37 protein-coding genes and 1 pseudogene (1 of these 38 cut by a window edge) are annotated in these 57201 nt (G+C 70.9%); 14 read left to right on the top strand and 24 right to left on the bottom strand.

The window, feature by feature from the left end:
- Positions 1-70 precede the first annotated feature (70 nt).
- Positions 71-1243 carry a sensor histidine kinase gene (locus tag ACFHWY_RS11510; protein WP_416580134.1) on the top strand — a complete coding sequence of 391 codons (1173 nt, stop codon included), beginning with the start codon at positions 71-73 and terminating at the stop codon, positions 1241-1243.
- Positions 1240-1866 carry a response regulator transcription factor gene (locus ACFHWY_RS11505; protein ID WP_416580133.1) on the top strand — a complete coding sequence of 209 codons (627 nt, stop codon included), beginning with the start codon at positions 1240-1242 and terminating at the stop codon, positions 1864-1866. Before ACFHWY_RS11510 ends, ACFHWY_RS11505 begins: the two co-directional genes overlap by 4 nt.
- Before the next feature lie 16 nt (positions 1867-1882).
- Here the strand turns inward: ACFHWY_RS11505 and ACFHWY_RS11500 are convergent, their stop codons facing one another.
- The 3 genes from ACFHWY_RS11500 to ACFHWY_RS11490 are packed head-to-tail and all read right to left on the bottom strand — an operon-like array spanning position 1883 to position 4390.
- The gene (locus ACFHWY_RS11500; protein WP_416580132.1) at positions 1883-2062 is read right to left on the bottom strand and encodes a hypothetical protein; all 180 of its coding nucleotides are present in this window, start codon (positions 2060-2062) and stop codon (positions 1883-1885) included.
- 29 nt (positions 2063-2091) lie between these two features.
- Positions 2092-2601, bottom strand: a complete 510-nt coding sequence (locus tag ACFHWY_RS11495) for a hypothetical protein (protein WP_416580131.1) — start codon at positions 2599-2601, stop codon at positions 2092-2094.
- Positions 2591-4390 (bottom strand): RyR domain-containing protein, encoded by a 1800-nt coding sequence (locus tag ACFHWY_RS11490; protein WP_416580130.1) that lies wholly within the window; start codon positions 4388-4390, stop codon positions 2591-2593. Before ACFHWY_RS11490 ends, ACFHWY_RS11495 begins: the two co-directional genes overlap by 11 nt.
- Before the next feature lie 313 nt (positions 4391-4703).
- On the opposite strand from ACFHWY_RS11490, the gene ACFHWY_RS11485 reads away from it, so the two are divergent.
- On the top strand, positions 4704-6881 hold the full coding sequence (locus tag ACFHWY_RS11485) for an AAA family ATPase (protein ID WP_416580129.1): 2178 nt from the start codon (positions 4704-4706) through the stop codon (positions 6879-6881).
- A 15-nt stretch (positions 6882-6896) separates the two neighbouring features.
- On the opposite strand, the gene ACFHWY_RS11480 is transcribed toward ACFHWY_RS11485, so the two are convergent.
- The 3 genes from ACFHWY_RS11480 to fxsA are packed head-to-tail and all read right to left on the bottom strand — an operon-like array spanning position 6897 to position 12017.
- The gene (locus ACFHWY_RS11480) at positions 6897-7910 is read right to left on the bottom strand and encodes a hypothetical protein (RefSeq protein WP_416580128.1); all 1014 of its coding nucleotides are present in this window, start codon (positions 7908-7910) and stop codon (positions 6897-6899) included.
- Between the two features lie 11 nt (positions 7911-7921).
- Positions 7922-11824, bottom strand: coding sequence for an FxSxx-COOH system tetratricopeptide repeat protein (gene fxsT, locus ACFHWY_RS11475; RefSeq protein WP_416580127.1), 3903 nt, complete (start codon positions 11822-11824; stop codon positions 7922-7924).
- The gene (gene fxsA, locus ACFHWY_RS11470) at positions 11811-12017 is read right to left on the bottom strand and encodes an FxSxx-COOH cyclophane-containing RiPP peptide (RefSeq protein ID WP_416580126.1); all 207 of its coding nucleotides are present in this window, start codon (positions 12015-12017) and stop codon (positions 11811-11813) included. Before fxsA ends, fxsT begins: the two co-directional genes overlap by 14 nt.
- Before the next feature lie 276 nt (positions 12018-12293).
- Here fxsA and ACFHWY_RS11465 point away from each other — a divergent pair, with 276 nt between their 5' ends.
- The 4 genes from ACFHWY_RS11465 (at position 12294) to ACFHWY_RS11450 (ending at position 18014) form a co-directional block, all read left to right on the top strand.
- The gene (locus ACFHWY_RS11465; protein WP_416580125.1) at positions 12294-13493 is read left to right on the top strand and encodes an FxsB family cyclophane-forming radical SAM/SPASM peptide maturase; all 1200 of its coding nucleotides are present in this window, start codon (positions 12294-12296) and stop codon (positions 13491-13493) included.
- Positions 13494-13510: 17 nt separating this feature from the next.
- A complete protein-coding gene (locus tag ACFHWY_RS11460) occupies positions 13511-14806 on the top strand; it encodes an HEXXH motif domain-containing protein (protein WP_416580124.1) in 1296 nt (431 codons plus the stop codon).
- Between the two features lie 35 nt (positions 14807-14841).
- On the top strand, positions 14842-15630 hold the full coding sequence (locus ACFHWY_RS11455; RefSeq protein WP_416580123.1) for a hypothetical protein: 789 nt from the start codon (positions 14842-14844) through the stop codon (positions 15628-15630).
- 248 nt (positions 15631-15878) lie between these two features.
- Positions 15879-18014, top strand: coding sequence for a HelD family protein (locus tag ACFHWY_RS11450; protein ID WP_416580122.1), 2136 nt, complete (start codon positions 15879-15881; stop codon positions 18012-18014).
- A 7-nt stretch (positions 18015-18021) separates the two neighbouring features.
- Here the strand turns inward: ACFHWY_RS11450 and ACFHWY_RS11445 are convergent, their stop codons facing one another.
- The 3 genes from ACFHWY_RS11445 to ACFHWY_RS11435 form a co-directional block, all read right to left on the bottom strand.
- On the bottom strand, positions 18022-18489 hold the full coding sequence (locus ACFHWY_RS11445) for a hypothetical protein (protein ID WP_416580121.1): 468 nt from the start codon (positions 18487-18489) through the stop codon (positions 18022-18024).
- An 8-nt stretch (positions 18490-18497) separates the two neighbouring features.
- Positions 18498-19421: a ParA family protein gene (locus ACFHWY_RS11440; RefSeq protein WP_416580120.1), complete on the bottom strand. Its 924-nt coding sequence runs from the start codon at positions 19419-19421 to the stop codon at positions 18498-18500.
- 74 nt (positions 19422-19495) lie between these two features.
- The gene (locus tag ACFHWY_RS11435) at positions 19496-20077 is read right to left on the bottom strand and encodes a TetR/AcrR family transcriptional regulator (RefSeq protein WP_416580119.1); all 582 of its coding nucleotides are present in this window, start codon (positions 20075-20077) and stop codon (positions 19496-19498) included.
- Positions 20078-20111: 34 nt separating this feature from the next.
- Between ACFHWY_RS11435 and ACFHWY_RS11430 the strand changes: the two genes are divergently transcribed.
- Positions 20112-20975, top strand: coding sequence for an ABC transporter ATP-binding protein (locus tag ACFHWY_RS11430; protein WP_416580118.1), 864 nt, complete (start codon positions 20112-20114; stop codon positions 20973-20975).
- Positions 20972-22393 carry a hypothetical protein gene (locus ACFHWY_RS11425; RefSeq protein ID WP_416580117.1) on the top strand — a complete coding sequence of 474 codons (1422 nt, stop codon included), beginning with the start codon at positions 20972-20974 and terminating at the stop codon, positions 22391-22393. The genes ACFHWY_RS11430 and ACFHWY_RS11425 overlap by 4 nt, the downstream gene beginning before the upstream one ends.
- Positions 22394-22430: 37 nt before the next feature.
- Here the strand turns inward: ACFHWY_RS11425 and ACFHWY_RS11420 are convergent, their stop codons facing one another.
- The 7 genes from ACFHWY_RS11420 to ACFHWY_RS11390 all read right to left on the bottom strand — a co-directional run bounded on the left by ACFHWY_RS11420 (position 22431) and on the right by ACFHWY_RS11390 (position 39711).
- The gene (locus ACFHWY_RS11420; RefSeq protein ID WP_416580116.1) at positions 22431-23693 is read right to left on the bottom strand and encodes a TIGR02679 family protein; all 1263 of its coding nucleotides are present in this window, start codon (positions 23691-23693) and stop codon (positions 22431-22433) included.
- On the bottom strand, positions 23690-27850 hold the full coding sequence (locus tag ACFHWY_RS11415) for a TIGR02680 family protein (protein ID WP_416580115.1): 4161 nt from the start codon (positions 27848-27850) through the stop codon (positions 23690-23692). Before ACFHWY_RS11415 ends, ACFHWY_RS11420 begins: the two co-directional genes overlap by 4 nt.
- Before the next feature lie 16 nt (positions 27851-27866).
- Complete coding sequence (locus tag ACFHWY_RS11410; RefSeq protein ID WP_416580114.1) at positions 27867-29240, bottom strand: TIGR02678 family protein; 1374 nt, start codon at positions 29238-29240, stop codon at positions 27867-27869.
- 76 nt (positions 29241-29316) lie between these two features.
- Complete coding sequence (locus tag ACFHWY_RS11405) at positions 29317-30882, bottom strand: TIGR02677 family protein (RefSeq protein WP_416580113.1); 1566 nt, start codon at positions 30880-30882, stop codon at positions 29317-29319.
- Positions 30879-31109, bottom strand: a complete 231-nt coding sequence (locus ACFHWY_RS11400) for a hypothetical protein (RefSeq protein WP_416580112.1) — start codon at positions 31107-31109, stop codon at positions 30879-30881. Before ACFHWY_RS11400 ends, ACFHWY_RS11405 begins: the two co-directional genes overlap by 4 nt.
- Positions 31106-33286 carry a UvrD-helicase domain-containing protein gene (locus ACFHWY_RS11395; RefSeq protein WP_416580111.1) on the bottom strand — a complete coding sequence of 727 codons (2181 nt, stop codon included), beginning with the start codon at positions 33284-33286 and terminating at the stop codon, positions 31106-31108. The genes ACFHWY_RS11400 and ACFHWY_RS11395 overlap by 4 nt, the downstream gene beginning before the upstream one ends.
- Entirely contained in the window at positions 33283-39711 is a 6429-nt protein-coding gene (locus ACFHWY_RS11390; RefSeq protein WP_416580110.1) for a DEAD/DEAH box helicase, read from the bottom strand. Before ACFHWY_RS11390 ends, ACFHWY_RS11395 begins: the two co-directional genes overlap by 4 nt.
- A 167-nt stretch (positions 39712-39878) precedes the next feature.
- Between ACFHWY_RS11390 and ACFHWY_RS11385 the strand changes: the two genes are divergently transcribed.
- Both ACFHWY_RS11385 and ACFHWY_RS11380 read left to right on the top strand, forming a co-directional pair.
- Positions 39879-40433, top strand: a complete 555-nt coding sequence (locus ACFHWY_RS11385; RefSeq protein WP_416580109.1) for a Uma2 family endonuclease — start codon at positions 39879-39881, stop codon at positions 40431-40433.
- A gap of 203 nt (positions 40434-40636) precedes the next feature.
- Complete coding sequence (locus ACFHWY_RS11380) at positions 40637-43162, top strand: GmrSD restriction endonuclease domain-containing protein (protein WP_416580108.1); 2526 nt, start codon at positions 40637-40639, stop codon at positions 43160-43162.
- Positions 43163-43208: 46 nt separating this feature from the next.
- Here ACFHWY_RS11380 and ACFHWY_RS11375 read toward each other — a convergent pair whose 3' ends face one another.
- The 3 genes from ACFHWY_RS11375 to ACFHWY_RS11365 form a co-directional block, all read right to left on the bottom strand.
- Positions 43209-43715 (bottom strand): hypothetical protein, encoded by a 507-nt coding sequence (locus ACFHWY_RS11375; protein ID WP_416580107.1) that lies wholly within the window; start codon positions 43713-43715, stop codon positions 43209-43211.
- 434 nt (positions 43716-44149) lie between these two features.
- Positions 44150-44356, bottom strand: coding sequence for a hypothetical protein (locus tag ACFHWY_RS11370; protein ID WP_416580106.1), 207 nt, complete (start codon positions 44354-44356; stop codon positions 44150-44152).
- Positions 44357-44546: 190 nt separating this feature from the next.
- The gene (locus ACFHWY_RS11365) at positions 44547-45191 is read right to left on the bottom strand and encodes an alpha/beta fold hydrolase (protein WP_416580105.1); all 645 of its coding nucleotides are present in this window, start codon (positions 45189-45191) and stop codon (positions 44547-44549) included.
- A 175-nt stretch (positions 45192-45366) separates the two neighbouring features.
- Between ACFHWY_RS11365 and ACFHWY_RS11360 the strand changes: the two genes are divergently transcribed.
- Positions 45367-46320 carry an NAD(P)-dependent alcohol dehydrogenase gene (locus ACFHWY_RS11360; protein WP_416580104.1) on the top strand — a complete coding sequence of 318 codons (954 nt, stop codon included), beginning with the start codon at positions 45367-45369 and terminating at the stop codon, positions 46318-46320.
- Between the two features lie 154 nt (positions 46321-46474).
- Here ACFHWY_RS11360 and ACFHWY_RS11355 read toward each other — a convergent pair whose 3' ends face one another.
- Both ACFHWY_RS11355 and ACFHWY_RS11350 read right to left on the bottom strand, forming a co-directional pair.
- A complete protein-coding gene (locus ACFHWY_RS11355) occupies positions 46475-47038 on the bottom strand; it encodes a M20/M25/M40 family metallo-hydrolase (protein WP_416580103.1) in 564 nt (187 codons plus the stop codon).
- Between the two features lie 37 nt (positions 47039-47075).
- A pseudogene (locus tag ACFHWY_RS11350) lies at positions 47076-47444 on the bottom strand (M20/M25/M40 family metallo-hydrolase); the annotation flags it as partial.
- Positions 47445-47826: 382 nt separating this feature from the next.
- Here ACFHWY_RS11350 and ACFHWY_RS11345 point away from each other — a divergent pair.
- Positions 47827-48708 carry a helix-turn-helix domain-containing protein gene (locus ACFHWY_RS11345; protein WP_416580102.1) on the top strand — a complete coding sequence of 294 codons (882 nt, stop codon included), beginning with the start codon at positions 47827-47829 and terminating at the stop codon, positions 48706-48708.
- On the top strand, positions 48701-48895 hold the full coding sequence (locus ACFHWY_RS11340; RefSeq protein WP_416580101.1) for a DUF397 domain-containing protein: 195 nt from the start codon (positions 48701-48703) through the stop codon (positions 48893-48895). The genes ACFHWY_RS11345 and ACFHWY_RS11340 overlap by 8 nt, the downstream gene beginning before the upstream one ends.
- Positions 48896-49083: 188 nt before the next feature.
- On the opposite strand, the gene ACFHWY_RS11335 is transcribed toward ACFHWY_RS11340, so the two are convergent.
- From ACFHWY_RS11335 to ACFHWY_RS11325, 3 genes are all read right to left on the bottom strand, one after another.
- Positions 49084-49485 carry a hypothetical protein gene (locus ACFHWY_RS11335; protein ID WP_416580100.1) on the bottom strand — a complete coding sequence of 134 codons (402 nt, stop codon included), beginning with the start codon at positions 49483-49485 and terminating at the stop codon, positions 49084-49086.
- Between the two features lie 190 nt (positions 49486-49675).
- Positions 49676-54592, bottom strand: a complete 4917-nt coding sequence (locus ACFHWY_RS11330; RefSeq protein ID WP_416580099.1) for a class I SAM-dependent DNA methyltransferase — start codon at positions 54590-54592, stop codon at positions 49676-49678.
- Positions 54589-57201: the 3' portion of an SNF2-related protein gene (locus ACFHWY_RS11325; protein ID WP_416580098.1), read on the bottom strand. Its footprint extends 195 nt past the window's final position; the window shows 2613 of its 2808 coding nt (coding positions 196-2808); its start codon lies off the right edge, out of view; the stop codon is at positions 54589-54591. The genes ACFHWY_RS11330 and ACFHWY_RS11325 overlap by 4 nt, the downstream gene beginning before the upstream one ends.

Genomic DNA, 57201 nt, shown 5'->3' with positions numbered 1-57201 from the left:
TACGCCCGCCGCCTCAACCTCGAATGCCAACCATGATCACGAATGGCGGCTGCCGTACTAGGCTGAACCCGTGAGCTGGCTGGGACGGCTGTTCGACGCGCGCGACGCCCCCGTGCGAATGGGGCTGGTCGTCCTCGCCGGCATCGGGTATCTGATCTTCGGTGCTCCGGTCGCGCCGACAACCACACAGTGGTTCCTCGCGGTACCCGCCTTCGTCGTCGGGCTGTCGTTCCACCACCGGCCGCTGGTCAACCTGGTGACGCAGACCGCGCTACTGGCGGCCGCGATATACCTGGTCGACGACATCATGATCAATCAGGTCGGCGCCAGTTGGGCGTTGCTCGAGTTGACCATGGCTGCGCGCGGCACCCGGATCATCTGGCTGGCCGCCGGGCTGCTGACCACGGTCGATCTGACCGATTCGATCGGCGACCCGCTACCGCACGTGCTCTCCGGTGGGTTCGGGCTGTTGATCGAGGTCGGCATCCCGCTGCTGCTGGGACTGGTCATCCGGACCACCCGCGAACTCGGCCAGCAGGCGCACCAGCGGGAGGCGGAGGCGCAGCGTCGACGCGAGTCGGAGAGCCGTGCCGCTCGGGCCGACGAACGCAGCGCCATCGCGCGGGAGTTACACGACGTGGTCGCGCACCACGTGGCGTCGATGGTGCTGCGGGTCGGTGTGGCCCGGCACGTGCTGACCGAACTGGATCCCCGGGTCGGCGCGGTCTTCGACGACGTGCACGCCACCGGCAGCGCGGCACTGGCCGACCTGCGCCGGCTGGTCGCGGTGCTGCGCGACCCCGACGGCGTAAGCGGAGACGCGGCACTGACCGCGATCGAACCGTCGGCGCTACCGACCGCCCTCGGCGCGGCGATCGACCGGGCCCGCCAGGCCGGCGTCACCGTGGAGGCCGACATCGATCCGGCGGTCGGTGCGCTCGACGCGGTGCGGGGGCTGGCGGTGTTGCGCCTCACCCAGGAGTCGCTGACCAACGTGGCCAAGCACGCCGGGACGTCCAGCGTTGCGCGGCTGTCAGTCGGCGTCGTCGACGGGGCCGTGCACTGGGAGGTCGTCGATGACGGACGCGGCCGGGTGCCGGCGGCGGTTCCGGCCGGCGGCGGTCACGGCATCCCCGGAATGCGCGAGCGGGTCGAGGTGCTCGGCGGCCGGCTGGCCGCCGGCCCCGACGGCAGAGGTTGGCGGGTGCGTACCGTCCTGCCGGCACCGGCGGAGCCGACATGATCCGCGTCCTGCTCGTCGACGACCAACACCTCATCCGCACGGGACTACGCATGCTCTGCGAGGCCCAGCCGGACATCGAGGTCGTCGGCGAGGCCAACAACGGCCGGGACGCGATCTCCCTCGCCGCTCGGCTGGTGCCCGACGTGGTGGTGATGGACCTACGCATGCCGGGCGTCGACGGGATCTCCGCGACCAGCCGCATCCTCGCCGACCGTCCCGGCACCCGCGTGCTGGTGCTGACCACCTTCGGCGACGACGACCACCTCTATCCCGCACTGACCGCCGGCGCCTGTGGCTTCCTGCTCAAGGACGCGCCCCCCGCCGAGCTGCTGGACGGCGTACGCCGGGCCGCCGCCGGCGACAGCCCGTTCAGCCAGGAGGTGCTGAGCCGCCTGGTCCACCGTGCGACACACGCCCGCACCGGGGCGCCCCCGCCGGTCGACGGACTGACCGCCCGGGAGCGGCAGGTGCTGGAACTGGTCGCCGAGGGTCTGTCCAACGCCGAGATCGCCGAGCGGCTGCATATCGGCGTGACCACGGTGAAGACCCACATCACCAGCCTGATGACCAAGACGGGCAGCCCGAACCGGGTACGCCTGGCCCTGTTCGCCCACGGCGTCTGAGCGGGTCGCTGCCGCACTATCCGGCGGCCATCGCGCCGAGGATGATGAAGGGCTCCTTCCCGGCGACAACCCGCTCGGGCAGAGGCGCGTCGGGCGCGGCGTTAGAGGTCCTCCTCTCGTCGCTGGCCGGCGGGCGCTCGGTGACGGCGCCGCCACGCCGCTCCGCCCTGCGCGGACCCTGTCGGATGTACGCCAATCAGGCCCCTCGCACACATCCACCGCCGCTCAGGGCTCGCCGGCGGCCCGGCGAGAGTTGGCGGGCCAGACGATCGTGGTTGGTATGCCCCGCGCCCGCGCCAGGGCCACGGTCCGGTCGGTCGACGCCGAGTGGCAGCCCGGCTCGCCGTCCCAGACCGCCAACAGCCGCTGTACGCGCCGCAGCAGCTCCCGGTTGGCGGCCACGTACGCGGCGGTGCCGGAGCTCCGGTAACCGGTGTGGATGACCCGGGTCGCCCGGTCCAGCAGTTCGTCGAAGTCGGCCCGGCTCGCCGGCCTGATCGTGTCCCGGTAGTCCGGGGCCGGCAGGACCACCTCGAACGTGCCGCCGCTGTCCAGGACCACACGGGCGAAAACCTGGTCGGTGCCGGCCGCCAGGCAGGTCACGCCGTGCACCGGCCGGTCGCTGCTGCGGCACAACTCGACGCGCAGCGCGTCGGCGACCAGCCGCTCGGTGGCCGGAGTCAGGTTGATGTGCCCGGTGACCCCGACGCGCACCGGCACGCGGTCAGGCACCATCGGCCGCTCCTTCCCGCTGGACGGGTACGGCCCCGAGCCGGATCAGCTCGAACCCGCTGTCGGACAGTACGTCTGGCAGCGCCCGGATCTCCTCACGGTTCTGCTCCTGCACGGCAGGGGTCAGCTCGTCCCACGGCCGCAGCTCGGGGTGCCGTCGCCGCACCTCGTCGCGCGGCCTGCCGTACGTCCAGCCCTCACCCCGCCGTTCCCGGCACCACCGTTCGTGTTCGAGTCGGGCGAGCACCTCGATCCGGTCGTCGATGGCCCGCCCGGCGGCCGAGGCGTCACCGGCGCCGCCGTGCCGGGGCGCCACCACGCAGCCCAGGTTCAGCAGCTTGGCGGCGATGTCCTGGACGTGGCTGCGGTTGGCCCGGCGCAGCGACTCAGGCAGCCGGGACCAGGGCACCATCGCGGGCGCGTCGCCGAAGCCCACTCCGGCCCGCTGCTGGGCGTGCAGGTATCGGTCGTGGATCTGCTGGGCCAGCCGCTCGGTGAGATCCTCGGCGATCAGCCGGGCCTCGCAGGCGTGGGTGAGCACCGGATAGAGGCGCAACTTCCCGTGCACCTCGTCGAGCAGGTCGTGGCGGGAGTCGCCGTGAAAGGCGGCGGCCAGCGCGGCCTGTCGGTAGACCGGCACGAATATGGAACTCTGCGGGCCCCGCCAGAGCGCCGGCGTGTCCAGCGCGAACCGGAGCCCGCCGATCTCGTCCGAGGCGCAGATGTAGGTCCGGTCGTAGCCACCGGCGCCGAACTGGTCCAGCCCGATCAGCTCACCGATCTCCCGATCGTACGCGGACAGCCGGCAGACCCTGCCCAGGAACGGGTAGCGGGAGGCGGCGAGGGCGAGTTCGGTACTGGCGTCCGGCCCCACGAGGTCCACCTGCAACGGTCGGCCCGACCGGCCGCCGTCGGTCCGGCCGGCGCGCCAGTGCCGGGCGGTCTCCACCAGCAGCGCTCGCCGGAAGCTGCCCTCGCCAGCGATGAGGACCTTCGTCCGCCGGCCGGGAACCGACGGCAACGGGTGGTGCCGGTGCAGCGCGCGGGCGGCGATGTCGTCGACGTGGAAGTAGTCCAGCCGCAGCCGGCTGGATCCGGCGGCGCCGAGCCGCCGGGCCTGCAGTGACAGGCACATCTCGGGGTCGTGGACCTGGACGTAGACGCGGGCCGGGTGCCGCCGGTCGAGGATCAGCCGGTTGGCGGTGTTGGCGATCGCGTGGTTCCGGTCATCGTCGTCGGTGCACGCGTATATGGTGTGCGCGCGGGGCAGGCCGGCGCCGCGCAGCACCTCGGCGCTGGTGGAATCCCCGACGACACCGAGGTACCGACGCCGCCGGTACTCCAGCGGGCCGAACGGCTCGGAACGCACCACGACCACCCGTTCACCGTCGGCGTGGAGCCGATCGGCGAGCATGTGTGCGTACTGGGTGTCCCCACAGACCACCACGTGGCCGCTGGCCCGCCGGGCGCGTCGCCGCCGGATTTCGGTGGCCAGCAGCAGCCGGCCGGCTTCGGCCACGGCGGCCAGGGTGAAGAGCGGGGCGACGAACCGCGCGACCTGCAGCTGCCACGGATAGGGGCCCGGGTTCTCGAAGAGTTCGGCGCCGAGCAGGAAGAGCTGGAGGTCGTAGTAGAGGATGTCGTACCTGTCCCCGATGGCGTCCGGCCGCACCTGCGACAGGCGGCTCAGACCGATGTAGCCGAGGATCAGGGCGAACAGGCCAATCGCCGCGAACACCAGCCGCAGCCACCATGCGGCGGGGCGGGCCGCGCCGGGGGCCGGGTACGTCATCAAAAAGCTGCCAGGGCCGACGGACCGAGGGGCCGGGCGCCCAGCGGGTCGGGCCGCTCTGGCCGGCGCCGCGGCCACCGGATTGCGACCATGGGCCATATGCTATGGGACGCGGTCTATCCCACCGGTGCCCGGCGTGCCCACCGATCGTTCCTTATTCGCAGGTGAAACCGATCTGTGGCCTGGTGAGGTCAGCTGCGATGGCTACTGACGGCTACGATTTGAAGACGGCCCGAAGGTGCGGCGGAGCAGAGCCGGCCCGTGCCGTGGGAGTTCCTGGTGCCCAGACCAGAGCTACCGGAGGATCATAAAGATGGATGCAACCGAAGATCCACCGGCAGTCGGTCCGGTCAACCCGTTCTCCCCGACGGCTGTTGCCAGGGTGCCCGGAGGCGGGGGGCAGGCGACCACGGTCACCACCACCGCCATCCGTGACGTGCTCGCCCACCTGGACCACTACCTGCGCAGCGGCGACGGTGGCACGGTCGCGGTGGTGGGTGACTACGGCACCGGCAAGACACACCTGGCCGCCGAATTGCTGGCCCACACCCACAGGGCCACCGGTGAGACGGTCAGCGCGATCTACCTCGACGCACCCGCCGACACGTTCCTGTCACTGAGTCGCCAGTTCCTCGGTCGGTTGTCCCGCGACGCGGTGCGGGCCCTGGTCGCCGAATACCGGGCGGAGTCACCTGCCGTGACCGCGCCGGGTAGCAAACTGGACGGGCCGGCGGGAGCCGCGCGACTCGCTGAACGGCTACGGGCGGAGCTGGCCCCGGTCACCACCGACCCGTCCGTCGGCACGGTGCTGGCCATGCTGCTCGACCCCACCACCGAAGCTACGGCGTGGGACTGGCTGATGGGGTACCCGCCCGGGCCGGCCCTGCAGGCGGCCGGCGTCCCCGCCCGGGCCGACGTGGAGTCCGACGCGGTGGCGACGATGGGGGTGCTCGCCCTGCTGTGCGGGCGCCGCCGCGAACGCTTCGTGCTGGTGCTCGACGAGATCGACAAAGTCCTTTCGGCGGCGGGCCGTCCGGGTGACGACACGATGGCCCGGTTCTCCCGGCTGATCGAGATCCTCGCGTCGGCCGGCGCCTTCCTGGCGATTGCCGGGCTGCCCGACATGTTGCACCTGCTGAGCCCGGACGTGCGGCAGCGGATCGGGCCCATCGTGCGGATGTCCGCGCTGAACGCTCAGGACGTGCGGGACTTCATCCGGCGCAGCCAGTTGCGCACGTCCGGCCAGGCACGGTTGGCACCGTTCACGGTGGAGACCACCGAGTACCTCACCAACCTGACCGATGGGGTGCCCCGCCGGCTGATCCGGCTGTGCTACCACCTGTTCCAGCGGGCGGCGCAGGCCGAGACGCCGGTAGACCATCTCATGGTCCGTGAGGCGGTGCGGGTCCAGTTCGACCTGGCCAGCAGGCTGGACGTCGCCGCCGACGTGCGGCGGGTACTCACCCAGGACGGCTGGTCGTACCAGCGGGACCACCTGATCGGTTCGCTTCGGGACCTACCGGTCGACTTCTGGGTGCCGCTGGAGGAACAGGGCGCCGGCTGCTGCGTGCTCCTGTCCGAATCGGTGCTCAAGTCCGAGGAGGTCGACGCGCTGAACCGCCGGGTGGTGGCGATCCGGGCGGCGGCGCCCGACAGCGAGGTGATCCTGGTCGTCGTCGGGCACCTGCCGGCGGATCTCGCCGCCGACCTCACCGAGACGTTCAGTGTGGAGCCGATCGTCTACGACCCGCAGTCCTTCCCCGAAGACCTGTCCGGCAGCATCAAGGCCTCCCTGCGCCGGCTCGAGCAGGCGCTCGGCGCGGACGCGCTGACGTCGGTACGGACGCGGGTCGAGCGCATCCAGCGGCAGCAGACCAACGCCCAGCGCTCCATCGAACGGCTGTCGTACCAGCTGGACGAGATCCGGGGCGACCTGCGCCACGATCGGCGGGGCCCAGGGCGGCGGGACCACCATCCTCCGGACCGCCCCACGGCCGGTGCCGCGGTGCTGCCCGGCCCGGTCGCCCGGCTCTTCGCCGAGGCCATCCAGGCCCTCGACCAGCTCACCGGCTTCGACCGTCACCTGCGCGACGCCTTCGCACCGCCCGGCACCGAGATTCGACGGGCGGTCGAGGACGCCGCCCCGCTGCGCTCGGGGTTGCGATCACGGGACGTGCAGCGGGCATTGGGCACCTCGATGGTGCTGCGGCGGCTGATTGAGGCGTTCCGCGACGGCGTCGAGAGCTGGTGCGAGGGCCACCGCCGCGCACCCCGCCCGGGAGATCTGGACAGGTTGGACCGGCTCTGTGAAACCTATGACGGTATCGCCGAGTACCTGCCGCTGTTCCAGCTGGACGTGCTGGGCGACCTGGCCGTCCCGGGCGGTGGCGGCCAGATCGAGCCGCCGGACCGCTCCCGCAGCTGGTCGGAGGCACGGTCGATGTTCGACGGGCTGAGCGGGCGGGTGCGGCTGCTGATGGTGAACGCCTGACCGGCCTGCCCCACCTCACGTGCTGGTTTGGGTGTCCGTTCCGGTCAGCCGCCGTCCCACCGCTGACATGTCGAGATCCGCCTGGGTGACCCAGTCCTGGTCGAGCGCGACCCCGAACAGGTATTCCTCCGGGCCGAGCAGATAGTAGAAGACCGCGCCGATCTCAAGGTCGAGCACCAGGCGGTCAACCTCACCGGACACGGTTCGGCGCAGATCCCGGCTGACCTGCAGCGACAGCAGGGACAGGTCTCCGGCCAGGCGTTCGTAACGGGCCCGCCGGCCAGCCACGGTGACGCCGCGACTGAAGAAGGGCTCCAGGTCCGGATGACGCAGGATGTCGGCCGCTGCCGTCTGCTCCCCCGCCCGGTGGTGGCTGAGGTAGTGCAGTCCGGCGGGCCGCAGCGCCGTGGTGAGCAGGCCGCTGGACTCCGGTAAACCGGCCGTGTACGCCTCGAAGTCGACGGTCGACGACGACACCGGCACCTGTGCGTCACCGGCGGTTTGCCAGCCGCCCGGATTCTGCGAGGGTAGCCGCACCAGCTGGCGCAGCGCGGTAGCGAGTTGGGCGGCCGCCCGGTCGATCTCGCTCGCCTGGGTCGGGTCGGCCACCGCGCCGGTGGTGGGGGACGGAAGCGCCCCGAAGCCCACCACATGTTCGCCGCCGATCACCCGGTAGCAGAACACGAGGTCCGTTCGGGTCTGTACGGCCAGCCGGACCAGACCCCCACATTGCAGCTCCCACACCCGTTGGCTGAGGTCGGCCGCCCGGTAGACGAGCTGGGCACCCGCCCGGCGGTGCGCCTCGCGGCGCTGCCCGGGCTCCGCCTCGTCGATGGCGGCCGGCGCCGACGGGTGACCCAGGAGGTCCAGGGAGAAGTCGAGGACGCCGCCGGTGTAGAACGCGATGTGGTAGATGCCGGTGCCGCCGAGCAGCAACTCCCGGCACAGCTTGCGCTTCTTGCGGAATGCGGGCACATCCTGCTCGGCCGACTCCTCCTCCAGCGCCTCGGTCAGCTGCGGATCCGTCACCTGGCCACTCCTCAGCTTCTCGGCACGTCGATGTCGGTGTCGGTCAACGCGATGACACCCGGGCCACTGGCGCCCTCGTGCATCGCGCGGATCGCGGCGAGGTTGGCGGCGGCGTCAATGGTGCAAGGATGGCGCCGGCCGAGGTAGCGCAGGCAGGTGTGATGCGTGTCCTCCTGGACCCGGAGGGCATCGGTGAGGTCACCCCGGGCGGCGAGGTGGCCGGCCTGGGCCGTGGTGGCGGTCAGCGTCCACGGATGGGTGTCGCCGAGCCGGGCCCGCAGCGTACGCAGGCCCCGTTCGCCGTCCCCGACGGCCTGGTCGTACTCGCCGGCGCCGCGCTGGAAGAGCCCCAGATTGACCGAGCAGACCGCGGTGAACGGATGCCCGGTCTCCAGTTGCCGCTTGTAGCCACGCAGGCAGCGGTTGGCGTGTTCGACGGCGATCCCGGCGTCCCCTGCCCGGTAGTAGTCCACGGCCATGCTGAGCAGGCTGGCGCGGGTGATCGGGTGGTCCTCGCCGAATCGGTCCCGGTAGCCACGGAACGTCTCGATGCTGCGCTTCTTCGCGGCTATGCCCAGCCCGAGCCGGCGTTCCGTCACCGCGAGGCTCCGGTTGACGCGCAGCTCGTCGAGGTGTTTGGCGGACTGCAACTCGTGCACCCGCTCCAGTGTCTCGCGCAGGGTGGCCAGCGACAGACCGTATTCGCCGGCCTCCCGCTCAAGGGTCCCGACCAGGCACGACGCCTGCCAGGTCTCGGGTTTCTCCGGCCCGAACAGCGACATCCACCGGCCGAGCAGCTGATTTGCCAGCCGCAGTGCCTCGCGTGCGTCGCCCATCAGCTGGAAGGCGATGGCGAGATTGTTGATCGCCATCAGGGTGTTCGGGTGGTCGTCGCCGAGCACTTCCTGGTAACCGACGAGGGTCGCCTGGTCCTCCACCAGCGCCTCCTCGAAACGACCGAGACCACGCAGGTCACCGCCCCGGCCCCGGCCGACGATGAGGGTCCGGAAGTGCCGCAGTCCGTGGCGGCGGCGCTGCTCGCTGAGCACCCGCTCGTCGAGGCGGAGAGCCTCCTGGTGTCTACCCAGCATCCGGTGCAGGTTGGCGGTCTGCACGAACAGCCGCATCGTCAGCTGATCGAAGTCGCCGGTGGCCGTCCACCGGTCGCAGACCTGCTGCGCCACCCGCACCGCCGAATGCCAGGCGTCGCTGTCGCCGAAGAAGAACAAATAGCGGAGCTGTTTCACCACCCAGTGCCGCACGGGCGGCTCGTCGGCCGTCAACGCGCCAGAGGGCACGAGGTGCCGCTGCAACTCCTCGAAGACCGGTAGGTAGTGGCGGTCGTCGGCCTCCGGGTCCGTCGGCGCGTAGCCGGCCAGTCCGCGCAGCACCTGGCGATGGCGCTCGCGTCGCTGCGGCTCGGGTATCGCCTCGCGCAGCAGGACCTGGATGGCCCGGTGCATCCGCAGCGCGGCACCGCGACCCCAGTCGATGTCGAAGAGGGCGAACCGTGTGCCGACGGTCAGCACCAGGTCGACCTCACCGGCGTCGAGCAGCAACTCCTCCGCGTCGACGCCCGCGGCGGCGGCGAGTTGGGTCAGCATCGGCACCGACCGCAGCAGGGGGAACCCGATGCCCTCCGGCGAGAGGAACGCAGCGATCTCGGCTACCCGGATCGCCAGCGGCCCGAACTCGGTGTCCCGCAGGGTGTCCAGGGTGATGTCCAGCACCCGGGCCACGGTCGAGGTGCGGGAGCCGGGAATCCGCTCGGTCGGCTCCTCCTCACCCGAGGATCGCAGCCAGTCCAGCAGCTCGGCGACGCACAGGCCGACCGCCTCCAGGTTGGGTACGCCCTCGCCCTCCAGGGTTCGGGTTCGCTCGCGAATCCACGCGGTGGCCAGCCGCAGCGCCAGCGGCAGGTGCTCCACCGCCGCCGCGATGGCCCGCGCGTCCTCGGCGCTGATGCCGAGCGTCCGCCGTAGCATCGCGGTGCTCTCGTCGCCGGTGAACGCCGCCACCTCCAGCGGTGCCGGAAGGTTGGAGGAGCCGTCGTCCCGCGAGGTGAACAGCACGTGCCCGGCGCCGAGGCGGGGCAGCAGTCCGGCCAGCACATCCGCGTCGTCGGCGTTGTCGTAGATCAACAGCCAGCGGGCGATGGCTCCGCGTGGCGCCGACAGGGCGGCCACGGCCGCCTCCGCCGCGCCGACACTGTCGGCCACGTTGATCTCCTGGGCCAACTCACCGAGAGCCGCCTGGACCGTCTCCCGGTCCTGCGCCGGGATCCACCAGACCACGTCGTAGTCGTAGGCGAAGCGGTGCGCGAACTCGCGGGCGATCTCGCTCTTGCCGACACCGGCGCCGCCGGAGAGAGTCACCGGACCACCGGCGTCGGCGAGCTGGTCACGCAGCCGTTCGAGGTATTCGCCGCGACCGACGAAGAACTCGTTCCTGGTGGGCAGGTTGGACCGCAGCCGACGCTCCGCCTCGGCCGGATATCGCGGCGCGGTTCGCAGGTCGCCGGTGGGCTGCGCGGGTGCGATGAGACCCAGCCGGCTCAGCAGCAGCGGCTGTGCCCGCGCCGCGTCGACCGCCCGCAGATCGATGACCCGGCCCGGATCCAGCTGTTCGGGGGCATGCCCGCTGGTCAGCACGCCGAACACCTCGACGCCGGTGTCGGGCGGCGCCGTCAAACCGGCACCGAGGGCCTTCACCACCCTCGGCGACAAGATGGCAATCACCGTGGCGTCCGGGCCGTACGCCGGCACCACTCCCGATCGCACGGCGTGCGGATGGACCTGGGCGTTCGCCCGACGGAGCTGCCCGCCGATCCAGTCGGCGAACGGCCGGTCGACAGGCTCGTACAGCACATGGATCTCGTCGGCGCTCTCGGCCCGGTCCAGCAGCACACCTCGGCGGTACCGGCGACGGATCCGCTCGGGAACCTCGGCCGCCCGGGCCACCGCGCCCCCGCTGATCCAGGACGCCATCTGCTCGTAGGCAGCGAGGAGACTGTTCTCGCCGCCGGGCGAATCGGCCAGCACGGCCAGCACGTCGTCGTAGGTGTCGTACGCCTGCTCCGGCACCTCCACGATCTCCATGGTGGAGCTATCGGACAGCCCTGCGGTCGACTCGTCGAGCAGGTTCGCGAACGCCTTGCGGGCCGAGTCGCGGACCGCTCCGTACCACGGTTGGCTCATATCGCGCAGCGTCGGTGCCGCGAGCACCCGGATGCCGCCGGTGGCCTCCCGCTGCAGCTGGCCAGCCAGCTCCGCCGCCTGTTGCATCGCCTGCCGGCGGGGCGGTATCGAGACCACCGTGACGTCGCTGAGCATCGCGGTGTAGCTGATGCCCGGCAGGGTGAGGTCGATCGGGGTGTCGATCAGGACGTAGTCGTAGCCGCCGTGCTGCAGCAGTTGCCGGGCCCGGACCGGGTCGACCTCCGGCAGGGCGTTGACGTCGCTGCTGATGCCGATCATCGCGAACCCGAAACTCGACCCGGATATCGCGTACCGGTAGAGGACGCCCTGTTCCGGCGCGGTCGGCGCGGTCAACGCCGCCGCCCGGTGGGTGGGATGGTCGGGGTGCGGGCTGATCAGGGCGGCGAGTTCCGCGCCGAGGACCCCGGCGGCCGGGACGGCGTCCACCCGGAACGAACGCAGGTAGTCGTAGACCCTGGGCGTCCTGGTGCACCAGTCCACGGCGAGCACCCGCTTGCCGTTGGAGGCGAGGATCCAGGCGATGTTGGCCACCGCGCTGCTGCGTCCCGTGCCGCTGGTGGGCGAGACGAACGAGACGATGGTGCAGCTGCCGACCGTCTTCTCCGGTCCCGGCGTGCCGGCCTGGCCGCTGGCGGGGCGCTGCTGCGGGACGTCACCCGGCACGGCCGGGGCGTCCTCACGGTCAGTCGTCGCCATCGATGGCGCTCTGCCAGCCCGCGTACTGGTCGCCGGCCGCGCCGCTGCGGCGCTGCAACCGGTGCAGCGCGGCCAGGAGTACCTCGTTCGGCACGGCGTCCAACGCGACCAGGTCCACGTCGGTCAGATCGATCAGATCGGAGCGCAACGCGTCCTCCCCGGTGTCCATCCCCCGATCACCGCCTGTCTGCATCTCGCACAATGATCGCGATCTCGCACCGTGATCGCGTGCCCTCGGAGCCGGACATCGACGGTCGGCCAGATCCGCTGCGTACGCCCATGATAACGGTATGACGTTGCCGTCAGACGGCCGCCTACGGCCGGGCGCGGGCCAGCGCATTGGCGGTCCGGACGCGGACCGGCGCGCCCAGTCGGGCCGAAAGCAGGAATTACAGCGCCGTACGTCGATGTATGCTGTGGGCCCGGCGACCACGGCCAGCCGGCCGCAGCCAGGACGGTGGAGTTCCTGATGCCCGGATCCGACGACGGCCACCGGCCGCCCGACGGCAACGCCACCCGGCGCGCTCCGGCCGTCGCCTTCCGCCAGTTCGTCCTCAAGCTGCACAGTCGCTGCGACCTGGCGTGCGACCACTGTTACGTCTACACCATGGCCGACCAGCGGTGGCGGGACCTGCCCCGGATCATGCCGCAACGGGTGCTCGACGCGACCGCTGACCGGATCGGTGAACACGTCCGGACGCACCGGCTCGACCGGGTCTCGGTGATCCTGCACGGCGGCGAACCGTTGCTGGCCGGGCCAGCCCGAATCGAGGCAGCCGTGTCGGCCATCCGACACGGCGTGGCACCGGTGCCGGTACGACTGACCGTGCAGACCAACGCCATCCGGCTGGACGAGACGTACCTCAGTCTGTTCGACCGGCTCGACGTGCGGCTCAGCATCAGCCTCGACGGCGACCGTGCCGCGCACGACCGGCACCGACGCGGACCCGACGGACAGGGCAGCCACGCCCGCGTCGAGACCGCTCTACGTCGCCTGACCGCAGGCTACCCGCACCTGTTCAACGGGCTGCTGTGCACCGTCGGCCTCCGCAACGACCCGGTCGCCACGTATCTCAGCCTGCTCGCGCACCGGCCGCCGGCAATCGACTTCCTGCTCCCGCACGGCACCTGGAGCACTCCCCCACCGGAGCGCCCGGTCGACCCTGGCCGGACCCCCTACGCGCGGTGGCTGATCCAGGTCTTCGACCGGTGGTACCACGCGCCGGGCCCGCCGGTTCGGATCCGGCTCTTCGACGAGATCATCCAACTGCTGCTCGGCGGCGCCTCCCGGCTGGCCGGGGTCGGTCTCAGTCCGGTGGCGGTGGCGGTGGTGCAGACCGACGGCGAGATCGAATTGGACGACACGCTCGCCGCCGCCTACTCCGGCGCGGCGCGCACCGGGCTGCACGTGGCGCGGGATCCGTTCGACGCCGCCCTCGACCTGCCCGCGGTGCGGTCCCAGCAGGACGGGACGGCGGCGCTCTGCGCGACCTGCGGCGCCTGCGACCTGCGCCGGGTGTGCGGCGGAGGTCTGCGAACGCACCGCTACCGCGCCGGCAACGGCTTCGACAACCCCTCCGTCTACTGTCCCGACCTGTACGCCCTCATCGGTCACATCCGCCGCACGGTACGCCGGGACCTGACGACGACGTCCGGGTCGTCGCGTTGATCCCGTCGGTGCACCGGGTGCCGAGAGCGGTCCTCGACGAGCTCGCCGCCGGTCGCGGCGGAGCGGCGGCGGTGGCGCTGCTACGGTCCGCCCAACGCAGCAAGACCCTGCTGCTGGTACGCGCGCTGCTGTTGCTGCTGCGCGATACGGCGCACCCCGACCGGTCGGTGGTCGAGGCGGCCTACCGCGTGCTGGCCGAGGTACCCCCGCACGATCGGCTGGCCGCGCTCGCCCACCCGCCCGTCGCCGCCTGGGCGTTCGGCACCGTGTCACTGCTGGACGCGGGGAACGCGCCGGCGGCGTACCCGGGGCTGCTGGCCGCCGTGGCGGTGACCGCGGCCGTCCGCGGCGGCACCGACGCGGAGCTCGACGTCCCGCTCGCCCCCGGCGCGGCCGGCCTGCTGGACCTGCCCGGCCTCGGCACGGTGACCCTTCCGGTCACCGCCACGCGGGCCCGGATCCGGATAGCCGGCGGGCATGCGCGGGCCTTCGCCGCCGGTGAGCAGGTCGACATCGGCGACGGCCGGTCGACGGACCGGCGCTGGCAGCCGTTGTCCCGGCTGGACGTCGCACACGGCGGGCTACCGTTGTCGCTGCTGCTGGACACCCGAACCTGGCGCCACGTGCCCGGGTTGGGCGCAGACCACCGGTTCGGCGACGTGCCGATCGACGCCTGGAGGTCCCGCGTCGACGGCGCGTGGCGGATCCTGGTGGACCACCACCGGCCGGTCGCCGAGGAGCTTTCCGCCGTGCTCCGCGCGCTGGTGCCGATCCCCGCGCCCCGCAGCAGCACCCGCAGCGGCACCTTCCACCACGCCTTCGGTTCGGTGGTGATGTCGCTGCCACCGGATGCCCGGTCCACGGCCGCGGTGCTGGCCCACGAGATCCAGCACGCCAAACTTGCCGCGCTGACCGATCTGTTCGCGGTGCTGGAGCCGGGATCGACAGGGCTGTTCTACGCGCCGTGGCGGACCGACCGGCGGCCACTGGACGGTCTGTTGCACGGGGCGTACGCCCATCTGGGGGTGGCGGGCTTCTGGCGCCGGCAGGCGCGGGTGACCGGCCCGGACGCGGCCCGGCACCACGCGGAGGTCCAGTTCGCCCGGTGGAGCAGGGCCACCGCCGACACCGTTCGGGTGCTGGCCGAGCAGCGACGGCTGACCCCGGTGGGTCGGCGCCTGGTGGACGGCATGTCGGGTGTGCTCGCCCGATGGCTGGCGGAGCCGGTCACCGAGCGGGCGAGCGTCGAGGCCCTCCGGCTGCTGGCCGCCCACCGGGCCCGGTGGGACCGGGATCGGGCACCGACCGGCTGACCACCCGCCTGGCCGTGCTCCACTACGCTGGGTCCATGGGGGAGGACAGCGAGCAGCCTGCGCGTCGTGAGTGTTTCGTGATCGCCCCTATCGGCCCCGAAGGCTCGGAGATCCGCAAACGCAGCGACCAGATCCTCAAGCACGTGATCCGCCCGGTGGTGGAGGAGCGGGGTTTCGTCGCGGTGCGCGGCGACGAGATCGAACGCGCCGGTCTGATCACCTCCCAGGTGTTGGACCGCATCATCCGCAACGACCTGGTCATCGCCGACCTGACCGACCAGAACGCCAACGTCTTCTACGAACTGGCGGTCCGGCACGCGCTGCGCAAGCCGTTCGTGCAGTTGATGGCGAAGGATCAGCAGCTGCCCTTCGACGTGCAGGGTATGCGGACGATCCTGGTCGACCACACCGACCTGGACAGCGTGCACACCGCCAAGGAGCAGCTCGGCCGGGCCATCGACACCATCGGCCGGGAGGCGGACATCGTCACACCGATGTCGGTCGCCCTCACCCTGCAGGAGCTTCGCGGGTCGTCAAGCCCGCACGAGGCCGGCCTGTCGCAGGTCATCGAGACCCTGCCGCAGATGATGGACATCCTCCAGGATCTGCAACGTCACCTCGGCACCGGCGTGGTCGGCGTGGCGTCGAGCGAGGACGACGACCATCGGCGGCTGAGGACGATGGTCGAGTCGCTGGCCGCGCGGGGCGGGGTGACCGAGGACGAACTCGCCGGCCTGCTCGGTGGCGGCAGCAGCAAGTTCGAACGGTGGGTCGAGAACGTCATCCAGCGGGTGCGCGGCTCCAACAACCATCGGCCCGCCTGAGCGCGGTCGCGTCCGGTGCTCGGCCGGAGCGCCGCAGGGCGCGCCCGCCGCTCAGCTGGACATGACGCGGGCGTGCAGGTCGGTCACCACCTTGCGGGCCGACTCGAACGCCCCGGCCTGCGAGGCGATGTAGTGGCTGAGGTGGTCACCGGCGAAGTAACCCGGCCGTCAGCGATGCGATCGACGGGCGCGGGCGCCGCCGCTCGTAGGGATAGGGTGTGGCGGTTCCGCCGGAGTCAGGAGCTTGTGTGGGCAGCAGATCATCGGAAATCGCCAACGAGCAGACCTTCTTCGACACGGCGGCCCGGCATCGGGCTCAGCGGCGGGACTCGTTGACCGAGCTGGCCGCCGCGGCGGCGCATCCCGGTGCCGCCGCCCACCTGAAGCGGTACGCGGAGGCGGCGGCCGAGGCCATCGGTGACAACGACGAGGCGGTGGCGTTCGGCCGGATCGAGTACGGGTCGGGCAGCACGCTCTACGTCGGCCGACACGTCGTGACCGACGAGCGCAGCGAGGTGCTGGTCGTGAACTGGCAGGCCCCGGCCGCCGCGCCCTACTTCGAGGCGAGTCATGCCGACCCTCGCGGCCTGGTGGGCAAGCGCAGTTACCAGTGCGCGGGCAACACGATCCAGGACTTCGCCGACCTGATCTTCGCCCAGCTCGCGGACGCGATGGACCGGCCCGACCAGCGTCTGCTCGACGATCTGGCCCGAGCCCGCACCGGCGAGATGCGCGACATCGTGGCAACGATCCAGGCAGCCCAGTTCGAGCTGATCCGGGCGCCGCGGGAGCAGGTGCTGGTGATCGAGGGCGGCCCGGGCACCGGCAAGACAGCGGTCGCCCTGCACCGCGTCTCCTGGCTGCTGTTCAACCACGACGACCTCGCACCACAGGACGTGCTGGTGGTCGGACCGAACCCGACCTTCATGCGCTACATCGGGCGGGTGTTGCCCGACCTCGGCGACGCCGAGGTGTCGATGCGTGACGTCGCCCGGCTGGCGCCCGACGTACGCCGCGGCCGGACGGAGCCGGCCGAGGTGACCCGACTCAAGGGCGAGGCACGGATGGCCGGCCTGCTCTCCCGCGCACTGGGCAACCGGTTGGGCCGGCCCGAGCCGGCCGAACGGCTCCTGCTGGGCGGGCGGTTCGTCACCGTGCCTGGGACGGAGCTGGCCGAGGCGATGGCGGTGGCGAACACGACCGAACTGCCGTACTCCCCACGACGTCGCCTGTTCTGGGACCGGGTGGTCCACCTGGTCGGCCAGCGCGCCGGCATCGACGCGGCCGGGGCACCCGCGGTGGCGAATCTCGTCGAGCGGCTGTGGCCGCAGCAGTCGGCGGCGGCGTTCCTGCGCGATCTGTTCGGTTCGCGGGCACGGTTGGGCGCCGCGGCCGGCTCGGAGTTCACCGCGGAGGAGGTGACCCAGTTACACCGCCAGGGCGCGGACCGGCTCTCCGAGGAGGTCTGGTCCGGGGCGGACCTGCCGCTGCTGGACGATGTGGCGCAGCTCGTCGACGGTCCGGGACGCCGGTACGCGCACGTGGTGATCGACGAGGCGCAGGACCTGTCGCCGATGCAGCTGCGGGCCGTCGGCCGCCGCTGCGCGAGCGGCTCGTTCACCCTGATCGGGGATCTCGCCCAGTCGACCGGCCCGTGGGCCCGTGACGACTGGGCCGAGGTGACCGATCACCTGCCCGCGGTGCGTCCCGTGGCGATCACGCCGCTGCGGTACGGCTACCGGGTGCCCGCGCAGGCGTACCGGCTGGCCGCCCGGGTGCTGCCGGTGGCCGCTGCCGGTGTGACACCGCCGGAGGTGGTGCGTACGGGTCCGGCCGAGCCCGGGATCCATCGGGTCCCGCTGACCGAGCGGGCCGGGCGGGTGGTCGCCCTGGCCGCAGCGCACGCCGAGCAGGGCGCCTTCGTCGGGATCGTCTGTCCGGCACGCTGTCGCCGCGAGGTGGAGGCGGCGCTGGCCGACAATGGTGTCGGCTGGAGCAGCGCGCAGCGCGGCGAACTTGGCGGCGCGGTCAACCTGGTGAGCCCGCAGGAGGCGAAGGGACTGGAGTTCGACGCGGTGGTGGTGGTCGAGCCGGAACAGATCGTGGCCGAGGACGAGCGTGGGCACCGGCTGCTCTACGTGGCGCTGACCCGTACCACGGCCTATCTGGACATCGTCTGTGTCGCGGATCCGCTGCCGATGACCGTGCCACCTCGGCCGGAACCGGCGGCGGCGGAGCCCGGCGGGCTGTTCTCCGATCGGACGCTACGCCGGTTCGCCGAGCACCTCGCCGGCCAGGTGCGCGGCGCGGCGCCGCCCGCGTCGTGGGACGCGGTGCTCGACGAGGTGCGCCGCGCCCTGGCTGAGGCGGAGCGGCCCGGCTGATCGCGGGTCAGCTGGTCGGTGCGGGCCGGCTGATCGCCGAGGAGTCGAGTCGCCGCCCGACCGTCCACTGTACGATGTCACGCCGCACGTCGGCCTTGGTCGCCCTGCTGGGCACCGCGATTCCGAGTTGCTTGGCGAGCGCCTTCAGCTGCGGCACGGTCAGCCGCAGGTCGTCGAGGTAGCGGCCGGCAGCCGTCCGGTCGTCGATCGCGGCCAGGTCGGTGCGGACCTGCTCCGCCTCGACCGCCAGCGGCGGCGCGGCCTTCGCCGCCCGGCCGGTGGCTCCGGTCCCGGATGTCGTCGACTCGCCCACCGCCCGGTCGCGAATCGCTCCGGTCGCGCCCGTCGCCGCGAGCTGCAACTGCAACCGAGCGGACCCGTCGGCCAGTGCGGCCAGCTGGTCCGCTGGGAGCGTACGCAGGAAGTCCGCCACCCGCAGCAGTACGGCGTGGCTCAGGTCGGCTGGGCTGGTCACGGATGCTCCTAGTTTCGGATCCGGGCGAGGAACTCGCTGGCGAGCTGCTGTAGCTCGTACTGGACGGTGGGGTTCGCGTGGGGCAGTAGGACGGCCGGAATCCCGTGCTCGCCGGCGGGGGCGAAGAGGGTCTTGTTGTCCCGGATCATCTGCCGGAACACCGGCAGTTCGACGCTGCTGGGCTGTTCGATGAAGTTGCGCTGGGCGAGGATCGGCCCGGAACCGGCGTACTGGATCATGGTGAGCACGACACCGAGAATCATGGGGTTGATCTTCACGCCGGTGCCGCCCGCGACCCGGTTGTAATCGCGTACCAGTTCGGAGAGTTTCTTGCGGAGATAGTCGATGCCGAGCGTGGAGAGGTAGTCCGCCTTGGCCGGAATCAGGATGTGATCGCTGGCGACGATGCCGGTGCGGGTGACCATGGTGAAGTTGGGCGCGCAGTCGATCAGCACGGCGTCGTACCCGGGAAAGGTCGCGTCGTCGAGCGCGTCGGCCAGCGCCCGGTGCAGCGGCAGGTAGCGCGGGCTTCCGTGCTGGAACCGGGAGCCGCCCAGGTCGGCGGCGAAGTCGAGGTCGGCGTCGATCAGCATGAGGTGGGACGGGACCAGGTCCAGCCGACCCGGGCCGGCTCGGGCGATCATCTCGTTGACCACCGGCGGGGTCACCACGTACGGATCGAGGGGGCGGGAGCCGCCGGATTGCAGCACCGCGCCGAACCACTGGAGGACGGTGCGCTCGTCGGCGAGGTCCTGCTCCCACTGGTGCGGCTGGTAGAAGGAGAACGTCAGGCTCGCCTGCGGGTCCAGGTCGATCAGGAGCACGGTGAGGCCACGCGTCGCCAGCTCGGCCCCGATGTTCGCCGTCAACGTCGTCTTGCCCACGCCGCCCTTGTAGTTGATGACAGAGACGACGCTCCCGGGCTGACGCATGGCCAGCAGCATGCCACGTGCGTCAGCGAGATTCACCGGGGGTGCGCGCGCCGCTGACCCGACGGTCGCGGTGCTCAGTCGAGGACGCGCAGCCCGTCCTCCAGCAGCGCGAGGGCACGGCCGATCTGCTCGCGCAGCCCCGCTGGTGCGTCACCTCGCTCGATGGCACCCAGGACCGTACCGACCAACGCGCCGACCACGGCACCGGCCACCGCGCGGGACTGCGCGTCGTCCAACCGGTCGGGGTAGGCCCGGCGCAGCCATTCGCCGATCAGCCGCTGCGCGGCGATCAGCCGTCGCAGCGCCTGCGCCTGCAGCTCGGGTCTGGCGAACATGATGCCGAGCCGACCCGGGTCGGACAGGTCGTCTGAGGTCGCCAGCACGTGCTCGACGAGGCGGTGCAGCGCCTCCCGCGGGGTGTCGGCCCGCACCGTGTCGAACGCCTCCGCGATGACCGCCAGTCGTTGGTCGGTGCCGGCGAAGAGCACGTCCTCCTTGGCCCGGAAGTAGGAGAAGAAGGTGCGGGTCGAGACGCCCGCCGCGGCGGCGATGTCCGCGACCGTGGTCCGGTCGTACCCCGTCGCCGCGAAGAGCCGGGCCGCCGCGTCGACCAGTGCCGCCCGGGTCTGCTGCTTCTTCTGCTCCCGCAACCCCATGGCGTTACTTTACACGGTGATGTAATTTTGCATCATGATGCAAGATGAGGTTGTCCGAGTCGAAGGGCTCCGGGTCCGCTACCCCACCGCCGCGCGTGACGCGGTGACCGGCATCGACTTCGCGGTGACTACCGGCGAAGTGTTCGGCCTGCTCGGACCCAACGGCGCCGGCAAGTCCACCACCCAGCGCGTGCTCACCGGCCAACACCACCGGTACTCCGGCGACGTCGAGGTGCTCGGCCAACCCGTCGCCGGTCGCGGACGGGCGCTGTACGAAAACATCGGCGTGGGGTTCGAGCTGCCGGCGTACTTCCCCAAGCTCACCGCCCGGGAAAACCTGGCCGCCTTCACCGCGCTCTACCGCCGGCCCGCCGACCGGCCGGAGCAGGCGCTGGCCACCGTCGGCCTCGCCCACGCCGCCGACCAGCGGGTCGCGACCTTCTCCAAGGGCATGAAGATGCGGCTGAACCTGGCCCGCGCGATCCTGCACCGACCGGACGTGCTGTTCCTCGACGAACCCACCTCCGGGCTGGACCCGGCCAACGCCGCCGACGTCCGGGCGGTGATCCGCGCGCAGGCGGACGCAGGCCGGACGGTCCTGCTCACCACCCACGACATGCCGGCCGTCGAGGAATTGTGCAGCCGGGTCGCGTTCATGCGCGACGGCGCCATCGTGGCCACCGACACCCCCCGCAACCTCCGGCTCGCCCACGGCCACCGCTCGGTCGCAGTCGAGTTCGCAGAGGCCGGACAGCTGCGGCAGGCCGAGTTCCCGGCCACCGACGACCCTGCCCTGCTGGCCCTGCTCGCCACCGGCCGGGTGCGGACCGTACACACCCGCGAGGCCGCGCTCGCCGACGTTTTCATCGCCGTCACCGGCCACCGGCCCGCACCGTGACCCGGAGACTGAACGCCCTGCTCGCCCTCGAACTGCGCACCCAGACGCGGCAGCTCGTCCCGGCGGCGCTACTCGGGCTCGCCGCCTGCTGGTCCGTGCTGCTCGCGCTGCTGCCGACGCCGGCCGCCCAGGTCGCCACGCCATACCTGATCTTCCTGGAGATCACCACGGTCGGCACCCTGTTCGCCGGCGCGCTGACCGTCACCGATCGGTCCACCGGCGTCGCCGACGCGCTCGGCGTCAGCCCCGCACGCCCGTGGGAACGGGTCACGGCGCGGCTGGCACCGCTGGCCGTGCTCACCACGCTCAGCGCGGCACCGGTGCTGCTCGCCGGGCGGCGTACCGGCCAACTCGGCACGACCCTTCCCGTGATCGCGCTGTCCGGCCTGCTCCTGCTCGCCGTCGCCGCCGGCCTCGCCGCCCGCCGGGACGAGTTCGTCGCCTTCATGGTGGCGCTGCCCGGACCGATGGCGCTGCTGCTCGCAGTGCCGCTCGCGGTCTCCGTCGGGCTGCTGACCGGACCGCTGTGGTACGCCACGCCCACCACCGGCGCCCTCATGCTGCTGCGCGGCGACTCCCCCTACCCGACCGGCCTGCTGCTCGGACATCTGGCGCTGTGCACGGCGGGCGCCGTCGGCTACGCCACCTGGCGCCAACGCGCCAGCCAGAAGGTGCCGCCCCACCGGGCCGTGCTGCACGCCCGGGCGCTGCCCAGCCGACCGCGCTGGCTGGTGTTCCCCAGCGCGGACCTGCGCAACCTCACCCGCGACTCGATGCTGGCCATGGTGACGCTGAGCCCGCTGCTGCTCGCGCTCGCACTGCGCCTGGGCTACCCGCCGCTGGCCGGATGGCTTCGGCACACCCACGGCGTGGACCCGGCGCCTTACGAAGCGGTCCTGGCGATACTCATCGTCGCGGTGCACGTACCGGTCGCATTCGGCATGACCGGCGCGCTGATCGTGCTGGACGATCTCGAAGCGGGCACGCTCGCCGTCGTACGGACCTCACCGCTCGGCGTCGCCCGCTACCTCGCGTACCGGCTGGTGGCTGTCACGCTGCTCAGCGCCGCCGGCCTCGCCGTCGCCGCGCCACTGTCCGGTCTGGTCCCCGCAGCCGCGACCGGTGCGCTCCTGCTCGCCGTACCGCTCGGGCCGCTGGTCACCCTCGCGACCCTCGCGGTCGCCCGCAGCCGGGTTCAGGGGGTCACCGCCGACAAACTCCTGGCGCTGCCCGCGTACCTGCCGGTCGCGGCCTGGTGGCTCACCGGACCGGGCGGCTGGCTACTCGCGCCCCTGCCGACATACTGGATCGTGCGATCCTGGCCCGCCACCGACGCGGCCCACCTGCTCGCCGGCCTGGCCTGCGTCACCGCCTGGCTGATCCCGCTCAGCCGCCGGGTGATCCGCAGACTCGGGTAGCCCCCCATCCTGGACGTCATGCCGGGCCGACGACCCGTCACGTCGGTGCTCCCGCGTGGCGCAGGTCGTCGAGCAGGAGACCGATCAGGCGTTCCTCCATGACGGCCCGGCCGGCCCGACGCATGGCCTCCGCGAGGGCAGGGTCCCAGGCGGTGGCGGTGGGGACACCGACCAGCGCCGGACCGGAACCGGCCGCCGGGGTGTACTCGGCGGCGCTCATCCGCCACGGTACCGCGCTCGGGTAGCGGTCGAGGGCGGCGGCGGTCAGCCGGACGCCCGTCCAGTCCAGGTCGTTGCGCCACCTGATCACGGTGCCGCCGGCCGCGCGCAGCAGGGTGTGCACCGCCGCCGAGGGCACCCCCTCGGTGCAGACCAACGGTGGCGACTGCACACCGAGCGCGGCGGTGGCGGCCCGGAGCACGGCCGGATTCTCGCAGACGAAAAGCTCGCCGGCGGTCACCGTCAGCGGGAAGCGGCGCAGCTGGTGCAGGGTGATCCGGATCGGCTCGCCGACGGCGGCGGCCTCGGTCAGCCACCGGCCGAGCAGGCCACCGTCGGCCGCGACGTTGAGGACCAGCACCTGGCTGGCGAAGTCGTCGGGGACAAGTCCGACGGATTCCCACAGCGCACGCTCGGGCTCGCCGCCGGCCGGCACCGGCACCAGCTGCCAGGCGGCCAGGGCGCGGAGCACCAGGCCGCGCACGGGCCCTTCGCTGAGCGCCTTGGTGTCGTCGAGCACCCGGTCGGCGAAGACCGGGATCGGTTCGTCCGGCGCCGGCAGGGCGTCCAGCACCCGCAGCACGTCCGCGAACGGCAGCCCGGCCCGGACGACCCGGGTGAGGGTGCCGTCGCGGCGCATCCCGTCGAGCCATTCGGCGTACCAGCCGGCGGCGGCGTGCCGGCCCTCGCCGGCCAGGTCGAGCAGCGCGTCCCGGGCCGCCGCGTCCCGCTTCGCCTCGGCGGCACGGTTACGCAGCGGTGCCGCCGAGGTCAGCAGCTCCCGCAGACCCACCCCGTGGACCGCCCGGAGTTGGTCGTCCACATCGGTCAGCCGCACCGTGAGCCGGGCCGTGCCGGCCGACCGGTGGGCACCGGTTATCCCGATGACGACGACCCGCTCGTCGTCGGTGGGTGACTGGAGCGTGACGGCGCCGTCCAGCTGTCCCCCGCTGCGTTCGAGGCTGCGCCGCGCCGCCGCCAACAGCCGCCGCCAGCCCGGATGCTCCGACAGCCGCCGCGGGTCCGGCGGCGCAGGCTGCGTCGAGGGCGCGGGAAGAGGCTGGGACGGCTCGCTGGTCACTGGTCGGCGACGTCGAGGAGAAGAGGGGCGGGGACATCGGTACGGGCGGCGGCCGGTACGCGGCGGGTCTCCGGTGACCCCAGCGCGCGGGCCAGCGTCCCGTCGAAGTCGGCGATGTTCACCGACCCGTCCCAGACCAGCAGCAGACTGGACACGGTGTGCTCGGTCGCCGAGTGGGACAGGTCGTAGTGGGCCGCCCCGCTGACAGCCGGGTGGGTGGCCCACAGGTCGTAGCCGGTCATGAACAGGTCCAGCTCGAACTGTTTGGCCAGTGCCATCAGCTCACCCCGGCCGGTGTCGTCGACTCCGGCGAACGCCTCGTCCAGGCCCAACAGCCGAGGCGCGTCCGGGCGGGCCGAGCCGAACAGCGCGTTGGCGGCGGCGAAGAGCGGCAGGTGCAGCGACACGGACTGTTCGCCGCCGGAGAGCTGGCTGTGCCGGGACCGGGTCAGCGCCTCGGTGCCGCCGCCCGCCCGGTGCAGGGTGAACGCGAAGGTCCGCCACTGCCGGTAGTCGAGCACCTCGGCGAGCAGATCCCGGTACGGCCGCTCGGGGTGCAGCGCCCGGGCCGCCTTGATCCGGGCGGCGAAGTGCCGACGCATGGTGGTCAGCGGCGCCGGACCCAGCCGGGCCGGGTCCTTCTCCAGCAGTCTGCACACCTCCCGCTGCTCGTCGTCGAGGTCGTCGGCGAGCCGCCAGCCGACGCCGACGGTGAGTCCGCTGGACATCCGTCGGGCCCGCATCTGGGTGTCCATCGCGGCCACCAGGTCACGGGCCTCGATGGTGCGGTGGTGGATCTGCCGGGCCAGCTGGCCGAGCAGCGCGTCCTCCAGGACACGTTGCTCGGCGTCGGTGAGCAGCTGCTCCTGGTCCCGCCGCTCGGCGGCGATCCGGTCGGCGAAGTGCGCGACCGGCGTGAGTCCCTGTTCGTCGGCGACCCGGACAAGGATCACCCCGTCGTCGGTGTCCCACTCCGGACGCTGGTCGAGCCCGGCCGCCGGCAGCTGCGCCTGCAACTCGGTCAGGGCGGTGGTGAGCCGGGTGGCGCTCTGCTTGAGTGACGTCTCGGTGGGACTCAACTCCCGGGTCGCCGCGAGGATCGCCTCGTGCAGGCCGACCACCTCCGGGGCCAGTTCGGCGCCGGGCGCGTCGTCGGTCACCCGGGTCGGCCAGCGCAGCTCCGTCGGGCAGCGCAGCAACCCCAGCAGGTCCGGTCGGGCGTACGGCCGCAGCCGCAGCGCGTCCTGGTGCGCCTCGGTGACCGCCGCGGCGACCGCCTGCTCACTCAGCTCGACCCGGGTCACCGCGGCGGCCCGGCGCTGCTGGGCGGCGCTCAGCTCGGCCCGGACGCGGTCCACGGCGGCTTCGGCGCGTTCGATCTCGTCGGCGGTCCGGGCCACGTCGGCCAGCACCCGCTCCGCCTCGGCACCGATGCTGGCCCGCAGGGTCTGGTACGCCTCGGCCTTCTCCCGGTGCCGGTCGACGGCGACGCGGGCCGCCTGCTCGGCGGCCAGCAGCCGGTCGACGGCCTCGTCGTGGCGTTGCTGCGCCTGCTCCTCCTGCTCGTCGGCGCGGGCCACGGCCGGGTACGCGCCGTCGAGGCGCAGCCCGCGTCGTTCGAACCGGTCCACCGCGTCGGCGGTGGCTTCCAGGCGGCCCAGGGGAAGGGACCGCTCCGCCGTTGCCCGGCGCAGCGCGGCCTCCGCGGTGGCCCGTTCGGCCAGCGCCTGGTCCAGTCGCGCGTTGGCCGCCGCCGCCGCCTCCTGCCGGGCGCGCAGCGTGGTGGCCGCCCGTTCCAGGTCCCGCAGTGCGGTGTGGATCCCGACGGGGGACGGCAGCTGCCCGGCGGCGGAGGCCACGGCGGTCAGCAGGCGGTCGATCGTCGCCCGCTCACCGTCGAGCGTCCACAGTTCGGCGTCGAGCGCGGCGAGCTGCCGGTCGCATTCGGCCACCCGGGCGGCGCGACGGGCCGCGCGGGCGGTGGCGCCGATGAACTCGCACCGGTCCTTGGCGAACCGTCCGGCGGTGACACCCTGGGCGTACCGTCCGTCGGCGCCGATCGTCACGGCGGCGGTGCTCTCCGGGCCCACCACGCTCTCCGGGCCCACCACGTCGGCCAACGCCACCGAGGCGAGCACGGCGTCGATCCGTTCGGTGGGCACCGCGTCCTGGGCCTCGCCGACCAGCACGTCGGCGAGGGTGGCGCCGGTCGGACGGCGCCGCGCGGGCAGGGGCAGCAGGTAGCCGTCCGAGTCGTCGCCGGCCACCGCGTCGGCGGCGGCGTCCGCGTCCGGGTGCACCCACGCGTCCAACAGTCCGGCGGCGTGCAGGGCCGCCTCGGTGGCGGCGGCGGCGTCGGCGGGCACCGACGCGCGGTACCGGACCAACCGCCACAGGGGCGCACCCGCCCGGCCGGCACGCGGCGCGGCCCGGGTCACCGGGGCCGGCGGGGCGTCATCCTGCTCGGCGCCGATCCGGTCCCGTTCGGCAGCCAGTTCGGCCCGGCGACCGGTCAACACGGTCCGCTGGGCGCCCAGCCCGGCCAGCCGGTCCCGGTGCCGGTCGACCGCCGGGGCGGTCGTGTCCGCGTACAGCTCCCGCAGGGTCGCCGCGCCGGGCTCGCCGACGGCGTCGACGGCACCGGCGAGCACGGCCGGAAGGTCCGGCCGGTCGAGGTCGGGCAGCAGGTCGCGGTGCTGCCGCGCCCACCGGTCGAGGTCGGCGCGCATGTGCGCCCGGGCGTCGGCGACCGCCTGCTCCGAGTGCTGCTCGGCCTGCTCGGCGGCGACCACCGCGTCCGCTGCGGCGGCGGCCTCGGCGGCCGAGCGGATCTGGTCGCGCTCGGCCTGGGCATGCCGGGCCGCCTGCTCCCGCACGGCGCGCACGTCGTCGCGCCGGGCCCCGACGTGGGCGGTGAGCCGGCTGGCCAACCCCTCGGCCGTGTTCTCCCCGGCGGACCACGGGATGCCGGCCGCCTCGGCGTCGAGCAGCAGCTCGGCGGCGAGCCGGTCCGCCGCCGACCGGGTGTCCCGGGTCGTCGTCACCGCCCGCTCCCACTCGCCGCGCCGCCGGGCGGTGGCCGCCTGCTCGTCGGCGACCGAACGGCTCGCCCGCTCGGCCGCCTCCACCAGGTCGTGCACGTGCCGTTCCAGGTCGGCGAGCTGCTCGTGGGACTGGTACGCCGCCGAGCTCTTCAGCCGGTCCAGGTGTGACCGCAGCCGGCCCGGCTCCCCCTCGACGGCCCGCAGGGCGGTACCGGCCGTCGCCTCCGCCTCGCCGGCCGTCGCGGCCTCCGCACGCCCCTCGGCCAGCGCCCGGGACCGGCCGGCGATCGCGTCGCGACGGGCGGTCAGCTGGTCGGCCGCGGCCCGCGCGTGGGTCCGCAGGTAGGTGGAGTAGACGGTGAGGAAGGCGGCGGTGGCCCCGTCCGCCGCGGCCAACCCTTCGAGGGTACGGGCGACCGCCTCCATGTCGTCGAACGAGCGGGCGGCCTCGACGAGCAGGTGGTCCTCGATGGGGCGCAGCCCGCGTTGCAGGGTGCGGGACAGCTCGACCGGGTTGAGATCCTTGGCCAGTTGCGGCTTACGCAGCGTCAGCACCAGGTCGAGCAGCTGCTCGTAGCGCGCCGGGCCGAGACCGAACAGCCGGGTGTCGACGAGGTGACGGTACTCCTCCGGCGAGTCCCGCACCGCGTCCGCGCCGAGCAGGTTGATCAGATCCCGCCGGGTCAACGGCCGGTCGTCGGCGTCGAGCAACGCGAAGTCGGCTCCGACCCGACCGTCGGTGACGAAGTGCCAGCGGGTCACCCGGTCGACGTGCCGGTGGGCCCGCAGCCCGATCCCTACCGTCACGTACGTCTCGCCGTTGCCGAACTCCATCCACACGTACGAGTGGGCCACCTCCTGCCCCCGGTAGAGCAGGTTCGACTTCATCGTCCGGTCCTCGCTGGCGAACGGGTTGAGCCGACGGGGCTCGATCCGCCCGTCCAGCACGTACGGGAAGAGCACCTCCAGGGCCTTCGTCTTGCCGGAACCGTTCGGCCCGCGCAGCACCAGCCACCCGTCGACGAAGAGGAACTCCTCGTCGCGGTAGTCCCACAGGTTGACGATTCCCGCCCGGGTGGGCGTGAAGCGACGGACGGCGCGTTGTTCGATCACAGCGTTTTCCCGGGGTTCAGAAGAGGGGCTCGGGCTTGGCGGCGGCTCGTTGCCTGACCGCCGCGATGGTGTTGCGGTAGCGACCGGCCAGCGGCCGGACCAGCACGCCGCCCGGTACCCGGACGACCGCGCCGAACCGTTCCAGCAGCGCGATCGCCTCACCGCCCAGCCGTTGCGGGTCGGCGTGCCACTGGGCACCGAACGCCGACCCGTAGCGTCGCAGGATCTCCGCCACCGCGTCGCGCAGGAAGCTGTCGGTCACCAGCGGCAGCCGACTCTCGTCGGGCACCCCCGGCGTCCCCTCCGGCTCGACGGGAGCGTGCGGCCCGACCTCGTCTTCGAGCTGGACGAACGTGTCGGTGGGCAGGCCGGCGTCGACCTGCCCGACGAGCACCCGCTGCCGGGCGGCCTCGTCGGGTGCGGCCAGCCGCCGGACCCGGCGACCGTCCGGGTCGAGGGCCCGGTCGGCCAGCTCGACGGCGAGCAGCACGGCCGCCTGCGCCACCGACCCGGTGCCGGGGAACCGCTCCACGGTGAAGCCGGCGGTGTCCACCAGCAGCACGCCCTCGGCCCGCCGTTCCAACCGCAGCCCGGTCAGCCGGGCCAGGTCGGCGGCGAGGGCGGTGCCCCGCAGATGGTTGGCGACCGTGGAGTCGACGTCGCTGAGGTAGACCACCGGGGACTCCACCACCGTCCGGCGGGCCACCTGCGCGGTCCGCCGGCGCTCGGCGTTGCCGCTGCTGGCCAACGACCGATCCAGCAGCCCTTCCACCGAGCCGACGTGTTGCAGCACCCGGGCCGGGCGGAACAACGCGACGATCACGTCGCGTGCCACGTCGTACAGCGCCTCGCCTGCTCCCGGGTCGGTGGCCCAGGCCGAACTGGAACCGTCGGCCAGCCGCAGCGCACCCCGCTCCTCGAGCCATCCGACCGCGTCGACGAACGCCCGCCGGTCGGTACCGTGGTCCGGATCGAGGCCGAGGCCGCCGATCCGGGTCGCGTCGGCGGCCACCGAGTCCGCCAGCTCGCTGAGGGTGATCTGGACACCGGCCCGACCCAGCACCGCGAGACAGAGCGCGAGGTACGCGTACCGCCGGCGGTCGAACTGCCGGCCGGTACGCGACCGGGCCGGTTGGGTGGGGTCCAGGCGATCCTTCGCCCGGACCAGCCGAGCCGTGCCGCCGTGCAGCTCCAGCCGGTATCCGAACGCCTCGGAGAGGTCCCGGCGCAGCGTCGACGCGAACCGCCGCACCCGGGGCAGCGCCCGCTCGTCCGGCCAGGTCGAGGTGATCAGCGGATGCCGCAGCACCAGGCGGACGGCCCGCTGGTAGTCGGCGAGTTCCAGCTCGGTGAGGTCAGCGGCGAAACGGTGCCGAACAGGATCACTCATGCCGGCACTCCGCTGCGCTCCGTGCCAGCATGAGGCACCACCGCACTGAGCTGACGATTCACTCGCTGACGCTCGCTCATGCCGGCACCAGTTGGCGGTGCACGGCGGTGTGGCCGGCAGCGGCCACGCTCAGCGCGTACCCGTCGAGGAGGAGCCGGCCGGCGGCGGTGCGCACGGTGGTGAAACGGCCCGGAGTCGGGGTGAGGGTGAGCCGGACGCCGTGCCCGGCGGCGGCGAGCGGCACCGCCCGGGCCGCGCCGACCCGCGCGGCGAGGGCGATGTCGAGCAACCGCAGCAACACGGTCGTCTGCTCCGCGTCCAGCCGGTGCCCGTCGAGGTCCTCCGCCGCCAGGACGGCGGCGGCGTCGGCGAGCCGGCGCTCGCGGGCCAGCTGGTCGGCGCGCAGCCGGTGCCGGCGGTCGTCGCTACGGTCGATCCGGGCCGGCCGGCCCCGTCCCTGCCCGGGTTCCCGGCCGGTCGCGACCAGGGTGCGTGACAGCTCCACCGCCGGCGACTCCCACCACGACAGCCGGGTCGGGATCGCCTCCGGATCGGCGTGGGTCACCGCGACGTGCCGGGGAGCGCCCAGGCCGAACACGGCGTCGAAGAGCGCGTCGGCGGCGTCCTGCGACGGGACGCGGGTGAACCAGGCGGCGAGATGGCGCAGTTGCGACTCGCGGCTCACCCCGCCACGGCGGGCTTCGGTGACCCGTCGGAGCAACGCCAACACGTCCCCGATGGCGGCGATGGTGGCGTCGGCGAGCCGGTCGGCCTCACTGGTCTCCTCGGCACCCGGTGGCGCCAGCCACGACCGCAGCCCACGCCACCGGCGCCGCCAGTCCTCCAGACGCTGCGTCGGGGTGTGGAAGAGCCGCTCGTCCGCCTCGGCCGCCGCCTCGACCAGGCGCTCCAGGCCGGTCGCCTCCACCTCGTGCACCGCCGCCCGCAGCCGTGGCGTGTAGCGCTGCAACTCGTCGTGGAAGTCCCGCAGGTGGGCCAGCAGGGCATCCTTGTGAGCGAGGAACGCCTCCGGGCGTACGTCGTTGGTGCGACTCAGGTCGCCGAGCATGTGATAGAAGCGGGCCGCCCGCTCGGCGATGTCGGCCAGCGCCCGGTCGAGGCGGTTGAGTTTCCGGTAGACCTCTTCGGCGTCGCCGGTCTCGTTGGCCGCGGCGAGCGCGGCCAGGTCGGCGAGCAGGTCGGCGAAGACCAGTCGGGACAGCGTGCTGTCGTCCATCGTCGCGGTCAGGACCGCCTCCACCGCCCGGTGGGCCCGGTAGCCGGCCTCGGTGAACTGGTAGACCGAGTGGCGGTTGCGGTACTCGGCGAGGGTGCTCGCCCGGGTGCCGTCCTGCCCCCGGTCGAGGACCCCCCACTCGACGAGGGCGTCGAGCAGCCGAGGCAGCTCCAGCTCGGCCGGATCCGGGCAGTCCGGGTCCGCCTCGTGCAGTGCGCCCAGTGTCGCGGCCACCTCGGCGGTGTGCAGCATCACGTGGTAGCTGGAGCGCGCCGCCTCGAAGGCGCGCAACAGCCAGCGGTACGCGAACCGGTTCTCCGCTGTGACATAGCCGAACAACCGCATCCGGTCGTCGAGCCCGAAATCGTCCAGCCCGAAGGTGGGCCTCGACGGCTGCGCGGTCATCTCGTCCCTCCGGCGGCGGTCTCGTCCCGCAGCACCTTACCGAGACCCTCCGGCGGCGCCCCGCTCCACCCGCCAGGTGTGTCGGCGCGCTGTTCGGCTGTCTCACGGGTGCATCGCGGTGACGCTGGGACGAAGGCGATCGCGTCGAAGCTGCCGGCCAAACCGGGCAGTTCGTGGTAGCGGTCCTCGTCATGGTCCGCCTGGTCGAGAGCGCCGCCGGGACTCACGGTGGCTGACGCCGCACCAGGCGGCTGGTCAGGAACGGGCTGGGCGTGCCGTGCCAGAACACGGTCAGCTCGTCGCGGGGCCGGGTCGCGGCCACAAAGAGCAGAGACCGGTCCCGTTGGCGTTCACGCTGATACCGCTTCGGATCGGTGTCCCGGTAGCGGCTGATCACCTGCCGGGGGACGAGGCCGTCACTCACCGCGGCGATCACCATGCGCTGGTACTCCAGGCCCTTGAACCGGTGCATGGTGCCGACATGGATCCCGTCGGGCTGCTTGGGGCCGTCCGGTCCGATCTCCACCACCGGCAGCCCGTCGCTCTCCAGCCTGCTGATCAACTCCGCCGCCAGCTCCTTCGTCGGCACGCAGATGGCCACCGAGCCGTCAGTCGGGCTGCCCCAGCTCCGCAACTGCTCGACGATGAGGTCCCGTTCCTGCGCCCAGGTCGCCGCCCCACGGAAGTGCGGCCGGCCGCCGCGCAACAACGAGCGGTAGCCGGCCAGGTCTTCCTCTCCGCCGTCGAGGTCGTCGTACACCTCGCCGGTCATGATCTGCAGGGCGTCGGCGAGGATCTGCCGGGTGGTGCGGTAGCTCAGCGTCAGCCGCGACGACCGGCCACGGATGTTGACGCCGAGGCTGCCCAACGTGACGTGGTTGTCGTAGATGCGCTGGTGGGTGTCACCGGTGAGGAACATGTCGTCCGGTTCGGGCGCGACCATGGCGCGCAGCATCTTCCAGTGCGCGGCGCTGAGATCCTGCGCCTCGTCGACCACCACGTGACGGTAGCGCGGCCGGTAGAACCCGCCAGACGGATTCCCGTCGGCACCGCTGTGGTGGGCCGTGCGGTCCATTTCGAGGCGGGCGGCCCGCTGTGCCACCTGCCGCCAGGTCCAGATGCCACGGTTCTCCAGCCAGCTGGTGAAGCGCTCGGTCAGCTGCCAGATCTGGTCGCGCTCCACCCGGGTGAGGCTGCGGCCACGGTTGGGCCGGCGGGCCTTGAAGTAGTCCGTCCGTGAGTTGAGCACCTGACCGAGGATCACCTGGGTCCACTCGGCGGCGAGGAACTCCGCCTCCCAACCCGCCTCGCCCGTCTCGACGAGGAACTCGGCCCACAGCTCGGGTACCCGGCTGTCGGTCACGACGCGCCGACCGCCGCCCGACTTCGCCTCGGCCACCACCCGGCTGGCCAGCCGGTCGATGTTGACGATGTCGACCCGCGACACGAGATCCTGACCACCCAGGGCCATCAGCCGGGTACGCAGGTCGGCGGCGAGGTTCCGGTTGAAGGTGGTGAGCAGGATCGGCTTGTCCACACCGGGCGGCAGTTGGCGGGCGAGGTGCGCCACCCGGTGCAGGGCGACGATGGTCTTGCCGGTGCCCGGGCCACCGCCGACCCGGGCAGGGCCGTTGTACCGGCGCTCGACCAGCTTGCGTTGGGTGGGGTGCAGGAAGATCTGCCACCGCTCGAACGCTTCGCCGAGCATCGCCTGCAACGCCTCGTCGTCGGAGGTCACCTGGGTGGCGGGGCGCTCGACGGCAGCCTCGAAGTCCTCGGTGTCGACTGGATCGTCGGCGCGTACCGGGTCGGTGACCTGCTGGAGCACCTCGTCGTAGGGGGTGCCGTCGAACAGCGCGAAGAGCACGTCGGTGGTGAGTTGCGGTGCCCGGTCAAGCAGCTCCAGCAGCTCGGCCTCGGTGGTCAGTTCCCGGATCTGCGGCAGCAGCAATTCGGAGACGCCGAGCTCCAGCAGCTGGGCGTCGGCGTACGCCGCGAAGATCGGTTTCTGCGCGGGTTCCGCTTCGACCTGCGGGGGCACCACCCGACCGACGATGCTGTCGCCGACCGGAGCCAGGTCGACCACCTCGATGCCGCCGGTGACCCGGTTGATCCGGTACGCGTAGCGGCCGAGGTCGTCGTACACTTCTCCGCGGTGTTTGACCGCGACGAGCAGGTAGTCGCGTTCGGCGATGTGCAGCAGCAGCGCCCGGTGGTCCTTGTTGACCCGGGCCGACATCAGTCGGGTGTCGCTGGTGAGCGCCTTGAGACTGAGCCCGGGGTTCTCCGGGTTGTGCCGGAACTTGTGCATGAACTCGTAGACCGCGCCGATGTCGGCGCGGGTGAGCTTCATGACCTCCTTGTCGGCGCGGTCCAGCATCCGCAGGCTTGCCCCGGTGTTCATCGCGGTTCTCCCCCACTCGACGCTTTGATTTTCGCCGCCAGCTCGTCGACCGACCATTCCCGGGCGGTCCGGGCGTGCCAGCCCGCCTGCGCGTAGGCCCGGTCGCGGTCTTCGGTCTCGGGGTCGTCGGAGGGGCCGCTGAGCACGATGGCGAGGCGCCGCTCGGGCCACGCCAGCTCGGCCTGCCAGCCCTGGTCGCCCAGTTCGTAGCCGACGACCGGTGCGGGCAGGTCCTGCTGGGCGAGCTGCTGGACGAGCTGGTCCAGGGTGTGCTCCTCCGGGTCCAGGTAGCGAAGGACGTCCCGCCACGGCGACTGGCTGCCGAGGGTTCCGGCCCCGGTGGACACCGGCGGCGTCACGACGCCGAGCCAGGTCGCCGTCTCCTCGTCGAGCGGCAACGCCCGGTGGGCGGTCCCGAACCCGGTGCCCTCGGTGACGGCCATCGAGGCCGGTTCGAAGGCGTCGAGGTCGGACACGGCGAGCTGACCCGCGTCACCGCCGCCGTTGCCGAGGAACTGGACGACGTTGCCCCACGCCAGCCAGGCCGCCCAACGTTCCTTGTGTCCCGCCCCGGCCACGGCCGCCGGCAGGTCGTCGAGGACGGCCAGCGCCGACCAGGCCGGTAGGGGTCTGCTGCGGCCGTCGACGACGACGGTCACCGGGCAGTCCGCGTTGTCCCGGGCACGGGCGATCATGATGTGCCGTGCGGTCGGGGCGGGCAGGGGTTCGCCGCGCAACGCGGCCAGCAGGCGCTGCGCCACGCCGCCGGAGTCGGTGGCGGTGTTGTCCCGCGCCTGCTTGAGCAGACCCGCCAGAGTCGCTTCGGCCCGACGCTGCCATCGGGTCGCATCGGGCTCGGCGAGGAAGCGCATCAGCTGCTGGATCGGGTTGACCCAGATGGTTTCCTCCAGCTCGTCCGGGTGCGCGCCGGGCAGGAACCTCCGGTAGTTCTCCCGGGCCGCCTGCTTGCAGACCCCGCCGTACGGGGTCCAGCGCCCCTGCCCTTCGGTGCCGCCCCACGTTTTGACGTCGTCCCAGGTGGCGGCGAAGACGAGGTAACCGTGGGCGCGCAGCCGGGCCCGCTTCTCCGCGTCGTCGGCGAGCCGGTTGTACTGGGAGGAGGCGTGGTATTTGAAGCCGTCGAGGTAGACGGCCACCTCGGGCGAGGGCGCGTCGAGGCGCTTGAAGTGGACGTCCGGGCGGGTGCCCCGGACAGTGTTCTGTAGCTTCATCTGCCAGTGCGTGACGCCCTGGCCGTTGTCCCGCACGAACCGCAGGTCGGCGATGCGGGCACCGTCGTGATCGGTCCGACGGTCGATGCGCAGGCCCGAGTCGGGCGCCGCGCCGAGCGCCAGCAGCTTGGTCAGGAAACGCATCTCCAACTCGCTCTCCACCTGGTGGATCAGCGAGATCTCGTCGGTCCGGGTGCCCTCCTCGACGTCCCAGGTGTCCAGGAGCTTGTCCAGCATGCCCAGCGCCTCGTCGCGGCTCATCAGTGCGAACTCGTCGTTGCGGGCGTAACGCAGCAGGCAGCGGTGGCAGACCGCTCTGCCTTCGTGCCGGCAGACGCAGTCGGCGATCCGCGTCCGGGCCAGCTCCAGGACGTTGCGGAACTCCTGCGGCCTGGCGAGACGGTGCAGGTAGCCGGTGCCCTGCGGTTGGGTGTCGTAGACGACCACGAAGTTGCGGGTTCCGTCGCTGTGACCGTCGGGCATGGTGGCCGACACCGCCTGAAGGTGCGCGGGGTCGCCGCCGTACTGGGCCGCGATTCCCAGCCGGACGGCGGCGGCGAACGACACGATGCGCTCCTGGACCACGGCGGTAGCCGCGGGGATCAGGATGCGCAGCGCCTCGGTTTCCAGCTGGTGGGCCAGAATCAGATCGACGTGGGTGTCCGGTGCGGCCGGCGAACGTCGGTACGCACACCAGGGGCGGTGGTGCTCGGCGCCCTGCACGACGGTCGAGCCGGATGCCTGCGCGGCGAGTTGCGCGCTCACCGCGGGCGCGCCGTCGACTGTGGTCCCCCCGCAGGAGGTGCAGGTGTGGAACCGGTTGATCCGCACCTCGTCGCCGGCGAAGAACTCCGCCGCCCGGTCGTAGCGTTGGGCACCGAGGTTGAAGTGGCGGATCATCGCGTGCCGGCTGTAGTCGACGCCGAAGGTGTCGTGTGCGTGCCGCCACGAGGAATCGACCTTCGCCGGGTCGACGTCGACGGCGACGGTGGTGGCGTAGAAGCGCCGGTCCCGGTCGTCGCTGTCGTCACGGATGCGGGCGTCGTCGCGCTTGTCGCGACTGAGCACCCGGGTCGGTTGCAGCACCTGGAACAGTCGCCCGTGATCGGCGATGCCGGGGTCCGCGCATCGCGGACAGGCGCTGGTGTCCTCCTTGGCCAGGTGGGTACGGACGTAGCCGCACTGCCCGCAGACGCGCCACTGCTCGTACGACGGCCGGTCGACGGTGCCGACGTCGAGCCCTGAGATCTCGTGCCGGTAGCCCCGCACGTAGTAGCTGTTGCCGGGGGCGATCTCGACCAGCGCCGGGCGGGCCGGGCGGGCGTACTCGCGGATCTCGCTGTGGAACCGGCGGTCGCCGGCGGTCTTGTCCTCCCAGGTGAGGGTGGCTTCCAGGTCGGTGCGGGTGTCGATGAGCGCGTAGTTCGGCAGCAACCCGAACGCGACCAGGGTGCCGTGAGCGGCAGCCGCGCTGGCCTCCCGGAGCCGGCGACGGACCGCGGCCTCCTCGGCCCTCAACATCTTGATCTCGCGGGCGTGGTCGGGGTCGCTGGGCACCAGGGTGCCCCGGGCTGCGGCGAGTTCCTGGAGCCGGCGGCGCAGGTCGGCCAGCCGGGACTCCCAGACCTCGTCGGCCTCCTTGACGCGACCGACGACGCCGTCGACCGCGAACTCCCGTAGCTGGTCGGCGGCGGCCCGCAGGACCTTGTCGCCGAAGAGGGCCAGGAACTCCTCCGGCAGCCGGCCACCGTCGCGCCGGCTGGCGTCGGCGAGACCGGCCAGCCAGCCGGTCGGACCGAACAGCACGTGCGCGCGCCGTGGCATCGGCAGCACTCCGGCCAGTCGGCCGCGGGCGGCCAGGTCGATCAGGTGGGCGAGGTACTGGCGGCGCAGGATCTCCACGGCGGAGAGGAAACAACCGGGCGGGACGATCTGGCCGGCGATCATGTCGCGCGGGTCGGTGAGGTAGTAGCGGTCCCGTTCGGAGCGCCCGACCAGGGTCAGCACGAGCGCGTTGCCGCTGCGACGGCCGGCGCGGCCGGCCCGCTGCACGTAGTTGGCTGGCCCGTGTGGCAGTGACGCCAGCACCACCGCCGAGAGGGCGCCGATGTCGATGCCCATCTCCAGGGTGGGTGTGCAGGAGAGCACGTTCGGGTCGGTGTAACGCCCGCCGTCGCGGAACTGCCGCTCCACCGTCTCCCGCTGGGCGCGGGTGAGCATGCCGGTGTGTTCGCCGGTGACCACCCGGAACACCGGGCTGTCCAGGTAGAGCCGCCGGTAGTAGTCGTCGGGGGCGGTGTCGTCGGGGGCGGCCTGGAGGTGGCCACGGCAGCGGTACTGCCGGCACGGCTGACCGATCCAGTCGGCTACCCGGTCGGGGTGCTCCGTCTGCCGCCAGTGGCAGGTGTCGCAGCCGACACCGCCGGCCACGGCGGACGCCTCGTCGAGCCGGGTCACCCGCAGGTGGCCGGGCAACAGCCCGTACACCATGTTGCCGTCTTCGGTGTCACCGACGGCGACCACGTCGGCGGCGGCCAGGGCCGGAAGCAGCCGGGTCAGGTAGCCGGCGGTGTCGCCGGGACCGAGGCCGAGACAGCGCGACGTCCAGTCCTGGTACCAGTTGCCGCGCGCGGTGAGCACATCGAACTCGGAACGGGATTTCGGTGTGGCGAGCAGAAACGCGGGCGCCGACAGGCCCTTGGGGAACGCGGGCATGCCGGCGGGGCGGCCGCCCCAGACCTGCCACCGGGTGCCGCCACGCTTGAGGTACGGCAGCAGCCACTGGTGGAACACCGCGCCCCGGGTACGCAGCCGTTCCAGCAGGCCCCGGACGAAGGCGAGGTAGCGGGCGTCGTCGGGTGCCGCGCCGTCCAGGTGGCCGGGGCCGGTGAGGTGGACGTCCCGGCAGATCGCGGCGGCCCGCGCCGAATTTTCGAGGGTCACCTCGACGGCGACGCTGCGGGTCAGCTCCAGGGTGCGGCCCTGCCGGGAACGCAGCCCGGTCTCCATCACGGTGGCGAAGACGAGACGTTCGCTGATCAGCTCCCAGGTTTCCCGGCTGCCGGTGTGCTCCCCGGCGAGCAGGCTGTCGACGCCGGGCTGGTCGTGCAGGTCCGGCGGCACGACGGTGCAGAGGATCTCCGGCTGTGCCGCCGCCTCGACCATCCTGGCGAAGAGGTCGTCGAGCCCGATCGACTCTCCCGGACCGAGCCGGCTGGCGAGCAGGCAGCGCAGCGAGAACGAGTAGGACCGGTTGGCGACGAACCCGGCGCGGTGCGCGGCGTCCTGCACCGAGTCGTTGAACAGCAGCGTCTTCTTCTCCGCCTCGTCGAGTTCGCCGCCGGTGAAGAGTTGCGTGATCGCCACCGAGGCGAGGGTGGCCAGGCCGGCGCCGAGGAAGCGGATGCCGTGGTCCAGCTCGCAGGACGGGCAGCGGTCCTTGTCGGCGCTGTCCAGGTCGACAAGGTCACCGAGCACCACGAGCGCGTCGTCGGTGAGCTGGCCGTCGCGCTGCTCGTCGAAGGGACGCACCCGCCGGCCGTACTCCAGGACCAGCAGGCCGGCCGGGCGCTGGCGTACCTCGTCGGGGGTCGCCGCGATCAGCGCGCGGACCCGGCGCTTGTCCCGGCCGACGCTGGCCCGGTAGATCTTGTCCGGGTCGGTTTCCAGCTCCTGCGGGTCCTTTTCGGGCGACAACGCCATCCAGCCGGATCGGCCGCAGTGCCGGCAGTAGATGGCCGGCAGCCGGGGGTGGCGGTTGTCGGCCACGACCACGTCGGCGTCGGTGGCGTACGGGTCCAGCTCGCGCGGCGCTTCGCCGTACCAGCCGAAGGTGGCCTGGCGGGAGGTGCCGCGCAGCAGGCGCGAGACGGCGCGTACCCACAGGTGGGTTTCGATGTTCAGCAGCGGACGGCCGGGGGCCTGCGGGTGCTGCGCCACGGAGAGCAGGCCGACGAACCGGGCGAGCGCCTTCGCCGTGATCTCGGGCCGGGTCTTCATCACGCTGCCCCAGCCGGTGGCGTTCTTGCGGGGCAGCACGTCGATGACCTCGTCGAGGGTGCACGGCCTGGCCTGGAGCGAGTCGAGCACCGCCTTGGTCAACGGGTGCTGGCGCAGCAGGTCGCCCAGGCGCGCCGGGTCGTCGAGGCAGTCCTCGCCGAGGACCAGCTCGGCGACCTGCGCCATCATCGCCTCAGTGTCGCGGTCGTCGACGGCGGCGAGCTGCTCCGGGCTGGGCAACGGCAGGCTGAAGTCCTGGTGGGCGACGAATTCGCCGGCCTCGTAGCGGTCCTCCCCCACCAGCGAACCGGCCTCGAAGGCGACGCCGAAGACCTGCTCGGCGACGTCGCGGATCGCGGTACGTCCGTCCCGTCCGCCGCCTTCGCCGAGCGTGGCGGAGGTCGCGACGGGACAGATCGGCCCCAACGGCCGCTCCGGCTCGGTGAGGCCGAGCGCGGCGGCGAGCCGGCGCAGCAGCATCGCCACGTCGGTGCCCTGCGCGCCGTCGTAGGTGTGGAACTCGTCCAGCACCACGTACGCCGGTTCGGCGCCCTCCCACAGCGGCAGGTCGTCGGCGCGTTGAAGCAGCAGGTCCAGCATCTTGTAGTTGGTGATCAGGATGTCCGGTGGGGTGCGGCGCATCTCCGAGCGCTTGGTGAACACGTGCGGGTACTCGATCGCGGCCACGTCGCCGATGTAGAGACCGGCGGTGACTCCGGCCAGCGCCGGATCGGTGAGCAGCTCGTTGATGCGAGCCGTCTGGTCGGTCGCCAGGGCGTTCATCGGGTAGAGCAGGATCGCCTTGACGCCGACCCGACCCTGCTGCTTGCGCCGCCGGCAGTGGTCGAGCACCGGGATCAGGAACGACTCCGTCTTGCCGGAGCCGGTGCCGGTGGTGATCAGGGTCGGCTCGGCCGCCTTGCCCTTCGTCGACAGCCGGGCGAACGCGTTCGCCTGGTGCAGGTAGGGGGTGAAGTGGGCCGGCGCCCAGTCCAGGCTCGCCCGCCAGTCGCCCTCCGCCGGCCGGAACGGGGTGCGGATCCGCAGGTACGGGCCGCGGAAGATGCCCTGCTCCGGGTGGCAGAGAAACCCCTCAAGCCCCTGGCGTACGCCGTCCTCGGTCAACCCGAAGGTGGTGGTCAGGTACTGGGTGAGGGTCCGGCGCAGGGTGTCGGCGGCGATGGTCGGCCTCATGAGCGGATCACCCGGGGATGCTACTGCACCCGTGACCTGCGCTGACCCGGCCGACAGGCCACGATCGCCGGATGAGTCGGATTCGCGACAGCCCTCGTTGCCAGCGACGGGCTGGGGCGCTCGCGGCACGACCGGAACCAGCCGGCAGGCCAAGTTAAGATGCCCGCATGAGCTCAGAGGCGGTTGGCAGGTACATGCCCCCGGTCGTGACGCTCGCTGACCTCACCGCGATGATGGCCGAGGACGAACACCACCGGTACGAAATCAGCCCCGAGGGAGTCGTCTCGATCATGCCGCCGCTGGGATACGCCCACGCCATCATCGCGACCCGGCTCATGGTGTGGCTCGCCCAGGGCGGTGTCCCGGCGGACCGGATCACCCAGGCGGTCGGGTTGCGCATCCCCGGGCGTGACGGCGGTCTCGGCGGACGCATCCCCGACCTTGTCGTGTGGAGCAAGGCGCAGGCCGACGGGGTATGGCTGCCGGTCGCCGACGTGCTCCTCGCCGTCGAGATCATCTCGCCCGGCTCCGAAGGCGTCGACACGGTGACCAAACGCAGCGAGTACGCCGCCGCCGGCATCCCGCAGTACTGGGTGGTCGACCAGGACCAGGCTCAGACCGTCGCCATGCACCGCCTGGACGGCGGCCACTACGCCGTCCGCGCGACCATGCCACTCGCCTGGCTGACCAACACCGACCCGGCTGAGCACGACCTCGACTGAAACAGGGCGAGCACAACCTGGCGAGCTCTCCGTCAACCGCGACGACTCGCCGCACCGGGCGGTGTGACACATCGTTCGAGCAGGAGCCCGGCCACCCGTGCGCCGCCACGCCCCGCTACTTCCTCGCACGAGGGTGAAGGCTGTACTACCGTTTGTGATCTTCTACCGATCGCATTCGATTTCGATGAGGTGACGGCTTCCCGATGGTCGCAGCGGCAGAGACCACCCTGCAAGGTCTGCTCGAAGGTGCGAAGCAGTACAAGGTTCCGCTATACCAACGCACGTACTCATGGCAGGACCATCAGCTGGAACGGCTCTGGGAGGACATCGCCCGGCTCGCGGACGATCGAGCCGAGAACCCCAAGACGACCCACTTCATCGGCTCACTGGTGCTGGCGCCCAGCCCGAACAATGGCCCGGCCGGCGTCGGTGACTTCCTCGTGGTCGACGGCCAGCAGCGGCTGACGACCCTGTCGATTCTGCTGTGCGCGATCCGCGATCACCGGGTGGCCACCGAGGGCGACGAGCACCGCGACCGGCTCAACGATCAGTACCTGATCAACAGGTACACGCCGCACCGCCGGTTGAAGCTCGTCCCCACTCAGGCCGACCTCGACGCGTACCTCGCCTGTGTGGACTCTTCGGCGCAGGTCGGCGGGGGTGCCGTCGGTACCGCCTACCAGTTCTTCCGCGGCCGGCTCAAGCCAGCCGACCAGGCGCAGGTCCAGCGTCTGGAGGATGCCGTGATCTTCGGGCTGGCGGTGGTTTCGGTCGTCGCGCAGGCTGACGACAACGTCTACCGGATCTTCGAGTCGCTGAACAACACCGGCCTCAAGCTCACCCAGGCCGACCTGCTGCGCAACTACCTGTTCATGCGCCTGCCCGATCGAAGCAAGACCGTCTACGATGCGCACTGGCTGCCGTTGCAGCGGCGACTCAGTTCGCCCGAATTGGAAGTCCTGTTCTGGCTGGACCTGGTGCACACCGATCCACGGATCACCCAGGGCGACACGTACGCGCGCCAGCAGGCCCGGCTCGACCGGCTCAGCACGGAGGACGAGGTCGAGGCGGAGGTGCGCCGGTTCGCCCGCCTCGGCGCACTGCTGGAACTCATCCTGCGCCCCGAGAAGGAGAAGGATGCGGAGGTAGGGTTCCGGCTGCGACGGCTGCACGCCTGGGGAACCACCACCGTCTACCCGATCCTGCTGCACCTGCTGGACCGCCGCGGCCTTGGCACCGCGACCAGCGCGGAGGTCGCGGCGGCGATGCGGTACCTGGAAAGCTTCCTCGTCCGGCGGCTGCTGATCGGCCGGGCCACCGCGAACATCAACCGCAACCTGCTGTCCATCGTCACGGAGATGGACAAGAGCCAGCCGGTCGACCAAGCGGTGCACGCCTACCTGTCGGCCGGTCGCAAGTACTACGCGACGGACGCCGATGTACGCCACGCGGTGCGGTCGCTGCCGTTCTACACCAACGGGCGCGCGTCGCAACGCACGCTGGTGCTGCGCTGGTTGGAGCAGTCGTACGGCAGCAAGGAACCTGTCCAGCCCGAGAAGCTGACCATCGAGCACGTGCTGCCGCAGAATATCGGGCCGGAGTGGCAGCGCATGCTCGCCGCAGACCTCGAACCGCACGAGAACGTCAACGAAGTGCACGACGCCCTCAAGCACACGCTGGGCAACCTCACCCTCAGCGGGTACAACGTGGAGTTGGGCAACAGTACGTTCGCGGTCAAGAGGGTCGAACTCGCCAAGAGCGGCGTACGGCTGACCCGGGACGTCGTCGCCTCCGAACGCTGGGGTCGGCCCCAGATCCATGCCCGCGCCGACGCTCTCGCCGAACTGATCATTGACGTCTGGCCGGGCCCCACCGGACAGGCGATCGATCAGTCCGAGGTGCGCTGGGATCTGATGGAGAAGGCCCTTTCCGCTCTACCGGCCGGGGCCTGGACGACCTACGGGGACCTTGCCGCTCTGATCGGCACCGCACCTCAGCCTGTCGGCAACCGGCTGCGCAGTGTGCCGGTCCCGAACGCCCACCGGGTGATGCAGGTGGAGGGGACGACGGCCGGCGGTTTCCGGTGGCCCGACGGGCGCACGGACGACCCGGTGGCGGTGCTGCAAGCTGAAGGGATCGTGTTCGACCAGCACGGTCGCGCCGACCAGAACCAGCGCATAGACCTCGATGAGCTGGCGCAGCTGGTCGGGCTGGCACCCGACGAGGTGCCTCGGCGGCTGCCCCGGCCACGGCCCGGTGAGGGGCCGTCCCGCGCCGACCGCTTCGCCGAGCAGCTCGGCGTGTTGCAGGACAAGGACGTCATCAAGGCCACGCTGACGCTTCTCGACAGCTGGACCGAGATGGGCGGCACGCTGCTCTATGGCGGCGCGGCGGAGACGTCCTGTTTTCTGATGGCCCGTGAGCGCGGCCACCGGGACGGCGACATCTGGCCCATGACGCTCTACCCGAGCGGCAAGGTCGAGGTGGTCTTCCAACACATGGCCAGCCGCGTGCCGTTCGACGATGCCGCGCTGCGTGAGGAGTTCCGGCAACGCCTCAACCAGCTTCCGGGCGTGCACATCGCCGCCGCCAAGCTGACGCTACGCCCCGGTTTCCCGCTGACCGTGCTCTCCGACAGCACCGCCGCCGGCTCCCTCATCGAGCATCTGCGCTGGTTCGCCGAACAGGCGCACCGGTCAGAAGAGGCGGAGGAGACGCTAGCGGTCTGAGATCAGGCGTTGCCACCACCGTAGCGGTCATGCGTCGTTGAGGCGTTCATCGCAGGTACGACCGCAGGCAGCGCATGAGGATCGCGTCGGCCCAGGCCGCCCGGGGGCAGGTGCCGTCCACACGGCAGGCCGGGCATCTGCGGGTGTGGGGGTCCTCGGTGGGACTGCGCCAGTGCGCATCCGCCACCCGGTTCGCTTGTTCGAGTTGGGCGGCGGTGGCAAGAAGATCGTCCGGTGGCGTGGCCTCGGTCGGTTGACCTGCGGGCGAAGCCGGGATGGCCTGGGTCTCGAATGTTCCTTGGTTCCGCTCGCCGGTCCGGTCCGGTTCGTAGCGGCTCGCCCGCTGGTTCCGGCCCGGCGCCGCCAGCCGCTCCTCGGGCCGTTCGTGGACGAGAGCGCCGTCGCACCGCGACGTCACCCGGGCCTGCGGTACGACGTGCTCGATCGCCTGCCGCCGGAACCGCCCCGGCACGGCTGCGTCCGGCACCGCCTGCCCGGTCAGGTCCAGCGCGACCTTGCCGGGCCGCAGGAACCACTTCCATCGTCCGCCCATGTCCCCACACCTCCGCTGCCCGCTCGACGTCTCTGCCCGTCGTCCCGTTGCCGTCTCGCGGCACGATCCTGCCGGGCGGCGCGGCGGCCGGTTCGGGGGAAGATCCGGCCGCCGCGCTGCGGCCATCCTGTGGCGGTACGCAGCGAAAATGCAACGTCCTGCCACACGATTCCTTGCGATTCCGCTGATTTTCTTTCACGCGATAACCGAATGTTGCACAGATGGGAAACGGGATGTTGCAGGGCGGTTCAGGAAGGTCACGCTTCTGCCGATGAATGGTTCTCGGGTCGCAAGCAACCGGTCCGCATCGAGACATCGTTGCCTGCGCGGTGAGCCAACCGTGCAGCGTCGTGGCCAGTTGTACGGGCTGGTCAGGCTGCACCGGACGACCCGCCCCATCGATCAATGCGATGTAGGCCCAAAGTTCCCCTAGATCAGCCGCTTCGACGGTTGCCGTACTGGCGAGGACTCTGCACCGTGCCGGAACGGCCGTGGGCGCGGCTCGCGGTACCCCCGATGTGGTTGGCGGCGGCCTTGCCCTTGGACCGGCGTGCCGCCCGGTTCTCGAAGGGCTGCGGCTGCTCCTCGGTTTCCGCTTCGGCGTCAGCGGTGGGATCGGCGTCGCTGGTGGGGTCGGTCATCGGTGTCTCCTCGTGCTGTCCGGGACTGGGCTGTCCGCTGCGGATCTGGAAGCGCGGCGCCGCGATACGCAGACGGTAGCGCGCAGGCCGACCCGAGTCGGGACCGACTGCCCGGGTAGCCGTCCGCCCACGCCGCTTCGGCGATCGGCGCCGACCGTTTTCACGCGGCCGGCACCGGGGCGCAGCGCTTTCAGCGCGGCACGTACGCGGTCAGCTGGTCGGCGAGTTGCTTTGGACGGCTGAGCGCCACCGCGTGACCACCGTCGATTTCATCCGGTACGGCATGGAGGCGGTCGGCCACCACGCGGCGCTGGAAGTCGGGCGGGAAGAACCGGTCTTCGCGGGCGATGAGCACCCTCGTCGGCACGTTCGGCCACGCATCCAGGGGCCACGGCTCGGTCCATTCCGCGCTGACCTGGTCGCGGCCGTGCGCCGAAGCCTCCGCGACGATCTCGGCCGGCACGCCATTGTAGAACTGTTCCTCCTCGCTGAATCCCTCCGCGCTGCGGTGGCCGGTGTTGCCCCACCAGTCGCCGGGACTCTCACCCGGCTTCGGGATCATGGGAGTGAGCAGGACGATGAGCCGCACAGGCAGCTTGTCAGCGACCAGCGGCGCCGTGAACGCGCCATACGAGTGTCCGACGACCACGAGGTCGCTGCGATCGCCGACGGCATCGACGACCGTGTCACAGAACTCGGCGAAGCCTGCCGCCCTATCCTCGATCGGCAGCTCCGGCACCACCACGTCGTGGCCCCGCCCGGCCAGCTCGGGGCCCAGCAGATGCCAGTCCCAGGAACTGCCGCCACCGCCGTGGATCAGAACGAAAGTCGCCATGCGCCAAGGCTCACACAGGGGTACGACAGTCAGCTGCACCGCCCGATACGCCACACCGGCCAACCACCGGCGATGGGGAACGGTCAGTCGTTCGCCTCTGTGTGCTACCAAGAAGCCGTTGCCGGCGGGCCCTGGACGTACCCGGACGGCGTTTATGAAAGGCATAGGTACGTGGATGAGAGCGATCGTGTACGACCGGTACGGGCCACCGGATGTGTTGCGCATCGACAACGTGCCCAAGCCGTCTCCTACCGCCCGGCAGGTGCTCGTGAAGATTGCGGCGACCTCGGTCAACCTGAGCGATTGGGAGACCCTGCGAGGCTCACCGCTGTATGCACGTATCGGTGGGCTGCGCTCACCGGCACGCCGGACACTCGGCTCGGACATCGCCGGTTGGGTCGATGCGGTCGGCCCGGCCGTCACCCGGTTCCGGCCCGGTGACGAGGTGTATGGCGACAACCTCATGCTCAAGGGCGGCTTCGCCGAGTACGCGATCGCCCCCGAGTCGGTGCTGACCCACAAGCCCGCCGCCCTGACCTTCGCCGAGGCCTCAGCGGTCCCACAGGCGGGCGTGATCGCGTGGCAGGGGACCAGAGGTGCCGCAGCCGGGAAGCGGGTTCTGATCAACGGTGCCGGCGGAGGATCAGGTTCCTTCGCCATTCAGCTCGCCAAGCACCTCGGCGCCGAGGTGACCGGCGTGGACAACGCCGGCAAGCTCGACTTCATGCGATCGGTCGGCGCGGACAAGGTGATCGACTACCGCAGCCAGGACTTCACCCGCAGCGGCCCGTACGATCTCATCCTCGATCTGGTCGCGCACCGGTCGGTGTTCGCCTACCGTCGGGCACTGGCCCCCGGCGGCCGTTACCGGTGCGTCGGCGGATCGGTCTCGGCGCTGCTGCGCGTACTGACGGTCGGTGCCGCGGCCGGCCTGCTCACCCACCGCCGCCTGGGCGTGCTCGCCGTCAAGGAAGGGCCGACGCATTTCGAACCGGTGGCCGACCTCTGCGCCACAGGTAACCTCACCATCCACATCGACCGATCCTTCAACCTCGAGCAGGTACCCGAGGCGTTGGCACACGTCGGAGAGGGACGCGCACTCGGAAAAGTCGTCGTGACCGTCAACTGACCAGTGACGTCAAGGGCGATGAGCGACTCGTAGGCAAGCCCGGCCCAACAGCCGCAGTGGCCTGCGGCCGGCGAGGACCCGGATCTGCCGCTGGCATCGCGCGCTGGCCGGCGCGGAGGTCACTTTTCGTGTCCGCCGGGCTGGTGATCCTGGGTCACGCGATGTTGGCCAGCCGATCCGACAGCAGGCCCACCACGGCTCGGACGCCCAGGCTGATGGCCCTCTCGTCGGCGCCGAAGTCGGTGGCGTGGGTGATCCCGTGCATGCCGGCCGCCTCGCTCGCCACCCCGAGGAAAATCATGGCGCCCGGAATCTGTTGTAGGAAAAGGGCGAAGTCCTCGCCGTTGAACGGGTACGCGGCCTGCATGGTGACAACCTCGCCGACGGCCCGCAGTGACTCGGCTGCGGCCAAGCTGAGCTCCGGTGAGGACACCATCGCCGGGAACGGCGGTGTGGGGAACTCGATGGCAGCGCCGTCCGCCAGCCGCCGTAGCTCGTCGCGGATCTCGGGGTAGCGGTCATCCGGCCAGGCGCGCCACCAGGCTTTGACTTCGTTGACACCGGCGTACGACTGGACGTACACGTAGCGCGAGAGCGGGCCTTCGGGGGTCGCGAGGTTCTGGACGAGTTGCCGCATCTGCTCCGGCGTCTGCGGCCGGCGGACGGTGGACAGCGCATCGACGGCGGCGGCGATCCCTTCGCCGCCGGAGGCGGGCAAGGAGATGCGGCAGTGGTCCTGTCTCCTCAGCTGGCTGGAAGACGAACACGACGCGACCGTGCGCAGGTCGCCGGCGGCAGAGTTCCTCGGCGGCGCCGACTGCGATCGTGGTGTGGATATCGTGCCCGCACAGGTGGGCGGCACCGGGCACCCGGGAGCGAAACTCGGTGTCGAAAGTCTCCGTGTCGGGGACGGCGTCCAGCTCGGCGCGGTAGGCGACGGTCGGGCCGGGCTTGTCGCCGTGCAGGACCGCGACGACGCCGTGGCCGCCGACACCTGTCGCCACCTCCAGCCCGGCCGCCTGCAGCCGCTGGGCAACCACGACGGCCGTGCGCACCTCCGCGCCAGCCAGCTCGGGCCACCGATGAATGTCACGCCGCAGCTCGATGATCGCATCGTCGTACATCCGCAGAACTATCCCGCACGACCGACGCCGAATCTGTCCCTAACCGGACCAGCCGAGTCACCCACAAGCCCGACGAAGTATCGCCAGCGCACCGTGGCCGGGTGTGACCCACGATCTGACCGGCACCGTCCCAGCGCTCAGGTAGCGCCCTGACCGCAACGACGCCCCTGCTGCGGTGCTCGTGCGACGGAGGCTCAAAATCCGCCACTCACGCATATGGGAATTGCGCGGCGATGGCTGCTGTCGGGGGTGTCTTGTATGGTCAGACGGGTATTCGCTCTTGCGCGCACGACGCCCCGAGCAATCAATTATCGGGCAACCGATGCACGTTTCACCAATGGCGTCCTGATGTAACAAAATGCAACATGGAGAGGGGTGGCCGATGGCCGACGACATGGGATCGACAGTCCCCAGGCGACAGCTCGGGCGGGCGCTGCGCGACCTGCGCACCGAAGCACGCATGACCCTCGACGGCGCGGCCGAGGCCATGCAGTGCAGCCGACAGAAGATGTGGCGCATCGAGACCGGCCTCGGCCCGACCCGCGCCGTCGACGTCAAGGCCCTCTGCGAGCTGTACGCCGCCACCCCCGAGCTGACCACCGCCCTCACCGCCCTGGCCCACGAAACCAAAGCAAAAGGCTGGTGGCACTCCTACGGCGACGCCATCCCAGACTGGTTCGAGATGTACGTCGGCCTCGAATCCGCCGCAGCGTTCATCCGTCGCTTCGATGAAGCGCTGATCCCTGGAATTCTCCAGTCACGTCCTTACGCACTGGCGGTCTACCAGCACCGACACGAGGTCACCGAGGACGAGCGGGAGCGTCTGGTCGAGGTACGACTACAGCGGCAGGCCCTTCTTCACCGGCGGCTCCCCCGCGCACCGAAGCTGGAAGTGATCCTGGCTGAGGCAGCGTTGCTCCGCACGGTTGGCAACGCAGCCACCATGGCTGACCAGCTTCGTCACCTGCTAGACGTCGGGGAACTGCCCAACGTCTCCGTGCGGGTGCTTCCGCTTACCGCCGGGATTCATCGAGGCGCGGAGGCGGGGACCTTCGTCATCCTCGACTTTCCGCCCGGCAAGCGGACCACGCCCGAGCCGCCGGTGGTCTACTGCGAGTCGTGGACCGGTGCGCTCTACCTGGACCGGCCGGAGGAATACGCAGCCTACGAGCAGGTGTGGGCGAGCCTGGATGATCTGACGCATGATGAGGCACAATCGAGGCAACTCATCAACAAGATCATCGGGGAGGTCCACCGTGGCTGACTTGTCCGACGCTCAGTGGCGCAAGAGCACCCGCAGCGGCAGCAACGGCGGCGACTGCGTGGAGGTCGCCGACAACCTGTCCGGCATCGTCGCCGTACGCGACAGCAAGGATCCGGCCGGGCCCGCCCTCGCCTTTGCCCCCGCCGCATGGGCCCGCTTCGTCCGGTCCACCATGGCCCCGCACTGAGCCGTCCACCAGACGGGAGCGCAGCTGGCGGGCACGCCGGACGCGCTCCCGTTGTTTGACAGGTCAAACGGTCGCGTGTCCAGCAGCAGGCTGGGTCGCCTGGTTGAACAGCGACCACCGGTTTCGCCCCGGCTCCACGTTCGACGGACAAATCGCCACAGTGTGTTCGCAAGTTGCGGCATGCCCCGTTAGTCAAATCCGAGTAGTTTTAGTGATCGGTGCGAGTTCTGGCTGTTTCGGCGGAGGGTTTGCGCGATGGATGTGATGCCAGCCAGGCGGAACAGGCTAATCGCGGTGTTGCGCAGGGTGGCCAGGGCCCGGGGTGCGTTGCCGGTTCGTAGGCGGCAGGCGTCATCGCGGTAGGTGGTGTCGCGGAACTGGTGCAGGACCTCGATGGACCAGTGGCCGCAGAGCCAGTCGGCCAGTTCGGCGGGTCCGGCCTGCTCGGCGGTCAGGTTCGTGATCGCGTGGACGGTGACGGTGGACCAGCGGCCGGTGCCCGGGTTGTAACGGCGGCGCCGGATCCGCAGGGCCTGGGCGGCGTGCGGGAAGTCCAGCGCGAGCGGACCGAGACAGGTGACCGCTTGCAACCGGCGGATGTCATGGCGGCTGTGCCCACGGTTATGGGCCTGGTCCAGGACTTCGATCTTTGCCCACCGCAGGGCCTTGACCTGCGGCAGCCACCCTACCGTTGATCTTCACGAAGGTCCGCACCATCCAGATTCGCCAAGTATCCCTGCAACAACAAAACTCCGTCGGGGTGAGGATCGGGTACACAGGCTAAGACGGCCGCCAGCCTTCATCGATCGCATCCTGAAGTCGCTTGCTGAACACTGCATGCGCCTGCCGGTACTCATTCTCTCGATCCGCCTTGTAGAACGGCGCTTCATATCCGTCGGGCACCGCGCGCGACTCCGAATCATCGAGATATGCGATCAACTGTCCATATGCTTCATTCGGCTGTTTGAGGCCACGCGCATAGTAGTCTCTGGTGATCCTGCGTCCGTTATTGTCAAACCACATCGCGGACTCATAATCGTGCAGCACCGGAAAGCGGGCCCGATACATCGAGAGCAACTCTTCCGCAGCAATGCCCAACCAAACGGCGACGAGTGCATCAAGTTCAACTAGGGCTGATCGGCGGCACCGTTCCGCCCGTAGCGCAATTTGCATGTTCCAGTCTGGGTCGACATCGGCGAGGGTCTGCGCCTCGGGAAGTTCGGGCCAGTCCACCGCCCAATCCTCCTCGTCTCGCCACCGTTCGTCATAGAGGTCGTGCCAGAGCCGGGCGTACGAGCGAGTGAGGCAGTTGAGGCGAAGCACACGTAGCAACGCTGCGGACGCAAGGGGGTGCCCTGGTTCGGGCGCGGGCATCAAGCCCGCATTTCTCACTTCCAGATGGCCTCGGCCTGTGATCCGAAGCAGGTAGTCCAATGGCAAAGAGGCCCAGAAGGCTGCGTGCAGGGCGGTCTCCAGATCGCTACTGAGAGCCATCGAGCGGACTGCATGAATGTGCGTCGGGCCCGGTGGGATGATGGCCGCGAAGAGGCTGCGCTCGGTGTTGAGCGGCACCATTTCACGCCAAGCTAGGCGGTAGAACTCGCTGTACGCCTGCCCTCTCCAAACGTCCTGGGCCAACTTGTATGCAGCAGGCTCGACGGCGGGGCGATAATTGGTCCTTGGGACTGCGTCTTCTGCACATGCCGTAAGATCCCACGGCTCATAGTCCTTCGGGCTACGACAGGGGATATTGGGCTGCTTGGCGAGTGGCGTGGCAACACCGAAGTGCGGACCCTGGAGAACAACCATACGCCAGTCTTCAGGATGCGAGCCTTGCCATGCGATGATCCCGTCGTTCTTGGCGCCCTTCTCGTGGAATCCCGCCGAAATCAGAGGTTGTCGATCGACGAGTCGACGACCGACGCTTGCCAAGGCCGCGATAGCGGCTTGTTCACCCACGGTAACCGGCTGGAGCAGCCTTGTCTGGTCTGTGCGAGCTGCGAAATCTCCAATGACTAGACGCCACTCCGCGAGCACTGTCTTGTCAACTGTGACGAGCCTTCCCCGGTGCGGTCTCAGGTCCCAGGTTCCTGCGGCCTTCATGCCTGGCAGTTCGCCTTGCCCGTCATGGGTTAACGAACCGATCAATGTCTCCGGCGCATACAGCCAACTCGCGTGGGTGAAGGAAATATCGCGCCGTGGAACCCCATACACGTGAATGCCAAACTCGCGGGTCCAGCTGATCTCCCTGAAAATCAGTCGCATATTTTGAAAATGCCCATGGAGGCGTAAATGGCGATAGGCTGCCGAACGCAGTCGGCCCTCCCGGGCGCCGCTGAAGTGGCCGTCGGGATGGACGAGACCCACCGTTCCCCTGGTCGAAAGATTTGACCACACGCGACACATGAACGCACGGTACAGGTCCGGCTGCGTTCCAGCAAGCAATGGGTAAATCGCCGACGCTGAATAATATGCAACGTACCCGGAATTGACAGCCCTTTCTTGAAGGAAGAAGCCGTCGGCTGTTGCGACTAGCAATTTTCGGCTTTGCCGAGTTTGGTGCGATGGATTCTCGACTAGGGCGAACCAGGTATCACGTTCGGCCAGGACGGCGTTCTCTTCCCACAGTGGGCGTACCCAGGGCGGGTTGCCAACCTGAAGCTCGAAGCCGCCCTTTGCGAACGCCTGGGCGAACGTCAATTCCCAGTGGAAGAAGCCCTGTTGGTCGGCGATCTGGTTGGCGGCGAGGAGCCAGGGGAAGCGGTCGGAGAGCATCCACGGTGAGTCCACGCCGATTACGCCGTCGAGTTTCTGCTCGAAGTCGCTCATCTCGGCGAGGCTGGTGAGTTTGCGGCCGTAGAACGCTTCGGTGGCGGCGTCGGCGTCGGTGCGGCCGATCAGCGCCTCCGCGAACGTCAGCCAGTCGTCCAGGTTGGTCAGTGGGACCTGCTTGCGGAGTTGTTCGGCCACGGTGGTCCGGCGGCTGCCGGTCGCCCTGGTGGGCAGCTTCGTCTGCTGCGGCTGCACCTGGCCGAAGAGGTCCGCAGCCTCGTAGACGGCCGGTTCGTCGTACGCCGGCTCGTTTCTGACGTGGGCGACCTGGACGGGCGCGGCCGGGTAGGTGGGGTCGGAGCCGTCGAGGAGGCCCACCTTGTCCAGCGGCCAGAACCACAGGGCGCACCAGACGTCCATCAGGGTCTTGAGCCGCCAGTACGGGGTGCCGGGTGCGGTCAGGTCGGCGAGGATGTCCTCGCGGGGCACCGCCTCGGTGACCGGCGGCAGGTCGTCGGCGCCCCACACCGGGATGTGGCGGCGGATCTCCCGCTCGGAGATGGCGAGGCGCTGCTGCACCAGGCCCCACAGGAACTCGACCCGACCGGCCAGCGCCTGCAAGCGCCTCACCTGGGAGTTCCTTCCCTTGGCGGAGGGGGTGCGCTTCATCGCCGTACGCCAGGCTTTGAGTTTCGCGGTTTCGGTCGGCGCCAGCTCGCGGGCCTCGCGCTCCCCCGCCACCGCGCCCCAGCCGTCGGCGGGAAGCAGGAAGTGGTGGACGGTGCCCTCGTCGGTCGGGCCGTCCCGGAACGGCCTGTCGGCCGGGGCGGTGGTCAGCCACGACTTGTCGGCGAGCTGCCCGGGCTCGTAGGTTTTGCGTCCGCAACCGATGAGCGAGTTGCCGCGCTGCAGGTGCAGGCCGAACCAGGGGGCCTGCAGGCCGGCGTGCATGACGTTGAGCCAGAGCGACACCTCGGCCAGCTCGACGGCGGTGCGGTTCAGGTCGACGCCGTAACTGTTGTGCAGCGCGATGTACGCCTTCACCCGCTGAAGCTCCAGGTGGTACTGCTCCGGGTCGAGGGTGACCTCCAGTTCGGTCTGGCGGCGGCGCAGGTACTCGGCGGCCACCTGGTTGATCGCCTCGTTGAGGAACGCGCCGGAGCCCAGCGCCGGCTCGCAGATCGTCCAGTCCAGCAGCTCACGGGCCGCCGTGGTGGTTCCGTCCTGGTCGAGCCGGTACTTCAGGGCGAGCTGGACGGTGACCTCGGTCAACGACTGCGGCGTGTAGTAGGAGGCGCTGGTCTGCCGGTCCCGGCCCGCGAGCCGGTAGACGAACTGGCCCGGCTGGTAACTGACCCGGCTGCGCACCCCCGTGTACGGGTCCTCCCTGGTGACGAAGACGGCGTCGTCGTACTCGTCGACCTTGGAGGCGGGGATCATCCACGAGCCGTCCTTCGGGTCGCCGTTCTTGGCGACCTCGTAGAGCTGCTCGGTGGCGACGAAACCGGTGTACGACATCAGGCCCTCGTAGACCGCGCCGAGCTGGTTGATGCCGAGCTGCGCGTACGAGATGAACCCGCCACGGCGACGCTTGCCGCCCCTGGTGAGCATCAACCGGCGCAGCACCTCGTAGAGCACCTTGTTGCGCAGCCGGGTGTCGATCCTCGGGCTCTTCGGGTCGTCGGGGTCGCTGCCCGGCTCGGCGATCAGCCGGCCGATCAGCCTGGTCTTCTCCGGCAAAAACAGATCCGACCGCATCGGCTCGAAGCGCAGACCCTCACCCTCGCTGGCCCGCTCGTCGACCCCCGCGCCGCCGCGCGGCCGGTGACCGCCGTTGACCATGCGGAACAGCAGGTCCAGTGACTCGTGCAGGTGGGTGCCGTCCTCGGCGGACGGGGCGAGCCGGCGGGAGACCAGCTCACCGAGGCGGGCCAGGCTGTAGCCCTCCACGTACTGCGGGTCGTTGACCGGCAGCACACCCAGCTCGGGACGCGCCTCGGCGTAGAGCAGGAACAGGATCCGGTACAGGTACCGCAGGGCCTCCCGGGCGAGTTCCCTGGCCAGCTCGTCGAGAGCCATCACCTGCTGCGGCTGGAAGCCGGCCCGCCGGATCTGGTCGAGGACCCCGTTGGCGATGAGTTCCACAGAGACCTTAAGGCCCTCGCGGAGTTCGCTGGACACGCCGACCGCGTGCTGACGGGAGCCGGCAACCAGCTCCGCGAGCGGTTCGGTGCCGCCCTCGGCGGGCGGACGCAGCGAATCCGCGCCGAAAAGGGCGGCGACGACGTCGAGTTCCCTGTCGTCGTTGCGGGCGTACGCGGAGTCCAGGCTGACCGCCAGATAGCGGCCCTCACCCCACACGCTGCGGTCGGCGAGCGTCACCACACCACCGCTGAGGATCAGCACATAGCGCAGCTTCGGGCTGTCGGCGGCGAACAACAGGGAGGCGAGCTTCGCGCCCGTGGCGACAGTCTCGGTGCCGGACAGGGTGAGCGGGTCGAGCAGGCGACCCGCACCGTCCGGATCCTGGGCCGCCTCGGCGTCGACCGCCCAACCACAGTCCAGCGCGACAATGCCGTGCCCGGCGCCCAACTCGGCGTGAGCCACCCGGATCTCGTACTCCTGGCCGGCCCGCTGCACGGAGACCGTCTGCGGCTGCGGTGCGAAACCGAGCGCCCGCAGCACATCCTGATGCTGCTTGCGCAGCCGCTCAGGGTCGAAGAACTCGACGTCGGTCAGCTCCGTCCGGGCGTCGAAGTACTGCCGGCGCATGCCACGCAACCCGGTGCGCGGGGTGCCCTCCCCCGCCTTCTCCCGCTCCGCCCACTGCTTGACCAGGCCACCCTTGACGGTGGCGGGCAGGATCTCGGCGAGATAGTGCGCAGAAAGGTACTCGCCACGGTTGGTCAGCGACTCGAAACTCATGCCGGCACTCCGCTTCGCTGCGACGGTACGAGGACGGCGAGCACCCGCAACAGCGGATCCCCGACGGTCTCCAGACGGTCGAGCAGGTCGTGCTGCTCCCGGACGGTGGCGTCGACGCGTTGGCGTCGCCTCTCCCGGTGCGCGCCGGGCAGCTCGTCGACGAGGCTGGCCTGCTCGAAGGCGGTCAGCCGCTCCCGGTAGCGACGCAGCGGCCCCGCGTTCGACTCGGCCCACTCGGCGCCCTTGTCGCCGAGGTGCTGGCGGGCCACCTCGACGGCCGCCGGCAGCAAAGCCCTCAACGGACCGACCGCGATGGCCTCGGCCCGGTTCACCATCGTCGGGCCGACGCCGGCCTGACGCAGCACCTCGTCCATCGGCCGGACCGTCGGCGACCCGGGCAGCCCGGCGACGGCCATCCACTGCACGACCGTCGGCTGCCCGAGACGGTTGGCGTAGACGCCCTGGATCAGGAACGTCGGCGCGGACACCTCGGCGGTCAGCACCGGGGCCTGCTGGCGACCCAGCCGGATCAGCACCTTGTCGACCAGCCAGTCGACCATCGGATGCACGTCGCTGAGGAACGCGATCTCCGGCCACATCGGGGTACGGCTCTGCCGGGCCTGGTCGAGCTTACGCTGCGCGAGCGCCCGATCGAAGGTGACCTTCAGGCGCAGGTCCTCGCCCTCGCGGTGGGCACGCAGGTAGGAACGGGGCAGGTCGGTGAGCCGGTGCACCAGGTCGTCGGGGGCGAGGAAGGTCAGCAGCTCGTCCTCACGGCGCAGGTCGATGTGGTCCTCCGGCCGGTCCTCGTACACCTCGTACAGGGCGGCGTCCACGAAATCGCGGGTGGAGCCGAAAAGCTTCGGCACCCGGGCGCGCGGCACGTCCGCCGTGACGGGCGCGCTACCCACCTCACCGAAAAGATCGGCCATCACATCGATCTCGGCGTCGGCGCTCGCGTAGGACTCCTCCACCGTCCTGCCGGCCAGCAGGTCACGGACCAGCCGGTCCTCCTCGGCCTTCGCGTCGTAGCGACCCGTCACGGCCTCGACACTGCCGAGGCTGCGGTGCGCGGTCTCCTCCCGGTCGAGCAGCTTCTCGGACACCGTCCGGTCGTCCTTGGCGTCCTCCCGGCCGGAGCCGAGGATCAGCGCGCGGAACTGCGGCCGGTGGCGCTGCCCGTAGCGGTCGACCCGGCCGTTGCGCTGCTCGATCCGGATCAGGCTCCACGGAATGTCGTAGTGGAACAGATGGTGGCACTGCTGGTGCAGGTTGACGCCCTCGGAGGCGACATCGCCGGTGAACAACAACCGCACGTCGCTACCGGCCAGCTCGAACTCCTGAAGGATCGTCTGCTCGTCGGCGTCGGCCACCCCGCCGTGCAGCACCCGGATCGCGGTCGGCTTCAGACCCAGCATGCCGGGGACCACCTCGGCGAGCCACCTGATCGTCGGTACCCGCTCGGAGAAAACCACGGCCCGAATGTCGCTGCCCCGCCCGACACCGATTCGCCTCAACTCCTCGACCAGCCCGTGCAGCTTGCTGGAATCCCGGTCGGTCATCGCGGAGGTCAGCTCCGCGAGCCGGTCCAAAGCCGTCCGCTCGGAGCCGGTGGCCTTCCCACGCCGGTTCGTCACCGTCTCGTGCAGCGCCCGGTGCGAGGACAGAAAAGACTTCAACAAGGTGTACGGAAACAGTCGGTGCTGCCCGGTGATCGCCTCGTCGGACCACTTGCCGGCCAGCCACACATCAGTCAACTCGTCGAAAATCTGCTCCTCGGCCGGGGTCGCCGCGCAGCGCACCGCCTCCGACGGGCCACGATCCGCCCAGCGGTCGCCGATCTGGTCGCGTACCTCCGGGCTGATCTTCGTACGGCGCAGGTAGAGGTGGGCGATGTCGCTGGCCCGGTAGTCCTTCTCGTTGGCGATCGCCGCCGGGTCGAGCAGCGAGATCAGCTGCGCGAAGGACTCCTTGTCACCGTTGTGCGGGGTGGCGCTGGCCAGCAGCAGCGCGTCGGTCTTGGCAGCCAGCCGGCGGGCCAGCTCGTTGCGCTGAGTGCCCTTGTTGATCAGATTGTGCGACTCGTCGATGACGACCGCGTCCCAGGTGGTGACGTCGAGGTGGTGCCCGAACTGGCCGGCGTCCTTGAGCGTGTCGACGGAGATGATGGCCCGCCTGAAATAGGTGAACGGGTTCCGCCCGGCCGGGATCTCCTGCTGGATGCGCTGGATGCCGGTCGAGTCCAACCGCACCAACGGGATCGCGAAACGGGTCCACAACTCCCGCTGGAACTGCTCCAACACCTGCTGCGGAGAGACCACCAGGATGCGCTCACCCCGCCCCCGGCGGATCAACTCGGCCAGGATCAGCCCGATCTCCAGGGTCTTGCCCAGACCCACCACGTCGGCGAGCAGGATCCGCGGCCGAAGGCCGGACAGCGCCAACTCGACGGGGCGCTGCTGGTAGGTCAGCGGGTCCAGCAGGAACCGGTCCGCCAGGGCCAGGCCCCGCTCGGTGCGCGGCAACGGGGTACGCCGCAGCACCGCCTCCAGGAACAGCCGGCTCTGCCGGAACCGCGACGACGTGTCCTGGACCAGCTCCGTCTCCTC

The organism is Micromonospora sp. LOL_024 (assembly GCF_048060415.1).
GTDB lineage: Bacteria > Actinomycetota > Actinomycetes > Mycobacteriales > Micromonosporaceae > Micromonospora.
The sequence above is the reverse complement of the archived record's forward strand: the minus strand, read 5'-3'. Positions and strand labels throughout refer to the sequence as shown.

Excerpts from the sequence above, each read along its gene's own strand:
- ACFHWY_RS11505 (WP_416580133.1), top strand. The coding sequence starts at position 1,240 with ATGATCCGCGTCCTGCTCGTCGACGACCAACACCTCATCCGCACGGGA.
- ACFHWY_RS11495 (WP_416580131.1), bottom strand. The coding sequence starts at position 2,601 with ATGGTGCCTGACCGCGTGCCGGTGCGCGTCGGGGTCACCGGGCACATC.
- ACFHWY_RS11490 (WP_416580130.1), bottom strand. The coding sequence starts at position 4,390 with ATGACGTACCCGGCCCCCGGCGCGGCCCGCCCCGCCGCATGGTGGCTG.
- ACFHWY_RS11485 (WP_416580129.1), top strand. The coding sequence starts at position 4,704 with ATGGATGCAACCGAAGATCCACCGGCAGTCGGTCCGGTCAACCCGTTC.
- fxsT (WP_416580127.1), bottom strand. The coding sequence starts at position 11,824 with ATGGCGACGACTGACCGTGAGGACGCCCCGGCCGTGCCGGGTGACGTC.
- fxsA (WP_416580126.1), bottom strand. The coding sequence starts at position 12,017 with ATGCAGACAGGCGGTGATCGGGGGATGGACACCGGGGAGGACGCGTTG.
- ACFHWY_RS11465 (WP_416580125.1), top strand. The coding sequence starts at position 12,294 with ATGCCCGGATCCGACGACGGCCACCGGCCGCCCGACGGCAACGCCACC.
- ACFHWY_RS11455 (WP_416580123.1), top strand. The coding sequence starts at position 14,842 with ATGGGGGAGGACAGCGAGCAGCCTGCGCGTCGTGAGTGTTTCGTGATC.
- ACFHWY_RS11440 (WP_416580120.1), bottom strand. The coding sequence starts at position 19,421 with ATGCGTCAGCCCGGGAGCGTCGTCTCTGTCATCAACTACAAGGGCGGC.
- ACFHWY_RS11435 (WP_416580119.1), bottom strand. The coding sequence starts at position 20,077 with ATGGGGTTGCGGGAGCAGAAGAAGCAGCAGACCCGGGCGGCACTGGTC.
- ACFHWY_RS11430 (WP_416580118.1), top strand. The coding sequence starts at position 20,112 with ATGATGCAAGATGAGGTTGTCCGAGTCGAAGGGCTCCGGGTCCGCTAC.
- ACFHWY_RS11410 (WP_416580114.1), bottom strand. The coding sequence starts at position 29,240 with ATGAGTGATCCTGTTCGGCACCGTTTCGCCGCTGACCTCACCGAGCTG.
- ACFHWY_RS11405 (WP_416580113.1), bottom strand. The coding sequence starts at position 30,882 with ATGACCGCGCAGCCGTCGAGGCCCACCTTCGGGCTGGACGATTTCGGG.
- ACFHWY_RS11395 (WP_416580111.1), bottom strand. The coding sequence starts at position 33,286 with ATGAACACCGGGGCAAGCCTGCGGATGCTGGACCGCGCCGACAAGGAG.
- ACFHWY_RS11390 (WP_416580110.1), bottom strand. The coding sequence starts at position 39,711 with ATGAGGCCGACCATCGCCGCCGACACCCTGCGCCGGACCCTCACCCAG.
- ACFHWY_RS11385 (WP_416580109.1), top strand. The coding sequence starts at position 39,879 with ATGAGCTCAGAGGCGGTTGGCAGGTACATGCCCCCGGTCGTGACGCTC.
- ACFHWY_RS11380 (WP_416580108.1), top strand. The coding sequence starts at position 40,637 with ATGGTCGCAGCGGCAGAGACCACCCTGCAAGGTCTGCTCGAAGGTGCG.
- ACFHWY_RS11375 (WP_416580107.1), bottom strand. The coding sequence starts at position 43,715 with ATGGGCGGACGATGGAAGTGGTTCCTGCGGCCCGGCAAGGTCGCGCTG.
- ACFHWY_RS11370 (WP_416580106.1), bottom strand. The coding sequence starts at position 44,356 with ATGACCGACCCCACCAGCGACGCCGATCCCACCGCTGACGCCGAAGCG.
- ACFHWY_RS11365 (WP_416580105.1), bottom strand. The coding sequence starts at position 45,191 with ATGGCGACTTTCGTTCTGATCCACGGCGGTGGCGGCAGTTCCTGGGAC.
- ACFHWY_RS11360 (WP_416580104.1), top strand. The coding sequence starts at position 45,367 with ATGAGAGCGATCGTGTACGACCGGTACGGGCCACCGGATGTGTTGCGC.
- ACFHWY_RS11345 (WP_416580102.1), top strand. The coding sequence starts at position 47,827 with ATGGCCGACGACATGGGATCGACAGTCCCCAGGCGACAGCTCGGGCGG.
- ACFHWY_RS11330 (WP_416580099.1), bottom strand. The coding sequence starts at position 54,592 with ATGAGTTTCGAGTCGCTGACCAACCGTGGCGAGTACCTTTCTGCGCAC.